Below are 57,671 nucleotides of genomic sequence, written 5' to 3' on the forward strand. Positions count from 1 at the left end.
CCCGCGCCCGGCGGGGGGGGCCGCCCCCCTTTTTTTGCGGTCTTTACGGTTTCCCGATCCTTGATCAGCCCTGGTCCGGCGTGCCGCCGGGAGTGCCGGCCGGGGTGCCGCCGGGCAGGCCGTCGGCGGGCAGGGCGGGCACGGCGGGCGTCTCGGGCTTGCTGTCGAGGGTGCCGGCGCCGGGCTTGCCGTGGCCCGGCTTGCCGGTGCCGGGCTTGTTGCCCTGCTTGCCGCCGCCCGCGCCCGTACCGTTGCCGGGCTTGCGGCCGCCGCGTCCGGTGCCGCGCTTGTCGCCGTTGCCCGGGTCGCCGCTCGCGTTGTCCCCGCCGACGGCGGCGCCGCCGAAGGAGGGGGCGTCCTTGCCGTCGAGGGCGCCGTTCATCGCGTCGCGCCAGATGGGGCCGGGGGTGTCGGCGCCGTAGACCTTGTCGTGGTAGACGCCGCCGATGGTGATGTTCTCCATCGAGACCGCGTCCTCGGGGCCGCCGACCCACACGGCGCCCGCCATGTTGGGCGTGTAGCCGACGAACCAGGCGGCCCTGCGCTCGTCCGTCGTACCCGTCTTGCCCGCGCTGTCACGGCCGCTGAGCCCGGCCTCCTTGCCGGTGCCGTCCTCGACGACGCCCTTCAGCAGGCTGTTGATCGTGTCGGCGGTCTGCTCGGACATCGCCCGGGAGCACTTGGTCTGCGGAACCTTCAGCGCCTTGCCGTCGGGACCGGTGGCCGAGGCGATCAGGACGGGGGAGCAGTACGTGCCGTGGTTGGCGAAGGTGGCGTAGGCGGAGGCCATGGTCAGCGGGGACATGCCGGCCTCGGCGCCGCCGAGGGTGAGCGAGGGGTTCTCGTCGAACTTGCCGCCGCTGGCGGGCTTGATGCCCATCTTGCCGGCCATCTTGATCACGGGGCACAGGCCCAGGTCGCCGACCATCTGCACGAAGTAGGTGTTGACCGACTTCGCCAGCGCCTCGCGCATGCCGTACGGGCCGACTTCGCTGCGGTTCTCGTTCTGGACGGTCTCGCCGATGCTGTTCTTCCACGGCTTGCCGCAGGTCTCGACCTCCTCGGGGTACGGCATGCGGTACGGCGAGGAGTACGTCTGGTACGGCGAGGTGCCCTGTTCGAGGGCGGCCGCGGCGACGATCGGCTTGAAGGTCGAGCCGACCTGGAAGCCGTAGGTCGAGCCGCCCATGGACTTGTCGGCGGAGAGGTTGATCTGGGTCTGGTGCTCGCCGAAGCCGTACGGGCGGGACTGCGCCATGCCGAGCACCTTGCCGGTGCCGGGCTCGACGATGGTCACGGCGGTGGCCACCGAGTCGCTCTGGTAGACGTGATCGCTGATCGACTTCTGGATGGACTTCTGGGTCTGCGGGTCGAGGGTGGTGCGGATGACCAGGCCGCCCTCGTTCCAGCGCTTGGCCCGGGCCTCCTTGGTCTTGCCGAAGACGGGGTCCTGCAGGAACGTCTCGCGCACGTAGTCGCAGAAGAAGCCGGCGTTGTCGACGGCGGTGATGCAGCCGCTCTTCGGGCGGGAGACGTTGAGCTTGAGGGGCTTGGCCTGCTCGGCCGCGACCTCCTCGGGCTTGATGTACTTCAGGTCCGCCATGCGCTGCAGCACGGTGTTGCGGCGCTTGGTCGCCTCCTTCGGGGCGCGCACGGGGTCGTAGCGGCTCGGCGACTGGACGATGCCGGCCAGCAGCGCGGACTCGCCGAGGGTCAGGTCCTTGGCGCGCTTGCTGAAGTAGCGCTGCGAGGCGGCTTCGACGCCGTAGGCCTGCTGCCCGAAGAAGGTGATGTTCAGATAGTTGTTGAGGATGCGGTCCTTGCCCAGCTCCTTCTCGACCTGGATCGCGTACTTCAGCTCCTTGACCTTGCGGCCGAGGGTCTGCTGGGTGGCGACGGCGACCTTCTCGGGATCGTCGCCGGCCTCCTCGACGAAGACGTTCTTGACGTACTGCTGGGTGAGCGTGGAGGCGCCCTCGGAGACGCCGCCGGACTGTGCGTTCTTGTTGACGGCGCGCAGGACGCCCTTGAGGTCGATCGCGCCGTGCTCGTAGTAGCGCGCGTCCTCGATCGCCACTATTGCCTCGCGCATGTAGGGCGAGATGTCGTTCAGCGGCACCACGGTGCGGTCGCGGGAGTAGACCTTGGCTATCTCGCCGCCCTGGGCGTCGAGGATGGTGGTGCGCTGGCTGAGCGGCGGCGTCTTGAGGTTGGCCGGGATCTCGTCGAAGCCCTCGACGGTGCCCTTGGCCACCAGGCCGAACGCACCGATGCCCGGTAGGGCCAGACCTGCCAGCACGACTCCCGAGAGCACGCTGACGCCGAGGAATTTCGCGGCCTGTCGGGTCCTGGAGGGACCCTCGCCCGAGCGCTTCATAGCCATGGTGCGAAGCCTACGTTCTCATTCCGAGGACAGGCGCAGGTGTGTTCGCCTACGCTGTTTCACGCCAGTCACTTCAGGCACTCTCCCGCATCACCTTCACGCTCACTCTTGTGAGTGATGAGAGGTGTCCGTATTGCCGCCTCTGATGGTGGTTGCCCGTCGCTCCCCGGGTGGTCTGCCCCTCTATGGAGGGAAAGGTCCTGCATGTCGCCAGCTCACTCCGTTGGGTGATCTGCCGCGTACGCATAGTCCGTTCGGGCCATTCAAGATTGGGCCCGCAGGGGGTGTTGCCCCCTGTCGGGCTTCCGTAACGTCCTCAACTGGCAACGGTGAATATGCCGCTGCCGCCGTGGGGGAGCCTCGATTCGGGAGAGGACGGCGCCAGCATGGGCTGGGTAACCGACTGGAGTGCGCAGGCCGCCTGCCGCACGACCGATCCGGATGAACTTTTCGTTCAGGGCGCAGCGCAGAACAGGGCGAAGGCGGTCTGCACCGGCTGCCCGGTGCGCACCGAGTGCCTCGCCGACGCGCTGGACAACCGCGTCGAGTTCGGCGTGTGGGGTGGGATGACCGAGCGCGAGCGCCGGGCCCTGCTGCGGCGCCGGCCCACGGTGACGTCGTGGCGCCGGCTCCTGGAGACCGCGCGCACGGAGTACGAGCGCGGCGCCGGGATGCTGCCGCTGGGCGAGCCGGGCTACGACGAGTACGCCGCGGTCGGATAGGCCCGCCGGCCAGTAGGCATCGCGGACGCACACAGGCGCGTCCACGCGCCGGTGCACGGCGCCCACGGCTGACGTACGGCCGGCTGACGTACGGCGCCCACGGTACGGCTCCGCGCCGCGCGTACGGCCGGCTCCGCGGCCGCCCTCCCACACCCCTGCGGCTCCCTCCGCGGTGACGGTTCGGGGCCCCGGCGCCACAGGTCTGCGTGTGTCAGCTCGGATCGGCCATGTGTCAGCTCGGATCGGCCGGTTCCGTCGCATCGGCGACCGCCCGGCCCCCGGTCGTCGTCTGGTCGGCGAGCCGGTCACCGATCGAGCGGAGCCCGGCCAGGTCGTGCACGTCCCCGGGCAGCGCAGCCACCTCCGCCACCGGTACGTCGGGGTGCAACGCGGTGAAGCGGTCGCGGGTGCGCTGCTCTCGGGCAATGACCTGCATGCGGTCGGCGTGCAGCCGCAGCAGCCCCGCCGCGAGCTCCGCGGCACTCGGTCCCGTGGACGTGGGCTGGGGGAAGCCCCTCTCGGGGGAGGGAGAGGACGTGTCCGTGGGAGTGAGGGTGCCAGGGTCGTCAGCGGTACGTGAGCCAGCTTGCCCGCTGCCACGATCCACAATGCCGTCGCCGTCAAGATTTTCTGTGTATTCCCCGTGGCCGTTCACCAGGCCGCCCTCCAGGGCCTCGGCGGCCGCCAGCGCCCGTTCCGCCGTCAGCCGGTCCGCCCCGCTGCCGTGGACCCGGTTGAGCACCACACCGGCCAGCGGCATGCGCTCCGCCGCCAGCCGCTCCACGAAGTACGCCGCCTCCCGCAGCGCGTCCCGCTCGGGCGCGGCGACGACAAGGAAGGCCGTACCGGGGGCCTGCAGCAGCCGGTAGGTGGCGTCGGCCCGGGTACGGAAGCCGCCGAACATGGTGTCCATCGCACCGACGAAGGTCTGTACGTCCTGCAGCAGTTGGGTGCCCATCAGTTTGTTCAGGGGCCCGCTCATCACCGACATGCCGACGCCCAGGAACTTCATCCCGGCCCGCCCGCCGACCCGCGCGGGCGCCATCAGCAGCTTGATGAGCTTGCCGTCCAGGAACGACCCCAGGCGGCTGGGCGCGTCCAGGAAGTCCAGCGCCGACCGGCTCGGCGGGGTGTCGACGACGATGAGGTCCCACTCGTCGCGGGCGCGCAGCTGGCCGAGCTTCTCCATGGCCATGTACTCCTGCGTGCCCGCGAAACCGGCCGACAAGGACTGGTAGAAGGGGTTGTCCAGGATGGCCCGTGCGCGTTCCTTGTCGGCGTGCGCTTCGACGATCTCGTCGAAGGTGCGCTTCATGTCGAGCATCATGGCGTGCAGCTCGCCGCCGGCGGAGTCGTCGATGCCGGGGACGCGGCGCGGTATGTTGTCCAGCTCGTCGATGCCCATGGACTGGGCGAGCCGACGGGCCGGGTCGATGGTCAGGACGACGACCTTGCGGCCGCGTTCGGCGGCGCGCAGGCCCAGGGCGGCCGCGGTGGTGGTCTTGCCCACGCCGCCGGAGCCGCAGCACACCACGATGCGGGTGCGCCTGTCGTCCAGGATCGGATCTATGCCGAGCGGCTCCGCCGCCGGGTCGAGGCTCACCCGCTCACTCCTTGGTGGTGCTGCCGTGGGTGTCGGTCGTGGGGTCGTGGGCGGCTGCCGCGCCCGTACGTGCGCCGTGTGCGCCGCCCGCGTCGGGGCCGGGCGTGCCGCTCCCGGGCGTACCGTCCACGTGCTGCCGGTCCTGCTGCACGGGAGGCGGCTGCTGTGCCTGCGCGGCTGCCTGCGCCTGCGAGGTTGCGGTCTGCGCCTGCGGGGTGGCCTGTGCCTGCGGGGTGGCCTGTGCCTGTGTCCACTGCCGGCGCAGGGTGCGGGCCATGCGGTACAGACCGGCCAGGTCCATTCCGTCGCCCTGCAGTGGCAGTTCGTACGTGGGCAGGCCCAGGCCGGCGACGTCGGCGCGGACCCGGCGCTCGAGCGCGAGGCGCTCCGTGTGCTCGCGCGCTTCCTGCAGCAAGGGTTCGACGAGCGGCTCGGCGCGGCCCGTGCGCCGTGCGCCGCCGGAGCCGGTGCGCTCCAGGGCGTACTCCAGGGCGCGGGCCACGTCCGGGCGCCGGGTGTGCGCGGCGGCGTCCACGGCGTCCTCGTCGAGGACCTGCGGCCGCACCATGTTGACGACGACACCGCCCACCGGAAGCCCGGCCGCCCGCAGCTCGGCGACGCCGTCCCGGGTCTCCTGGACGGGCATCTCCTCCAGCAGCGTCACGAAGTGCACCGCGGTCTCCGGCGACTTGAGGACGCGCATGACGGCCTGCGCCTGGTTGTGGATCGGCCCGATCCGGGCCAGCCCGGCCACCTCGTCGTTGACGTTGAGGAAGCGGGTGACGCGACCGGTGGGGGGCGCGTCCATGACCACGTAGTCGTAGGCGAAGCGTCCGGTGCGGTCCTTCCTGCGCACCGCCTCGCACGCCTTGCCGGTCAGCAGGACGTCCCGCAGTCCGGGCGCGATGGTCGTCGCGAAGTCGATTGCGCCGATCTTTCTCAGCGCCCGTCCGGCGGTGCCCAGCTTGTAGAACATGTGGAGGTAGTCCAGGAGGGCCCGTTCGGCGTCGATGGCGAGCGCGTACACCTCGCCACCGCCCGGCGCGACGGCGATCTTCCGTTCCTCGTAGGGCAGCGCCTCCGTCTCGAAGAGCTGCGCGATGCCCTGCCGGCCTTCGACCTCGACCAGCAGTGCGCGCTTTCCTTCGGCCGCGAGGGCCAGTGCGAGGGCCGCGGCGACCGTCGTCTTGCCGGTACCGCCCTTGCCGCTGACGACATGGAGCCTGCTCATGAAGCGGAGCCTAACCAGTCGCCGGGCGGGCTACGCACGAGGCCGTCGGTGCGAGGCATTACAGTCAGGCCATGACCAAGTGGGAATACGCGACGGTGCCGCTGCTCGTCCACGCGACCAAGCAGATTCTGGACACCTGGGGCGAGGACGGCTGGGAGCTCGTCCAGGTCGTGCCCGGGCCGAACAACCCCGAGCAGCTGGTGGCCTACCTCAAGCGGGAGAAGCAGTGACCGCGGCAGCGGGTGCCGTCGAGGCGCGGCTCGCCGAGCTCGGCCTGAACCTGCCGGCCGTGGTCCCGCCGCTCGCGGCGTACCAGCCGGCCGTGCGCTCCGGCGCGTACGTCTTCACCGCGGGCCAGCTGCCCATGGTCGAGGGCGCCATCCCGGTGACCGGCAAGGTCGGTGCCGAGGTGAGCCCCGAGCAGGCCAAGGAGCTGGCCGCCACCTGTGCGCTGAACGCCCTGGCCGCCGTGAAGTCGGTCATCGGCGACCTGGACAGGATCGTCCGCGTGGTCAAGGTCGTGGGCTTTGTGGCCTCCGCCCCGGACTTCACCGGTCAGCCCGGTGTCATCAACGGTGCGAGCGAGCTGCTCGGCGAGGTCCTGGGCGACAAGGGCGTGCACGCGCGCTCCGCCGTGGGCGTGGCCGTGCTGCCGCTGGACGCCCCGGTCGAGGTCGAGATCCAGGTGGAGGTCCGGGACTGATCCCGGCCTCCCGGGTCAGCGGTGTGCGCCTCGGGCCCGCTGCCGACCCGTGCTCTCGAACATCCGCACGTGAGCGCATAGCATCCGGTCATGTCGACTTCGAACGGCCAGTGGTACCCGCCGGAGTGGCCGGACCGGATCAGAGCGCTCGCCGCCGGCGAGCTGCGGCCCGTGGCACCGCGCCGTGCCGCGACCGTCCTGCTGCTGCGCGCGGCGACCGACGGGCTCGCCGTTCACATGCTGCGCAGACGCGCCTCCATGGCCTTCGCCGGAGGCGCGTACGCGTATCCGGGCGGCTCCGTCGACCCGCGCGACGAGCGGGACGTGCCCTGGGCCGGGCCGGCGCCCGAGGAGTGGGCACGCCGGCTCGGTACCGACAGTGCCGGCGCACAGGCCATCGTGTGCGCCGCCGTCCGGGAGACCTTCGAGGAGGCGGGCGTCCTGCTGGCCGGCCCCGCCCCGGACACGGTCGTCGCGGACACGACGGCCGAGGAGTGGGAGGCCGACCGCGCGGCCCTGGTCAGCCGGGAGCTGGCCTTCGCGGACTTCCTGGAGCGGCGCGGCCTGCTGCTGCGCAGCGACCTCCTGGGCGCCTGGGCGCGCTGGATCACGCCCGAGTTCGAGCCGCGCCGCTACGACACCTGGTTCTTCGTGGCCGCCCTCCCGGAGGGCCAGCGCACCCGCAACGCCTCCACGGAGGCCGACCACGTGGTGTGGACGGCCCCGGCGGCCGCGGCCGCCGGCTACGACCGGGGCGAGCTGCTGATGATGCCGCCCACCATCTCCACGCTGCGCTCCCTGCTGCCGTACGCGACCCCGGCCGAGGTTCTGGCGGCCTCGGGTGACCGGGATCTCACGCCCGTCCTGGCACAGGCGCGGCTGGAGGGGGAAGAGATCGTGCTGAGCTGGCCCGGGCACGACGAGTTCACCAAGCACATCGACGTCGTCCGGATCGCCGGGCCGACCGACCGAGGACCTGCGGGAGCCGACGCATGACGCACGCCACCGACCTGCCGGGACAGCCGCGCACGGGCGCCATCGGCGGCCCCGCGACCGACCGGGCGACCTGTGTCCTCGCGCCGAACCCGTCCGCGATGACGCTGGACGGCACCAACACCTGGATCCTCGCCGAACCGGACTCCGACCTCGCCGTCGTCGTCGACCCCGGGCCGGACGACGAAGCGCACCTGCGCACCGTCGTCGCCACCGCCGAGGCCGCGGGCAAGCGGGTGGCCCTGACCCTGCTCACGCACGGGCACGCCGACCACTCCGGCGGCGCGGCCCGCTTCGCCGAGCTGACGGGCACGCACGTCCGGGCGCTGGACCCGGGGCTGCGGCTGGGCGGCGAGGGCCTGGGCGTGGGCGACGTGATCACCACGGGCGGCCTCGAACTGCACGTGGTCTCCACGCCCGGCCACACGGCGGACTCCCTGTGCTTCCACCTGCCCGCCGACGGCGCCGTGCTGACGGGCGACACGATTCTGGGCCGGGGCACGACGATCGTCGCCCACCCCGACGGCCGGCTCGGCGACTACCTCGACACACTGCGCCGGCTGCGCCTGCTGGCGGTCGAGGAGGGCGTGACGACGGTGCTGCCGGGCCACGGTCCGGTACTGGACGACGCGCGCGGCGCCGTCGAGTACTACCTCGCGCACCGGGCCAAGCGCCTGGCCCAGGTGGAGACGGCCGTGGAGAACGGCCACCGCACGGCACCCGAGGTCGTCGCCGCGGTCTACGCGGACGTCGACCGCGCCCTGTGGCCGGCGGCCGAGCTCTCGGTGCGGGCGCAGCTGGACTACCTGGAGGAGCACGGGCTCATCTGAGGCCCCGCAGGCCCCGCAGGCCCCCGGGTACGCCGAAGGGCCCCGCGGCGCCGTTGATGCGCCGCGGAGCCCCGGGCCGGTGTCAGCGGGAGCGCTTGGCCAGCCGCTCGACGTCCAGGAGGATCACGGCGCGGGCCTCCAGGCGGAGCCAGCCGCGGCCGGCGAAGTCCGCGAGGGCCTTGTTGACCGTCTCCCGGGAGGCGCCGACGAGCTGGGCGAGCTCCTCCTGGGTGAGGTCGTGCACGACGTGGATGCCCTCCTCGGACTGCACGCCGAAGCGGCGGGAGAGGTCCAGCAGGGCCTTGGCGACACGGCCGGGAACGTCCGAGAAGACGAGGTCCGACATCGAGTCGTTGGTGCGGCGCAGGCGGCGGGCGACGGCGCGCAGCAGGGCGGTGGCCACCTCGGGGCGCGCATTGAGCCAGGGCTGCAGGTCGCCGTGGCCGAGGCCGAGCAGCTTGACCTCGGTGAGCGCGGTGGCGGTGGCGGTGCGCGGACCGGGGTCGAAGAGGGACAGCTCGCCGATCAGCTCGCCGGGGCCCAGGACCGCCAGCATGTTCTCGCGGCCGTCGGGGGAGGTCCGGTGGAGCTTCACCTTGCCCTCGGTCACCACGTAGAGGCGGTCGCCCGGGTCGCCTTCGTGGAACAGGGCGTCGCCCCTCGCGAGCGTGACCTCGCCCATCGAGGCGCGCAGCTCGGCGGCCTGCTCGTCATCGAGCGCCGCGAAGAGCGGGGCGCGCCGCAGAACGTCGTCCACGAGTTCTCTCCTTGTCGACATGCACAGAGGACCGTGGTCCCCATGATGCCCGTCGGTAAAACTGTGTGATCAAACACAAGTGTGGCGCATCGTCGCCGGAACCCCTACGGCAGGGGTCCGATTGGGCTGTGGTTTTTCTGCGGCCGGGGCGGATGTCGGTGGTGGGCTCTAGTCTGGCCGGGTGTCCAATACGCCGGTGAGAGCACAGGGCAAGGGGGCCTGAAGGGTGAGCGCGGCCCGTGATTCCGCTGTGGGCGAACGCCCCGGCGCGAAGAAGGCGAAAACCGCAAAACCGTACGAATCGCAGGACGCGGCCGTGGCGGGCCGGTCCGCCGCCGCGGAACCCAGAGGCGCGGCGAAGGCGGCCGCGGAGCCGCCGGCGGAGAAGCCGCCGACCAAGAAGGCGGCAGCCAAGAAGGCGACCGCAGCCAAGAAGGCAGCAGCAAAGAAGACGGTGACCAAAAAGGCGGCCGAGAAGACGGCAGCGCAGAAGACGGCAACCGAGAAGACGGCGACCAAGGAGACGGCGGCGAAGAAGCCGGCCGGCACGACCGGCGCCGCCTGGTCGGAGTCCCGGACGGCGCTCGTCCGGCGCGCCCGCCGGATCAACCGCGAGCTCGCCGAGCTGTACCCGTACGCCCATCCCGAGCTGGATTTCGAGAACCCCTTCCAGCTCCTGGTCGCCACGGTGCTGTCCGCCCAGACCACCGACCTGCGGGTCAACCAGACGACGCCCGCCCTGTTCGCCGCGTACCCGGCGCCCGAGGAGATGGCCGCGGCCGATCCCGAGAAGCTGGAGCAGCTGATCCGGCCGACCGGTTTCTTCCGGGCCAAGGCGAAGTCCCTCATCGGCCTGTCCGCCGCCCTGCGGGACCGCTTCGGAGGCGAGGTGCCCGGCCGGCTGGAGGACCTCGTCACGCTCCCCGGCGTCGGCCGCAAGACCGCCAACGTCGTCCTGGGCAACGCCTTCGGCGTGCCCGGCGTCACCGTCGACACGCACTTCGGCCGGCTCGTGCGGCGCTGGAAGTGGACGGCCGCCGAGGACCCCGAGAGGGTCGAGGCCGAGGTCTGCTCGCTCTTCCCGAAGAGCGACTGGACGATGCTCTCGCACCGGGTCATATTCCACGGCCGCCGCGTCTGCCACTCCCGCAAGCCGGCCTGCGGTGCCTGCCCCATCGCCCCGCTGTGCCCCGCCTTCGGCGAGGGCGAGACGGATCCGGAGAAGGCCCGCAAGCTGCTCAAGTACGAGCTGGGCGGCCAGCCCGGCCAGCGGCTGAAGCCGCCGCCGGACTATCCGGGGCGGCCCGCGCCTCCTCTGGGAGCCGCGTGACCGGACGCATGCCGCACGACCGCACCGCAGCCGAGGACGACGACCGGGGGAAGGCGATGACGAGGACGTACGGCCACGAGGTGGCCCGGGGCCGGGAGGGCCGGGTCGAGGTGACGGCCGAGGGCCTGCCGACGTGGCTGGAGCCGGTGGAGCGTGCCGCGCGGCACGTGGAGCCGCACCAGCTGAGCCGGTTCCTGCCACCGGAGACGGGGGGCCGGCAGTCCGCGGTGCTCATCCTGTTCGGCGAGGGCGAGCGCGGCCCGGAGCTGCTGCTGCTGGAGCGTGCCGGGACGCTGCGCTCGCACGCCGGCCAGCCGTCCTTCCCCGGTGGCGCCCTCGACCCGGAGGACGGCGACCCGGAGGGCGACGGCCCGCTGCGAGCGGCCCTGCGCGAGGCGCAGGAGGAGACCGGCCTCGACCCCTCGGGCGTGCAGCTCTTCGGCGTGCTGCCGCGGCTGTACATCCCCGTGAGCGGCTTCGTGGTCACGCCCGTCCTGGGCTGGTGGCACACGCCCAGCCCGGTGGCGCCGGTCTCGCCGCAGGAGACCGCCCGCGTCTTCACCGTCCCGGTGGTCGACCTCACCGACCCCGGGCGCCGTGCGATGGCGGTGCATCCCAGCGGTCACCGCGGCCCGGCGTTCCGGGTGGGCCCGGCGCTGGTGTGGGGCTTCACGGCCGGCCTGATCGACCGCATCCTGCACTTCGCCGGCTGGGAGCGGCCGTGGGACCGCGAGCGGGAGGTCCCCCTGGACGCGCGGGCCTGACCGGCATGAGACGGTGGCCCCCGGCGGCCGGCCGTGGACCCCGGCGCCGCCCCCGGACGACGACAATGCGAGGCATTCTTCGGTGAACGTGCTGGACATCGTGCTGCTGGTCGCCGCCGTGTGGTTCGCGGTCATCGGCTACCGCCAGGGCTTCGTCGTCGGCGTGCTCTCGGTGATCGGCTTCCTCGGCGGCGGTCTCGCCGCCGTCTACGCGTTGCCGGTGATCTGGGACAGTGCCACGGACGATGCGCAGCCCGGCACGATCGCCGCTGTCGCCGCCGTCGCCGTCGTCATCCTGTGCGCCTCCGTCGGCCAGGCCGCCACCACGCATCTGGGCAACAAGCTGCGCCGCCACATCACGTGGACACCGGCGCGCGCCCTGGACGCGACCGGTGGGGCGCTCGTCAACGTCACCGCGATGCTGCTGGTCGCCTGGCTCATCGGCTCGGCCCTCGCCGGTACGACGCTGCCGACGCTGGGCCGCGAGGTCCGCGGCTCCAAGGTGCTCCTCGGGGTGGCGCGAGTGGTGCCGCCGCAGGCCAACACATGGTTCGCGGACTTCAGCAGCGCCCTCGCGCAGAACGGCTTCCCGCAGGTCTTCGCGCCGTTCTCCGCCGAGCCCATCACCTCGGTGCCGCCGCCCGACCCCGCGCTGGCCGGCAGCCCGGTCGCCGTGGAGGCGCAGCGCAGCATCGTCAAGGTCGTCGGCAACGCCCCCAGCTGCGGCAAGGTGCTCGAAGGCACTGGCTTCGTCTTCGCCCCGCACCGGGTGATGACCAACGCGCACGTGGTCGGCGGCGTGGACGAGCCGACCGTGCAGATCGGCGGCCGGGGCCGGCTGCACGACGCGACGGTCGTGCTCTACGACTGGAAGCGCGACATCGCGGTGCTGGACGTGCCGTCGCTGGACGCGCCGGAGCTGCGGTTCGCAGGGTCCGACGCCGACACCGGCAGGAGCGCCATCGTCGCCGGCTTCCCGGAGAACGGCGCGTACGACGTGCGGGCCGCGCGGGTCCGCAGCCGGGTCCAGGCCAACGGCCCGGACATCTACCACCGCGGCAACGTCCGCCGTGACGTCTACTCGCTGTACGCCACCGTCCGGCAGGGCAACTCCGGTGGCCCGCTGCTCACGCCGGACGGCAAGGTCTACGGCGTGGTCTTCGCGAAGTCCCTCGACAACGCCGAGACCGGCTATGCGCTGACGGCCGACGAGGTCCATCAGGACGCCGTGTACGGCCGCACGGCCGACGGCAGGGTCAACACCCAGAGCTGCGCCCTGTGAGCCCTTGAGGGGAGCCCTCGGGGATGCGTACGGCTGAGGGGCGGGCGGTTCAGCGGCTGCGGGGGTGCCGCAGCCGCGCCGAGACCCAGCGGGCGCGGCGGCGGATGATGCGCGGAATGCCGATCCGGGGATCCGGCCCCGCCTGTGGCCGCAGGGCGGCCCGGTCGGGGGCGGTCGTGACGGCGAGCGCGGTGTCGCCCTCGGCGCCGCGCTGCTGCGTCACGTCGGTCACGTCCGTTGCGTCACGGTAGTCGTGCGTCCAGCCCATACCTGAAGCTCTGCCCGGGGCCGGAGGTCGGTAATCGCCCGCGGGACCGGCAATTGGCCTATGCGCGAGGCAAATGGCCGTTCGATGAACGGATGTTCACACCGGTACGGCTCCGCCGGACAGGCCCTAGCGGTCCGGCTCGGTGTCCTTCAGCCAGTTGACGAGCTCCGTCGAGAAGGCCGCCGGATCCTCCTCGTGGGGGAAGTGCCCCAGCCCCTCGAAGAGCCGCCAGCGGTAGGGCGCTTCCACGTACTCCCCGGAGCCCGCCGCGCTGCGCGTCCGCATCACCGGATCGAGCGATCCGTGCAGGTGCAGCGTCGGCACCCGCACTGGCCGCTTCATGCGGCGGTTGAACTGGACGCCGTCCGGCCGCGCCATCGAGCGCACCATCCAGCGGTACGGCTCGATCGAGCAGTGCGCGGTGGAGGGGATCGACATGGCCCGCCGGTACGTCTCCACCGTCTCGTCGTCGGGCAGCCGCGGCCCGGACCACTCGCGGATCAGCCGTGCCACCAGCGCGGCGTCGTCCGCCAGCAGCCGCCGCTCGGGCAGCCAGGGCCGCTGGAACCCCCAGATGTGCGAGCTCGCCGCGCTCTGCCGCGGGTCGGAGAGCATCGCCGAACGCCACCGGCGCGGATGCGGCATCGAGGACACCACGAGCCTGCGCACGAGCTTGGGCCGCATCACCGCGGCCGTCCACGCCAGGTAGCCGCCGAGGTCGTGCCCGACCAGCGCGGCGTCCGGCTCGCCGAGCGAGCGGACCACCCCGGTGATGTCGAGCGCCAGGTTCGCCGGGTCGTAACCCCGGGGCGTACGGTCGCTGCCGCCCACTCCGCGCAGGTCCATCGCCACGGCCCGGAAGCCCGCCTCCGCCAGCGCCGGCAACTGATGCCGCCACGTCCACCAGAACTGCGGAAAGCCGTGCAGGAACAGCACCAGCGGCCCCTCGCCCATCTCGGCGATGTGGAACCGCGCCCCGTTCGCGGCGACGTCCCGATGGGTCCAGGGGCCCTCCGGACGTACGACCGCGGCGGGCGAGGACGCCGCCGGGACGGGCGATGCGGGCGCCGGACGTCGCTGGGGGTCGGGGGATGCGGGCGCTGCGGAGGTATCGGGCACCGTCATACGGACGAGCGTGTCACAGATGCGTCCGTCCGGCTCGTGTCGGCCACGGGCCGGGGGTGCGGCTTGACGGTGCCCAGCACGGCCGCCGTCTCCTTCGCCGCGGCGATGCTCTTCTCGGGCTTCTTGACCTTCTTGAACTTGGCGATCGCCAGCAGGCCGAGGATCGCCGCGATCACCAGGTAGGCGCCGCCGGTGATCAGGAACGACCAGGCGAGCCCGAGGCCGGTGCTGTGGATTCCGTACGCCGCGGCGAAGCTCAGCACGGGCAGGGAGAACAGCGCCAGCACCCCCGCGGCGGCGATGGCGCCGCCGCCGATGCCCAGGCGCCGGGCGTCCTGGCGCAGTTCCGCCTTGGCCAGCGCGATCTCGTCGTGCACCAGTGCGGACAGCTCGGTGGTGGCCTGCGCCACCAGCTGGCCGAGGCTGCGGTTCGCGCCGTCGTCGGCTGCGCTCATCGCCTGCTCCCTCATCGTCATCGGCTTCGTCCTCGCGGCACGGCCGCCGCCGTCCGCCCCATTGGGGCGGGTTCGGCGGTGGCCTCCGCGAATGTAAAGACTCTCAGATCATGCCGGACCGTCGTCCCGGGTGGTGCGTCCTGCGGCGACTTCCGCCAATCTGCGGTGTTCGGCTGCCTTCGCCTCGTACCTGGCGGCCATGCGCAAGTGGAACTCGGGGTTGTCCTGTTCGTAGATGTCGGGGATGCCGTCCTCGTCCTCGTCGCGGTCCTCTTCTGCGCACAGCTTCTTGTACTTGTTGTCGCGCAGCTTGAGGAGGGTGCTCGACAGGACGGCCGCGATCAGCGACCCGATGAGGACGGCTGCCTTCACCTCGCCGCCCAGGCCCTCGTCGTAGCCGAAGGCGAGCTCGCCGATCAGCAGCGAGACCGTGAAGCCGATGCCGGCCAGGGAGGCGACGGCCAGGACGTCCGGCCACTTCAGGTCGGGGTTGAGCTCCGCCCGGGTGAAGCGGGCCGCCGCCCAGGTGCCACCGAAGACGCCGATCGCCTTGCCCACGACCAGGCCCAGCACCACGCCCAGCGTCTCGGGGCGCGTGAAGACGTCCGCGAGCGCCCCTCCCGAGACCCGCACTCCGGCGGAGAACAACGCGAACAGCGGGACGGCCAGCCCCGCCGACAGCGGCCGCACGAGGTGCTCGATGTGCTCGCCGGGGGACTGCTTCTCGCCGTCGCGGCGGGTGCAGCGCAGCATCAGGCCCATGGCGACGCCCGCGATGGTGGCGTGCACGCCGCTGTTGTACATCAGCGCCCAGTTGACGACCGCCAGCGGTACGTAGACGTACCAGCCGCGCACGCCCTTGCGCAGCAGCAGCCAGAAGACCGCCAGGCCCACGAAGGCGAAGCCGAGAGCGGCGAAGTTCAGCTTCGACGTGAAGAAGACCGCGATGATCAGGATCGCGAAGAGATCGTCGACGACGGCGAGGGTCAGCAGGAACGCCCGCAGCGCGGACGGCAGCGACGTGCCGATCACCGCGAGGACGGCGAGCGCGAAGGCGATGTCGGTGGCCGTCGGCACCGCCCAGCCGCCGAGCGAACCACCGCCGCTCGCCGCGACCGCCGTATAGATCAGCGCGGGCACGGCCATGCCGCAGACCGCGGCGACCACGGGAAGGATCGCGGCCTTCGGCTCGCGCAGCTCGCCCGCGACGAGCTCACGCTTGAGCTCGATGCCGGCGACGAAGAAGAAGACGGCCAGCAGGCCGTCGGCCGCCCAGTGCTGGACGGAGAGGTCCAGCCCGAGTGCGGCGGGCCCGACGTGGAACGAACGGACGCTCTCGTAGCCCTCGCGCAGCGGCGTGTTCGCCCAGATCAGGGCGGCCACGGCGGCGGCCAGCAGCAGGACCCCGCCGACGGTCTCGGCCCGCAGCGCGTCCGCGAGATAGTTCCGTTCGGGCAGGGGAAGCCTGCCGAGGAAGACGGAACGGCGGGTCTTGGGCGCGGCCACGGTGGAAAACCTCCTGGGTCTGGCTGTCGGCGACACGCGTGCGGATGCACGTGTGCTGCTGTTGCCGACCAGACTTCCCGGCGCGCCCTGAATTCTTGTCGCGAAATTGACGCGACGCCTCACCACTGTAGCCCGAACGGGCGAAGGGCGCCCGGTGGAAGCCGGGCGCCCTTCGTGGCGATGGGATGGCCGGTGGGCCTGTGACCAGGGAGGTTGTTGGTGGTGACAACCCTCGCCGGTGCCGGCCCTCGCCGGTTGTCAGTCCTCGCTGGGGGCTGCGGGGAGCTTGGCCTGGATGAGGTCCATGACCGAGGAGTCGGTCAGCGTGGTCACGTCGCCCAGGGCACGGTTCTCGGCGACGTCGCGCAGCAGACGGCGCATGATCTTGCCGGAACGGGTCTTCGGCAGCTCCGCCACCGGCAGGATCCGCTTCGGCTTGGCGATCGGACCCAGCTGCTTGCCCACGTGCGCCCGCAGCTCCTCCACCAGGCCCGCCTCGTCGGCCTCGTCGCCCGCCGCCGTGCTGCGCAGGATGACGAACGCGCAGATGGCCTGGGTCGTCTGCGGGTCGGTGGCGCCGACGACCGCCGCCTCGGCGACCCTCGGGTGGGAGACCAGGGCCGACTCGACCTCGGTGGTGGAGATGTTGTGGCCGGAGACGAGCATGACGTCGTCGACGCGGCCCAGGAGCCAGATGTCGCCGTCCTCGTCCTTCTTCGCGCCGTCGCCGGCGAAGTAGCGGTCCTGGAAGCGGGACCAGTAGGTGTCGATGTAGCGCTTGTCGTCGCCCCAGATGGTGCGCAGCATCGACGGCCAGGGCTCGGTGAGGACGAGGTAGCCGCCGGAGCCGTTGGGCACCTCGTGGCCCTCGTCGTCGACGACGGTGGCGGCGATGCCGGGCAGCGGCACCTGGGCCGAGCCGGGCTTGGTCTCGGTGACACCCGGCAGCGGGGTGATCATCATGCTGCCGGTCTCGGTCTGCCACCAGGTGTCGACGACGGGCGTGCGGCCGCCGCCGATGTGCTCGCGGTACCAGACCCAGGCCTCCGGGTTGATCGGCTCGCCCACCGAACCGAGGATGCGCAGGCTGGACAGGTCGAAGCCGGCCGGGATGTCGTCGCCCCACTTCATGGCGGCGCGGATGGCGGTCGGCGCGGTGTACAGGATCGTCACGCCGTACTTCTGGACGATCTCCCACCAGCGGCCCTGGTGCGGGGTGTCCGGGGTGCCCTCGTAAAGCACCTCGGTGGCGCCGTTGCTCAGCGGCCCGTACACGATGTACGAGTGGCCGGTGACCCAGCCGACGTCGGCGGTGCACCAGAAGACGTCCGTCTCCGGCTTCAGGTCGAAGACGGCGTGGTGGGTGTACGACGTCTGGGTGAGGTAGCCGCCGGAGGTGTGCAGGATGCCCTTCGGCTTCCCCGTGGTGCCCGAGGTGTAGAGGATGAACAGCGGGTGCTCGGCGTCGAAGGCCTGCGGGGTGTGCCGGTCCGACTGACGGCCCACCAGGTCGTGCCACCACACGTCGCGGCCCTCGGTCCAGGCGACGTCCTCCTGGCCGGTGCGGCGCACGACGAGGACGCTGCGCACGTTCTCGGTGCCGGGGCGGCCGAGGGCCTCGTCGACGGCCGGCTTCAGTGGGGAGGGCTTGCCGCGGCGGTAGCCGCCGTCGGCGGTGATGACGACGCGGGCGTCGGCGTCCTTGATGCGGGTGGCCAGCGCGTCCGCGGAGAAGCCGCCGAAGACGACCGAGTGGGGCGCACCGATGCGGGCACAGGCCAGCATGGCGATCACGGCCTCGGGGATCATCGGCAGGTAGATGGCGACGCGGTCGCCGGCCTGCACACCGAGCTCGGTCAGGGCGTTGGCCGCCCGGGAGACCTCGCGCTGCAGCTCGGCGTAGGTGATCGACCGGCTGTCGCCCGGCTCGCCCTCGAAGTGCAGGGCGACGCGGTCGCCGAGGCCGTTCTCGACGTGGCGGTCGACGCAGTTGTACGCCACGTTGAGCTTGCCGTCGGCGAACCACTTGGCGAACGGCGGATTCGACCAGTCGAGCGTCTGCGTCGGCTCGGTGTCCCAGGTCAGGCGGCGCGCCTGGGTTGCCCAGAAGCCCAGCCGGTCAGCCTTGGCCTGTTCGTAGGCCGCTGCCGTGACGTTGGCCTCGGCGGCCAGGCCGGCAGGCGGCGCGAAGCGGCGCTCCTCTTTGAGGAGGTTGGCCAGGCTTTCGTTGCTCACGACATCTCCCTTTCCCAGGGGCTTCGTTGCGTCCCGGGCCCTAGCTCATCAGGCCGGGGCGCACCCTGACAAGGGTTGTGGGTAAAAACTGGTTTAGACCTGTTGCCCGAGGGGATCGGCCGAGGTCAGACAGGGTGACGGGGAGGCCCGGGAAGCCGTGAACGTGTGCGAGCGGCGGTCCAGGACGTAGATCGTCTCCTCCCCGGCGTGGACGTAGCTGCCCCGCAGGAACAGCGACCCCTCGGCCACCCGGCGGGCCACGCAGGCGTGAGCCATCAGGTGGTCCAGTTGCTGCATGACGTTCACGAGGGCCAGCCGTTCCACGTCGTCCGCCACGGCGCGGCCGGCGAGGGCCACGTCTCCGCGCCCGCGCCTGCTGATGCGCTGCATCCGGGCCAGGCTCGGGCGGCCGTGGGAGAGCCAGGCGGTGAGCGGGGCCCGGGCGGCGGGGGAGCCGGTCGCCTGGCCGCCCGGACGCGGGGGCGGCAGGTCCAGAAGCGCCCGCATGGCGGCGCAGTCGGAGTGCCCGCGCACGGTGATGGCGGCGACCTTCAGGGTCTCGACGGCGTACTGCAGGGCGGCGGTGACCCAGTCGAGCCGGCCGTCGTCGCGGGGCGGCGGCACGAGATTGCCGAGGTTGCACAGGGAGTAGGCGCCGTCGGGGGTGGCGTCGGCGGGCGTCGGGCCGGAGTCGGCGCAGGCCAGCACGAGGTGGGTGCCTTGCGCTGCCGGTGCGGGGCCCGGCTCGTGGGCAGGGGCGGCGAGGTGCACGGGAGGGCCTGCCGGTTCGTCGGTCGGTGCGGGGTCGTGGGGACGAAGGCGCCGTGCGAGCCGGGGCAGGCAGACGAGCGCGACGCTCAAGGCCACCCCGGCGAGGGCAGGCACGACACCGAACAGGAGGACCGAGCCGGCCGTCGCGGCGAACAGGGCGCCGTGCAGGGAAAGGGCATTGGGCCACATGGACGCGGCGGCGTGGCGCGTTGGAAGGGCTGACGGCACCGCCGCCCCGGCCGAGCGGCGTGCTTCGACGGGTGCGGACGGCGCCGCGGCTTTCACGTCTTCGAGCTCCAGGTCTTCGAGCTTCAGAGCTTCGAGGGCGACGGCGAGCGTGGCCGCGAGCACCGAGGCGAAGAGCGTCAGCACGGGCATGTCCGGCAGTCCCGGCAGTGCCCATCCGCCATGACCTCCGGCCGTCGGCCCGGGTGCGGGCAGGACGGTGGCCAGGGCGGCCGTGAGGCCGGTGCCGGCCAGGATGCCCTGCACGATCGCCGGGTGCACCGCCCGGACCGCGGCTGCCGTGCCGGCCGTACCCAGCGCGAGCAGCGCCAAGCCGGTGAGCGCGACGACCGCGCTCGTGGTCCGCCAGCCGAAGTGGTGCACCAGTTCGGCCGAGGCCGTCACCGCGACGACCCCGAGGCCGGCTGCCTGGCATGCCCTCCGCGCGAGCAGCCCGCCGGTGACGGCGCCTGCTGCCAGGGCAGCAGGGCCACTCAGGACGGGAGCCGCGGTGGCAAGGACGGCACCCAGCGCGACGGTGAGCGCGGCGAGTGCGGTGGGGAGGGAGGCGGACAGATCCCGTAGCCGGCTGGTGTGCGTGCGCATGGGCGGTCCCGTCTGCAGGGAGGTCCGGGCGAGCGAGCATCAACTCCGAGTAAATGAATGGTAATGGAGAGTAAAGGGCTTGGGGTCTCGACCCCGTGAGCGTCCGTCGAACGAGTGAATAGGCATCTTTATGGCCGGCTTTATGGCTCCGGCTTGATGGCCGCGGTTCAACGGCTCAACGGCTCACGGTTCAACGGCCCCGGCTCAATGGCCCCGGGCGGGCCGTCGGGTGCGCGCGGTCAGGCCGGTTGGGGTGCGGCCAGGGCCCGCTCGTCCAGCACGAAGGAGGGGTCCACCTGGGCCGCGAGGTCCGCGCCCGTCCTGGCGTTGCCCCAGCTCTCGGCGTTCTTGAGGTGGAAGTGGACCATCTGGCGGGTGTAGCGCTGCCAGTCGCGCTGCTCGTACGACGCGTCGGCGGCGTCCTGGAGGGCGTGCAGTGCCTGCTGGTTGGCCTCCTCGAGGAGTTCGAAGCGTGGAGGGCGACCCTTCTCCATCGCCCGCACCCAGTCCGAGTGGCCGAACGTGGTGAGCAGGTCCTCGCCGACCTCGGCACGCAGGAAGTCGAGGTCGTCCTGGCCCTGCACCTTGTTGCCGACGACCTTCAGGGCGACACCGAAGTCCCGCGCGTACTCCTTGTACTGGCGGTAGACGGACACGCCCTTGCGGGTGGGCTCGGCGACCAGGAAGGTCATGTCGAAGCGGGTGAACATCCCGGAGGCGAAGGAGTCGCTGCCCGCCGTCATGTCGACCACCAGGTATTCGTCGCGGCCGTCCACGAGGTGGTTCAGGCACAGTTCGACCGCCCCCACCTTGGAGTGGTAGCACGCCACGCCCAGGTCGGACTCGGTGAACGGGCCGGTGACCATCAGGCGCACGGCCCCTTCGTCCAGCGGGACGGTGCGGGCGCAGGCGGCGTAGACGGGATTGTCCTCGTCGATGCGCAGCAGTCGCGAGCCCCGACCCGGCGGGGTCGTCTTGATCATGGTGTCGGCCGAGGTGATGCGCGGGTTGCCGCCCCGGAGGTAGTCCTTGATCAGGGGCAGCCGGGCCCCCATCGCGGGCAGCGCGGCGGCCTCGTCCTCGTCGAGTCCGAGCGCCGCGCCCAGGTGCTGGTTGATGTCCGCGTCCACGGCGATGACGGGCGCACGGCCGGCGGCGAGGCGACGGATGAAGAGGGAGGACAGCGTGGTCTTGCCGCTGCCGCCCTTCCCCACGAAAGCGATCTTCATGTTCACCTAGCGTAGATGCAGGGGAGCGCTGAGTGAGAATCGTGAGTGAAGAGGACCACTCTTTCGAGGGGTGTAGAGCCGAAGTGCGTAGTGTCGTACCCATGAGTACGACAGCCGATCCGCTCGCCGCCCTGGGCTCGCTCCCGGGCGTCGCCGACGCCGTGGAATCCGTACGCAAGGCGGTGGACCGGGTGTACGGCCACCGGGTGATGCGCCGCCGCAGTAACGAGATCACCTCCGAGGCGGCGCTGCGCGGCGCCCGGGGTTCGGCCGCGCTGTCCGGAGCGGACTGGGCCCTCGAAGAGGTCCGCCGCCGCACCGACTTCAGCGGCGACGGGGAACCCAGGACGGTGGGGGCGGCGCTGCGCCTGACCGCCGAGGCGGGGCAACTGCTCAGCATCTGGCGGCAGTCGCCGCTGCGCGTTCTCGCGCGGCTGCACCTGGTCGCGGCGGGCGGCGACCGGCCGGAGGAGTCGGTGGGGCGTCCGCGGCTGGCGGGCGAGTCCGTCGCCGAGCCCCTGATCGAGCTGGACCTGCCGAGTGCCGACGAGGTCTCGGGGCGGCTGGACGGGTTGGCGGCCCTGCTGATCGCGGGTACCTCGGCGCCGGCGCTGGTGACGGCGGCGGTGGTGCACGGTGAGCTGCTGGCGCTGCGGCCCTTCCGCTCGTGCAACGGGCTGGTGGCGCGGGCCGCCGAGCGGATCGTGCTGATCGGCAGCGGCCTGGACCCGAAGTCCATCTGCCCGGCCGAAGTGGGCCATGCAGAGCTGGGCCGGGAGGCGTACCTGACCGCGCTGGAGGGCTACGTCTCCGGGACGCCCGAGGGGCTCGCGGCCTGGATCGCGCACTGCGGTCGTGCGGTCGAGCTGGGGGTCAGGGAGAGCACGGCCGTCTGCGAGGCGTTGCAGCGCGGAGCGGCCTGAACGGGCCCGGACATGGGTTGCGGCGGCACCCGTTCGGGTACCGCCGCTGGCACATCGGCCGGGTTACCATGCGTGCACGATATTTGCCCATCAGACCGGGTTGCTTTGCCCTTGGCCTGGTGCGGCTGGCCCGTATTCGACGGGTCGGCGTCGCGTGGGTGCCCGGCTTCCGTGCGCGGTCCGTGGGGCCTTGGTGCGTGGAGGGCATCCTCCCGGATGTCCCTGGTCTCGCGGGCCGTTAAGTCCTTTTTACTCCTGTCGCGGCGGAAGCGGAAGTCGAGCCCGCAGTTCTTTTCCTTCTGCCCGCAAAGCCGGGCAATGCAGGCAGTGGCGCGCCGCGCCGGCCCGCCAGCCATACGAGGCCCACGGTGGCCGCGGCGGCGCCCAGTCCGGCCGCGGCGAGGAGTGCGGGGCGGGAGGGCATCGGCAGGGACGAAAGCCGCTGCTTCAGGCGCACCGGACGGTTGAAAGTGAGAACGGGCCAGTTGCGGGCGGTGGCTTCACGGCGCAGGGCGCGGTCGGGGTTGACGGCGTGCGGGTGCCCCACGGCCTCCAGCATCGGAATGTCGGTCGCCGAATCGCTGTAGGCGTAGCACCGCGAGAGGTCGTATCCCTCGGATTCGGCGAGCTCCCTGACCGCCTCCGCTTTGGTGGGGCCGTACGCGTAGTACTCGATCTCGCCGGTGAACGCACCGTCCTCGACGACCATGCGGGTGGCCACGACCCGGTCGGCGCCGAGCAGGGCGCCGATGGGCTCCACGACCTCCGCGCCCGAGGTGCTGACGATGACCACGTCGCGGCCCGCGGCGTGGTGTTCCTCGATGAGCGAGGCGGCCTCGTCGTAAATGATCGGGTCGATCAGCTCGTGCAGGGTCTCGGCGACGAGCTCCCGGACCTGCTGGACATTCCAGCCCTTGCAGAGGGTCGACAGATACCGGCGCATCCGTTCCATCTGGTCGTGGTCGGCGCCGCCGGCGAGGAAGACGAACTGGGTATAGGCGGTGCGCAGCGCGGCCCGCCGGTTGATCAGCCCGCCTTGGTAGAAGGACTTGCTGAAGGTGAGGGTGCTCGACTTCGCGATGACCGTCTTGTCCAGATCAAAGAAGGCGGCTGCCCGGGGCAAGGAGTGGTTTTCCACGTCGCCGAGCATAGGGGGCCTCCATTCGGCGTAAGCTGAGGCGTGTGGGTTTGCCTGAGAAGGCTCTCGGGTACACCATGGAAGTCACGGATCGTTCGCGACCGTGCCTAACCCGGCCCGACTCCTCCCCCCCCGAGTCGGCCGTGGGGACGACCCCCGCTCTCCCCCCCGGCGGGGGTCGTCGCATGTCCGGATGCGTTTCGGGCGTCGTCATCGGGCCCTCCCCCCTCCTGAGCGCGCGGGTGTGCGCGCGAGCCAAGACCTTGATACCCGTTACTGAGGGTAATCAACAGGCTGCTCTCTGGAAGTCACCGGTATAGGTGAGCGGGATATTCACATCCGTTGAGTTGTCCACAGTTTTTCACCAAGATCCACACGATTTCCCGGCCCGTTGCACGGTGATTCCTCGCGAGTTCCGCGACGTTCGCGGATGCGAGAGCGCGTAGTGAGAGGGGAGGGACCGTGACCGGATCCCGCACATCCGATTGGGCCCCGGCCGGGGACGCCAGGCAGCGGTGCCCGCTGATCGTCACGGAGGACGAGGGGCTGCTCGACGACCTGCTCAGACTCTGCGCGGCTGCCGGGGCCGTCCCCGAGGTCGTCCACGGCACCCCCGCACGTGGCAGCGGCTGGGACACCGCGCCGCTCGTCCTCGTGGGGGACGACTGCGCGGCCCGGCTGGGCGGGGCCGCCCGTCGCGACGGCGTGGTGCTCGTCGGCAACGACATGGACGACTCCGGGATCTGGCGGCGCGCCGTGGACCTGGGCGCCCGCAACGTGGCGCTGCTGCCCGACGGCGAGGCGTGGCTGGTCGACCGCATCGCCGACGCCGTCGAGGGGGTGGGCCGCCCCGCCCTGACCGTCGGCGTGATCGGCGGCCGGGGCGGGGCGGGCGCCAGCACGCTGGCCTGTGCTCTTGCCGTCGGCGCCGCCCGCACCGGGCAGCGCACCATGCTCATCGACGGCGACCCGCTCGGCGGGGGTCTGGACGTGCTGCTGGGCGGGGAGCGGGCCGAAGGTCTGCGCTGGCCCGCATTCGCCGACTCCCGGGGCCGGGTGGCGGGCCGGGCGCTCGAGGAGGCACTGCCCCGGCTCCACTCCCTGCGCGTCCTGAGCTGGGACCGCGGCGAGTGCACCGCCGTGCCGCCCGAGGCCGTGCGCGCGGTCCTGGCGGCCGCCCGCCGGCGCGGCGGAGTGGTGGTCGTCGACCTGCCGCGCAGGCTGGACGCCCCGGCCGCCGAGGCCATCGGGCAGCTCGACGTGGGGCTGCTGGTGGTGCCGGCGGAGCTGCGGGCCGTGGCGGCCGCCCACCGGACGGCTTCGATGCTGGGCATGCTGCTGCGCGACATCCGGCTGGTCGTCCGTGGGCCGTTCGGCTCCGGGCTCGTGCCCGAGGAGATCGCGCGGATCCTCCGGCTGCCGCTCGCCGGGGAGCTGCCCCCCGAGCCGGGTCTGGCCGGAGGGCTGGACGCCGGCAGGCCGCCGGGCGCAGGCGACCGGGGTCCGCTCGCCCGCTTCAGCGCCGGATTCTGGGCGCAGGCCCTGACGGAGCGCGCTGGAGCGCCCGCATGAGCCGCGACCTGCTGGACGCCGTACGCCTGCGGCTCGCCGAGAGCGGCGCCGAGCCCACACCCGCCCGCGTCGCCGAGGCACTGCGCCGGGAAGGACGTCTGCTGGGCGACGCCGAAGTGCTCGGCGTCGCCGCCCGGTTGCGCTCCGAGCTGGTGGGCAGCGGGCCGCTCGAACCACTCCTGGCGGCCCCCGACGTGACCGATGTGCTCGTCACCGCGCCCGACCGCGTCTGGGTCGACCGGGGCTCCGGCCTGGAGCTCACTGACGTGGCCTTCCGCGACGCGGCCGCCGTACGGGGTCTGGCCCAACGTCTGGCCGCCATCGCCGGCCGTCGGCTCGACGACGCCAGGCCCTGGGTCGATGCCCGCCTGCCCGACGGCACCCGCCTCCACGCGGTGCTGCCGCCCGTCGCCGTCGGCTCTCCCTGCCTCTCCCTGCGCGTGGTGCGTCCCCGCGCCTTCACCCTGGAGGAGCTGGTGGGGGCCGGCACCCTGCCGCCCGGTGGCGACCGGCTTCTGCAGGCCGTGCTGGACGCCCGGTTGTCCTTCCTCGTCTCCGGCGGGACGGGCTCGGGGAAGACGACACTGCTGTCGACCTTGCTCGGGCTGGTGGCGCCGGGGGAGCGGATCGTCCTCGCCGAGGACTCCTCGGAACTGCGCCCCGACCACCCGCATGTGGTGCGCCTGGAGACCCGCCCGGCCAACCAGGAGGGAACGGGCCTGGTGACCTTGCGGGATCTGGTCCGTCAGGCGCTGCGCATGCGCCCGGACCGGCTGGTCGTGGGCGAGGTCCGGGGCGCCGAGGTCACCGACCTGCTGGCCGCTCTCAACACGGGCCACGAAGGCGGCTGCGGCACCGTCCACGCGAATGCCGCCTCGGACGTTCCGGCGCGGCTGGAGGCCCTGGGCTCCACGGCCGGGCTGGACCGTGCGGCGCTGCACAGCCAGCTCGCCGCTGCGCTGTCGGTGGTCGTGCACCTGGCGCGCGACCGTGGTGGACGGCGCCGGGTCGCCGAGGTGCACGTCCTCGACCGCGACCCCGGCGGGCTGGTGACGACCGTTCCGGCCGCCGTCTGGGGTGAGCGCGGCTTCGAAAGAGCGGCCGGCTGGGAGCGGCTGGCCGTCTTGTGCGGGCGTGGCGGGGGTGCGCCGTGACGACGCGGTGGTCCGGCCCGGCGGGCGTCGGGTGCCTGGTTCTTCTGCTGCTGTGCGCTCTGGCGGTCGCCGGCCTTCGGTTCCGGCAGGGGCCGGCGGTGCGCAGAGCGCGGCTGCTGCTGGCCGGTGGGGGTGCGGTGGCCGGGCGCCCGGTTGCGCTGCTGCCGGGGTGGGCCCGGCAGGGCGCCGAGTGCCTGCTCCGGGCCGTGCGGGGCCGGCCCGAGCTGTGGTGCCTGCCGGCCGGGTGCGCCCTTGCGGCGCTGGGCCGTTCGGCGCTGCCCCTGCTGGTGTCGCTACCGGCCGTGCTCCTTGTGCGGCGCCGGCTGGCCGGCGTCCGGCGCGAGCGGGAGCGCGAGCGCAGCCAGGCGGCCGTGATCGACCTGTGCGGTGCCGTTGCGGGCGACCTGCGGGCGGGGCGGCATCCCGGTGCGGCGGTGGCGGGGTGGTCCGGTGCCGGGCTGGGCCCGGGCTGGTCGGCGGTGCCGGCGGCCGCGCGGTTCGGCGGGGACGTGCCCGAGGCGCTCCGCAAGGCCGGCCGCCGCCCCGGGGCGGAAGGGCTCAACGGCGTCGCCGCGTGCTGGCGGGTCGCGGTCGACGGGGGTGCGGGGCTCGCCGCCGGGCTGGAACGGGTGGCCGCCGCGCTCGGCGCCGAGCGCGACCAACGGGAGGACCTGCGGGCCCAGCTCGCCGGGACCCGGTCCACGGCGGTGATGCTCGCCCTGCTGCCGGTGCTGGCCCTGCTAATGGGTGCGGCCCTGGGCGCGGATCCGCTGCGAGTGCTGCTGCACACCCCTGCGGGGCTGGGATGCCTGGCTCTCGGCGGGCTGCTCGAGTGCGCGGGGATCGCCTGGACGCGGCGGATCGTCCGGGCGGCGGAGGGACCACGGAGCGGGAGGCGGAAGTGAGCGCGAACGTTGTCCACAGCCTGTGGGCGGTGGTGCTTGCCCTGGCAGCGGCAGGGTGCGTGAGCGCCCTCGGCAACAGAGCCGTGCGGGGAAGATCGAGGCGGCGCCGGCTGGCCTCCGTACTGGGGGTGCCGCCGCCGGGAGCGGAGAAGGCGCGACGGGGGCAGGGGCGGGGGCTGCGCGCTGTGGCGGCACCCGACGGGCGGGCCGTCGTGGCGATCGCGGTCGTCGGGACGGGGCTCCTCTGGCTGGTGGCCGGGCTCACCGGAGCGGGCGCAGGTCTTGTTGCGGCCTGGGGGTTGTGGAGCCGCGGCCGGCAAGCCGAGCGCACTGCCAAGGAGGCACCGGGCGAGGAGGCCGTACGACAACTGCCCTTGGCGGCCGATCTCCTGGCGGCCTGTCTGGCGGCGGGGGCCGGGCCCCGTGAGGCGGCGGAGGCGGTGGGCTCCTCGCTGGGCGGGCCCGTGGGCGCCGGGCTGGCCCGGGCGGCTGCCGAGGTGCGGCTCGGGGCGGAGCCGGCCGTCGCCTGGGGCCGCCTGGCCGCCCTGCCGGGCGCCGCCCCGCTGGCCGGCTGCCTTGAACGGGCCCAGGCCACGGGGGTCCCGGCGGTGGAGCCCATGGCGCGGCTCGCCGCGCGGTTGCGCGGCGAACAGGCCAGGACCGCCGGCATACGGGCCCGGCGCGCGGGCGTGCAGGCGACCGCACCGCTGGGGCTGTGCTTCTTGCCGGCGTTCCTGACGGTCGGTGTGGTCCCCGTGGTCATCGGCCTGGCCGAGGGGCTCATACGGGCCGGCTGAGGTCCGGAGGGCCTGCGGCAGCGGCCGAAGGACAACTGACGTCGCGTCGAGAAGCGACGCGCACGACCAAGAGATGCACGACCAAGAGATGCACGACCGAGAGATGTACGACCAAGAGATGGGGGAGTGGTTGTTATGGCGATGGTGGCGGCGATGGTCACGTCGTGGTGGTCGGTACGCCGGTCGCGGCTGCGGGCCGCCCGCGATGCGGGCATGACGACGGCGGAGTACGCGGTGGGCACGCTGGCCGCGTGCGCGTTGGCGGCCGTGCTCTACAAGGTGGTCACCAGCGGGGCGGTCAGCGGGGCGTTGCAGCAGCTGATCGTCAAGGCGCTCCATGCGACGTTCTGACGGCGGCTATGTGACCGCCGAGGCCGCGGTCGCGCTGCCCGCGCTGGCGTTCTTCGCCCTGGCGCTGATCTGGGGCCTGATGGCCGCGTCCGCGCAGATCCAGTGCGTGGACGCGGCCCGGGCGGGGGCGCGGGCCGCGGCCCGGCAGGACCCCCCGCCGGCCGTCGTCGCGGCGGCCAGGTCGGCTGCTCCGCGTGACGCGCGGGTCACTGTGATGCGGGAGGGGGACATGGTGCGGGTGCGCGTCGAGGCCCGGGCGGCCGGTCCGGGGCCCCTGGCGGTGCGGTTGACCGGGGAGGCGGTGGCTCTTGCAGAGGAGACGGTGGGATGACCGGGGACTGGCTTCCGTATGGGTGGCCGTGGCCGCGACGGCGTTCTGTGCGGTGTTCGCCGCACTGCTGGCCATGGGGCAGGTGGTGCTGGCGCGGCACCGTGCGGGAGGAGCGGCGGACCTGGCGGTGCTGGCTGCCGCCGACCACGCCCTTGAGGGGCAGGCCGCGGCCTGCGGGCTGGCCCGCAGGGTCGCCGCCGCCCAAGGGGCGGCGGTGGTGCGCTGCGGGGTGAGGGGCGAGGTCGCCGAGGTGGCGGCCGAGGCAGGGGCCGGCCCCTGGACCCTGCGGGTCCGGGCCCGGGCGGGCCCGCCGGAAGCGGCCTACGCGCCCGGAGCCCTCACGGAGGTGATGCCGTAGACCCGGCAGCGCCTCACCCGTCTTCCCGGTCTCACCCGACTTCCCGGTCTTCCCCGTCTTCCTGGGCCGCCTGGGCGGCCTGTGCCGGCGGGGCGTCCTTCAGGAGGCGGGTGAGCAGGCGCAGGGCCGCGCGTTTGTCCAGGGGGTCGTTGCCGTTGCCGCACTTGGGGGACTGGATGCAGGACGGGCAGCCCGCCTCGCACTCACAGGAGGCGATCGCCTCCCGGGTGGCACCGAGCCATCGGGCGGCGGTGTGGAAGGCGCGCTCGGCGAAGCCGGCGCCGCCGGGGTGGCCGTCGTAGACGAAGACGGTGGGCAGGAGCGTGTCGGGGTGGAGGGGCACGGAGACGCCTCCGATGTCCCAGCGGTCGCACGTGGCGAAGAGGGGGAGTATGCCGATGGAGGCGTGTTCGGCGGCGTGCAGGGCGCCGCCCAGGGATTCGGGGTCGATCCGGGCGGCGTCGAGCTGGTCCTCGGTGACGGTCCACCACACGGCCCGGGTGCGCAGGGTGCGGGGCGGCAGGTCGAGCTTGGTCTCGCCCAGGACCTCGCCGGTGATCAGACGGCGGCGCAGGAAGGAGACGACCTGGTTGGTGACCTCGACGGAGCCGAAGCACAGCCGTGCGTCGCCCCAGGGCACCTCGGTGGTGGTTTCCAGGATGCTGATGGCCGTGGTGTCGCGGGCCGTGGTCGAGTACGGCGGGTCGGCCTGCTCGACCAGGGCGACGGACGCCTCCAGGTCCAAGTGGCGCACCAGGTAGCTGCGGCCCTGATGGAGATGGACGGCGCCCTCGTGGACGGTGGAGTGGGAGGCCGACCGGTCGACGGTGCCCAGCAGCCGGCCGGTGCCCTCCTCCACCACCTGCACGGGGCGGCCGCCCTCGCCGCGGATGTCGGTGAGGTCGGCGGCGCGCTCGCGGCGGGTCCAGTGCCACACCGCGCCCCGGCGGCGGAGCAGTTTGCGGGCCTCCAGCTGGGAGACGACGCCCCGGGCCTCGGGTCCGAAGAGGGAGAGGTCGGTTTCGGAGAGGGGGAGTTCCTCGGCGGCAGCGCACAGGTGGGGAGCCAGGACGTAGGGGTTGTCCGGGTCGAGGACGGTGGACTCCACGGGCTGCCGGAACAGCGCCTCCGGGTGGTGGACGAGGTAGGTGTCCAGGGGGTCGTCGCGGGCGACGAGGACGGCCAGGGCGCCGCGGCCGGTGCGGCCGGCGCGGCCGGCCTGCTGCCACAGGGAGGCGCGGGTGCCGGGGTAGCCGGAGAGCAGCACGGCGTCCAGGCCGGCGACGTCGACGCCGAGTTCCAGGGCGGAGGTGGCGGACAGGCCCAGGAGTTCGCCGGTGTGCAGGGCCTGTTCGATGGCGCGGCGTTCTTCGGGGAGGTAGCCGCCGCGGTAGGCGGCGACGCGGGAGGGGAGGGAGCGGTCGACGGCGGCCAGGCGTTCCTGGGCGATCAGGGACACCAGCTCGGCGCCGCGTCGGGAGCGGACGAAGGCGACGGTGCGCACGCCCTGGACGGCGAGGTCGGTGAGCAGGTCGGCGGTCTCGGCGGTGGCGGTGCGGCGGACGGGGGCGCCGCGCTCGCCGTGGAGCTCGGTGAGCGGGGGTTCCCACAGGGCGAAGACGACCTCGCCGCGCGGGGAGGCGTCGTCGGTGATCTGGGCGACCGGCAGCCCGGTGAGCCGACCGGCGGCGGTGGCGGGGTCGGAGGCGGTGGCGGAGGCGAGGAGGAAGACGGGTTCGGAGCCGTAGCGGGCGCACAGGCGCCGCAGCCGGCGCAGCACCTGGGCGACGTGGGAGCCGAAGACGCCGCGGTAGGTGTGGCACTCGTCGATGACGACGTAGCGCAGGGCGCGCAGGAAGGAGGCCCATCGGGGGTGGGCGGGCAGGATGGAGCGGTGGAGCATGTCCGGGTTGGTGAGCACGTAATTGGCGTACTGGCGCACCCATTCGCGTTCTTCCACCGGCGTGTCGCCGTCGTACACGGCCGGGCGCACGCTCTTGCCCAAGGGGGCGGCCAGGCCGCGCACGGCGCGGCGCTGGTCGGCGGCGAGCGCCTTGGTGGGGGCGAGGTACAGCGCGGTGGTGCCCCGTCCGTTGGGGGCCTCCGCGCCGTCCAGCAGGGTGCTGAGCACGGGCGCCAGATAGGCGAGGGACTTGCCCGAGGCGGTGCCGGTGGCGACCACGGCGGACTCGCCGCGCAGGGCGTGCTCGGCGGTGAGCGCCTGGTGTGCCCAGGGGCGCTCGATGCCGGTGGTGCGGATGGCCTCGATCACTTCCGGCCGGATCTTCTCGGGCCAGGGAGCATGACGTCCGGGACGAGGGGGCAAGTGCTCCGTATGAGTGATGCGTGCAGCCCTGCCCGGCCCCGTGGCGAGCCGGTCCAGGATCGTTCGGGGAGAGGGGTGCACGCCCGCCTCCGGCGGGAGTTGATCGTTGGCCATCGACATCGAGTGTGTCACTGGCTTGACGGACAATGGCGTCAAGGCGTCGTGCGCGCCTGCCGGTAAGTGATTGAATGCCATCGCGGCTGCCGATCCATGGGGGGCGACCGCTCGATGCAAGGTGCTGGAGGATCCGTGGACCTGTCCCTGTCGACCGAGACCGTAGACAACCGCACGGTTGTCCGGGTCGGTGGCGAGATTGATGTGTACACCGCGCCCAAGCTGCGTGAGCAGCTGGTCGAGCTTGTCAACGACGGCAACTACCACCTCGTCGTGGACATGGAGGGCGTCGACTTCCTCGACTCCACCGGGCTCGGCGTCCTGGTCGGCGGGCTCAAGCGCGTACGGGCCCACGAGGGCTCGCTGCGGCTGGTCTGCAACCAGGAGCGCATCCTGAAGATTTTCCGGATCACCGGTCTGACCAAGGTGTTCCCGATCCACACGTCGGTCGAGGAAGCGGTTCAGGCGACCGACTGACGTCCGGGCGGCGGTACGGCCCCGGCCGGCCGGGAGGGCCGTCCGCCCGCCCCGGGCACCGCCGTATAGTCGCGCCGGGGGGCGTGGCCACGAGGCTCCGGCCCCTCCGCGAGCCCGCCCTGTTCCGGCAGAGGGAACGAGGGCACGTACCACCGAGGGGGATGGCATGGCCACCGTCGAACTGCTCTTCAGCGCCCTTCCCGAGCACGTCCGCACGGCTCGGCTCGTGGCGGCCGCGGTGGCGCGCCGGGCGGGGGTCGACGAGGCCGTGCTGGACGAGGTTCGGCTGGCCGTGGGCGAGGCATGCTCGCGCGCGGTGAGTCTGCACGCCGGTCACGGGCTCTCCAGCCCCGTGAAGGTCGTCCTCACCGAGGACGAGAAGAAGTTCTCCATCGAGGTGGCCGACGAGGCACCTCACCCCACCGCGGTCGTATCGACCGCGGGCGTCGGCCGGCAGCCCGCCGCGGCATCCCCGGCGGCCTCCGCTTCGTCTTCCGTTTCCGCCCCGTCCGGCGGGCCCTCCGGCGCCACGGCTGCCGACGAGGCCGCCGAGAGCGAGGACGACATGGGTCTGGCCGTGATCAGTGGGCTGGTCGACGACGTCGAGGTGACGGCGGGCGAGTCCGGCGGGCTGATCCGGATGAGCTGGCCGACCGCGACGCCGCCGGTTCCGGCGTAGCCGGCAGCGCGGGCGGCGCCGATACCGGTGTCGGGTGCCGGTGCGGAGTGCCGGCGGGGGAGTCCCTCAGGCCGCGCGGCCGTCCCGGGCGCACCCCGTATTGCCGTACCGCCTCGCCGTGGCGTGCGGCAGTCCGCCGTAGCGTTCCGGCCGCTTCCTGCTGTAGCGCGGGGCCCGGTCGGGGCCGTATTCGCCCTGCCCGGCCGGGGCGCCACCCGCGGCAGCCGATATCTTTGATCTTCACTCGGCAGTCGCGGCGAGGGCCTGGATTGCGGATGCCGGCACGCGGCCCCATTTCCGATCTTCACGGTTGTGCATTTCCCTCCGCTTCCTCCTCCGCCTCCTTTTCCTGATCTTCACCGCGGCAGACTCATTCCGTTTCCCGCGCTCTGTTTTGATCTCGCCATGCTCCCTACAATCCGTCCATCTTGAGCTCAGGACGCCTGAGCGCAGCGGCTGTCCTGCGGCCCTGCTCCACGGCCGCGGGCCGGTTACGTGCGCCCATGTGCCAAACGTCAGGGAGGACGAATGGCGGGGCCTCTTACCCCTCAACAGGTGGACCACACCCGGAATCTGGCGGTCGAGCTGACCGACGGCAACCGCACCCTGGTCATGGTGATCGCCGCGGTGGCGATTGCGGCGCTCGTCGTGGCCGTGGTGCTGCTGCGGCAGGTGCTTTCGGCCGGTGAGGGCACCGACAGCATGAAGAGAATCGCCGCGGCGGTGCAGGAAGGCGCGAACGCCTATCTCGCCCGGCAGTTGCGCACCCTCGGCGTCTTCGCCGTGTTCGTGTTCTTTCTGCTCATGCTGTTGCCGGCCGACAACTGGTCGCAGCGCATGGGTCGTTCGCTGTTCTTCCTCATCGGCGCATTGTTCTCCGCCGCCACCGGCTATATCGGCATGTGGCTCGCGGTGCGCAGCAATGTGCGGGTGGCGGCAGCGGCGCGTGAGGCGAGCGCCGGCACCAAGGCCGCGAGCGCCGGCACCAAGGCCGCAAGCACGACTACAAGCCAGGCCGCAAGCCAGGTCGAGGCCGAGGGCGAGCCCGGGCGGGATCCGACGGCCGTGTCCCACCACGCCATGCGGATCGCGTTCCGTACGGGTGGCGTCGTCGGCATGTTCACCGTCGGCCTGGGGCTGCTGGGCGCCTGCTGTGTTGTCCTCGTCTACACGGCCGACGCGCCCAAGGTCCTGGAGGGCTTCGGTTTCGGGGCGGCGCTGCTGGCGATGTTCATGCGGGTCGGCGGCGGCATCTTCACCAAGGCCGCGGACGTGGGCGCCGACCTGGTCGGCAAGGTGGAGCAGGGCATCCCGGAGGACGACCCGCGCAACGCCGCCACCATTGCCGACAACGTGGGCGACAACGTCGGCGACTGCGCGGGCATGGCGGCCGACCTCTTCGAGTCCTACGCCGTGACCCTGGTGGCCGCGCTCATCCTCGGCAAGGCGACCTTCGGCGACGCGGGCCTGGCCTTCCCCCTGCTCGTCCCCGCCATCGGCGTGGTCACGGCGATGATCGGGATCTTCGCCGTCGCCCCGCGCCGCAAGGACCGCAGTGGCATGACCGCGATCAACCGCGGGTTCTTCGTCTCGGCGGTCATCTCGCTCGTCCTCGTGGCGATCGCGGTCTTCGCCTACCTGCCGTCCAGCTACGCCGACTTGGCCGGTGTCACCGATGCCGTCGTCCGCGACCACGACGGGGACCCGCGTGTGCTCGCGCTGGTGGCGGTCGCGATCGGCATCGTCCTCGCGGCGCTCATCCAGCAGCTCACCGGCTACTTCACCGAGCCCGGCCGGCGGCCCGTGCGGGATGTCGGCAAGTCGTCCCTGACCGGTCCGGCGACCGTGGTGCTGTCGGGTATTTCGGTGGGGCTGGAGTCGGCCGTGTACTCGGCGGTGCTGATCGCCCTGAGCGTGTACGGGGCGTTCCTGCTCGGCGGTGCGTCGATCATGCTGGCGCTGTTCGCCGTGGCCCTGGCCGGCACGGGCCTGCTGACGACGGTCGGGGTCATCGTCGCGATGGACACCTTCGGCCCGGTCTCCGACAACGCCCAGGGCATTGCCGAGATGTCCGGCGACGTCGAGGGCGCCGGCGCCCGGGTGCTCACCGATCTCGACGCGGTGGGCAACACGACCAAGGCCATCACCAAGGGCATCGCCATCGCCACGGCCGTGCTCGCGGCCGCCGCGCTGTTCGGCTCGTACACCGACGCGATCAAGACGGCGGTGTCGGACGTCGGCGCGAAGGCGGATGCGATGGGTCTGCGCCTGGACATCTCCCAGCCCAACAACCTCGTGGGTCTCGTCCTCGGTGCGGCCGTCGTCTTCCTCTTCTCCGGCCTGGCGATCAATGCGGTGTCGCGGTCGGCCGGTGCGGTGGTCTACGAGGTGCGCCGGCAGTTCCGCGAGCACCCCGGGATCATGGACTTCAGCGAGAAGCCGGAGTACGGGCGCGTGGTGGACATCTGCACCAAGGACGCCCTGCGCGAGCTGGCCACTCCGGGGTTGCTGGCGGTCATGGCGCCGATCGCGGTCGGCTTCTCGCTGGGCGTCGGCGCGCTCGGCGCGTACCTCGCCGGGGCCATCGGCACGGGCACGCTGATGGCGGTCTTCCTCGCCAACTCCGGTGGCGCGTGGGACAACGCCAAGAAGCTGGTCGAGGACGGTCACCACGGCGGCAAGGGCAGCGAGGCGCACGCGGCGACGGTGATCGGCGACACGGTGGGCGACCCGTTCAAGGACACCGCGGGCCCCGCCATCAACCCGCTGCTGAAGGTGATGAACCTGGTGGCGCTGCTCATCGCGCCCGCCGTCGTGAAGTTCTCCTACGGGGCCGATGCCAACAAGGGGCTGCGAATCACCGTGGCGCTGCTGGCCGTTGCCGTCATCGTGGTGGCGGTCTACCTCTCCAAGCGGCGCGGCGTCGCCGTGGACGACGGCGAGGCCGCGCGGTCGGCCGAGCCGGTCGATCCGGCGGTGGTGTCCTGAGGGACCCGGACCGCCGCGGGGAAGGACGGATCCGACGCCGGTTCCGGTGAGTGCGCCGTGTGCCCGTGCCGCATCGTGGTGCGGGTGCGGTGAATGCCACGCTCAGCAGGGTTCAAAAGGCATGAAATGCGGGCATACGGTGCGCTCGGCTCCCGGCCCCCACCGCCTGGACGTGTAAGTTCCGGGGCCGAGAGCCATTGAAGGGACCAATCCGGTGAACAAGAAGCTTGTGGCTGCACTGTCCGGCGGGGCGGCACTTGTCCTGGCGCTGACGGGCTGCGGCGGTGACGACAACGGCAAGAAGCTGGACGACTGGGCGAAGAAGGCCTGCGACCAGATGCAGCCGCAGGTGAAGAAGATCACCGAAGCCAACGCCTCCATCGCCACGATGCAGAGCGAGGTGGACTCCAAGAAGGTCCAGCAGACGGACTCCGCCGCCTTCCAGACCAACGTCGACGCCTACAAGGCGCTCGCCGCCTCCGTCGACCGCGCCGGCGCGCCGCCGGTCAAGGACGGCGAGACCAACCAGAAGAACGCCGTCAAGGCGCTCAACGACCTCTCGGTCGCCTACGCGAACCTCAAGAAGCGCGTCGATTCGATGGACACCGGCGACAAGAACAAGTTTGGCGACGGCCTCAAGGGCATCGCGTCCGACATGCTCAAGCTCAGCAGCCAGAGCAACGAGGCCCTCAAGAAGCTGCAGTCCGGTGACGTCGGCAAGGCCATGACCAAGCAGCCGGGCTGCAAGGTGCCGGCGGCGAGCACGACGCCGGGGCAGAAGGCGTAACAGGAACTGCCCGGTACGGAGCATCGGCAGCTGCCCGGTAAGGAGCATCGGCGGGGGCAGCGCGCCGGTGCTCCGCTCACCGTGACAATGGTCCGGTGAGTACGACGCACCTGCCCACTGCCGATCCTGCGCGCACCGCTCGGCTGCGCGACGCCCTGCTCCGGGCGGCCTTCACCGCCGACGGCCTCCTGGAGCTGCTGGGCGCCCCCGCCTACGCCGCGCTCGCCCGCAGCGAGACCGTGCCCGCCCTGCGCGCCACGCGCGGCGACGGACCGCTCGAGACGCTCGTGCGGCTGTTCCTGCTGCAGCAGTCCGTCGGCCGGTCCCGGGCGGCCGCCGCGCTGCCGCTGGAGGACTGCCTGGCGGACGGCTGGCTGCTGCCCGACCCCGCGGACGCGGAGCGGGTGCGCGCCGGCGTCGACGTGCGCCCCTACAGCGGCCCCGAGGGCCAGGACTGGTGGATCGTCTCCGACCTCGGCTGCGCGGTCGGCGGGGCCGGCGGCATCGGCGGCGACAGCGGGGGTCCGGCGGGGGTGCCGCGGTCCGAGCTCGTCCTCGGCGTGGGCGGCGCGTCCACGACGCTGGCCGGCATCACCGTCCGTACGCCCGTCGGGCGCGCCCTGGACCTGGGCACCGGCTCCGGCATCCAGGCGCTGCACGCGGCCGGGCACGCCGATCGGGTCACGGCCACCGACCTCAACCCGCGCGCGCTGCACTTCGCGCGGCTCACGCTCGCACTCTCCGGCGCGCCGGAGCCCGATCTGCGGCAGGGCTCGCTCTTCGAGCCGGTCGCGGGCGAGACCTTCGACCTGATCGTCTCCAACCCGCCGTTCGTGATCTCCCCGGGTGCCCGGCTGACGTACCGCGACGGCGGCATGGGCGGCGACGACCTGTGCCGGACGCTGGTGGAGCAGGCGGCCGACCGGCTGAACGAGGGCGGCTACTGCCAGCTGCTGGCGAACTGGCAGCACGTGGAGGGCGAGGACTGGCGCGAGCGCCTGTCCTCCTGGGTGCCGCGCGGCTGCGACGCGTGGATCGTGCAGCGCGAGGTCCAGGACGTCGCCCAGTACGCCGAGCTGTGGCTGCGGGATGCGGGCGACCACCGTACGTCCCCGCAGGAGTACGCCGCCCGCTACGACGCGTGGCTGGCGGAGTTCGAGGCGCGGCGCACCAAGGGCGTCGGATTTGGCTGGATCACGTTGCGCCGTACCGGCTCGCAGCGCCCGTCGGTGATCGCGGAGGAGTGGCCGCACCCGGTCGAGCAGCCGCTGGGGCCGACGGTGCGCGCGCACTTCGAGCGCCAGGACTTCCTGCGCTCGCACGACGACGCGGCGCTGCTGTCCACCCGCTTCCGGCTGGCCGACGAGGTCGTCCAGGAGCAGGTGGGGCTGCCGGGCGCGGAGGACCCCGAGCACGTCGTCCTGCGGCAGAACCGCGGGATGCGGCGCGCCACCAAGGTCGACACGGTGGGTGCCGGTTTCGCCGGCGTGTGCGACGGCACACTGCCCGCCGGCCGGATCCTGGACGCCATCGCGCAGCTGGTGGACGAGGACCCGGTGCTGCTGCGCGACCGTACGCCGGAGGCGATCCGGATGCTCGTCGAACAGGGCTTCCTGGCGCCGGCCGATTCCTGATCGCCGCAGGTGAGGCGGGGGAACGGGACCGGACGACGCGCGAGAGGGGAAGAAAGAGGGGGCGGGTTCGCGTCATGTTTGACGAGGGGCGTCCCCCGCCGCCCGTCTTGACGGGCCCGGCACCCCGGCCCGAATGTGACCGCGGGGCCTCCGGGCCGGTGGTGTGACGGTCCGGGCGGCAGACAGGACGCTTGTCGGGTTACCGTTCGAGTGGCGTTGCGGGCTTTTTCCGTTTGACACGGGGGCGGGATGTACCGTCACACTCCGCAGCGTCACGCAACGCCCACACCGAAACGCCCACACCGAGTGTCGACCGGAAGAAGAGCGAAGTTGTCCCCGACCAGCGAGACCGCACAGGGCGGCCGCCGACTCGTCATCGTCGAGTCGCCTGCCAAGGCGAAGACGATCAAGGGCTACCTCGGCCCCGGATACGTCGTCGAGGCGAGCGTCGGGCACATCCGTGACCTGCCGAACGGGGCCGCCGAGGTCCCGGCGAAGTACAAGGGCGAGCCCTGGGCGCGCCTCGGCGTGAACGTCGAGAAGGACTTCCAGCCCATCTACGTCGTCAACGCCGACAAGAAGGACCAGGTCAAGAAGCTCAAGGGGCTGCTGGCCGAGTCCGACGAGCTCTTCCTCGCCACCGATGAGGACCGCGAGGGCGAGGCCATCGCCTGGCACCTGCAGGAGGTGCTCAAGCCCAAGGTCCCGGTCCGCCGGATGGTCTTCCACGAGATCACCAAGGACGCGATCCAGGCCGCCGTGGCCAACCCGCGCGAGCTGAACAAGAAGCTCGTCGACGCCCAGGAGACCCGCCGCATCCTCGACCGCCTCTACGGCTACGAGGTCTCGCCGGTGCTGTGGAAGAAGGTCATGCCGCGGCTGTCGGCGGGCCGCGTGCAGTCGGTGGCGACCCGCCTCGTCGTCGAGCGGGAGCGCGAGCGCATCGCGTTCCGCTCCGCCGAGTACTGGGACCTGACCGGCACCTTCGGCACCGGCCGCACCGGCGACGCCGCCGAGCCGGCGAGCATCACCGCGCGCCTGGCCGCCGTCGACGGCAAGCGGGTCGCCCAGGGCCGTGACTTCGGTGCGAACGGGCAGCTCAAGGACAGCGCCCAGGTGCTGCACCTGGACGAGGCGAACGCCCGTGCGCTGGCCACGGCCCTGGCCGACGCCACCTTCGCGGTGCGCTCGGTGGAGTCCAAGCCGTACCGCCGCTCCCCGTACGCCCCCTTCCGCACGACGACGCTGCAGCAGGAGGCCTCGCGCAAGCTGGGCTTCGGTGCGAAGGCGACCATGCAGGTGGCGCAGAAGCTGTACGAGAACGGCTTCATCACCTATATGCGTACGGACTCCACCACGCTGTCGGACACGGCGATCACCGCCGCCCGGGCGCAGGTGACGCAGCTGTACGGCGCCGACTACCTGCCGGAGAAGCCGCGCACGTACGCCGGGAAGGTCAAGAACGCCCAGGAGGCGCACGAGGCGATCCGCCCTTCGGGTGATCGTTTCCGCACGCCCGCCGAGACCGGTCTGACCGGCGACCAGTTCCGGCTCTACGAGCTGATCTGGAAGCGGACCGTCGCCTCCCAGATGAAGGACGCGACCGGCAACTCCGTCACCGTGAAGATCGGCGGCCGGGCGGCCGACGGCCGGGACGCCGAGTTCAGCGCGTCCGGCAAGACGATCACCTTCCACGGCTTCATGAAGGCCTACGTCGAGGGCGCCGACGACCCGAACGCCGAGCTCGACGACCGCGAGCGCCGGCTGCCGGCGGTCACCGAGGGCGACGCCCTGACGGCCGAGGAGATCACCGCCGACGGCCACGCCACCAAGCCCCCGGCCCGCTACACCGAGGCCTCGCTGGTCAAGGAGCTGGAGGAGCGGGAGATCGGCCGCCCGTCGACGTACGCGTCGATCATCGGCACGATCCTCGACCGCGGCTACGTCTTCAAGAAGGGCACGGCCCTGGTGCCGTCCTTCCTGAGCTTCGCCGTCGTCAACCTGCTGGAGAAGCACTTCGGCCGGCTGGTGGACTACGACTTCACCGCCTCCATGGAGGAGGACCTCGACCGCATCGCCCGCGGCGAGGCCCAGGCCGTGCCGTGGCTGCGCCGCTTCTACTTCGGCGAGGGGCCGGAGGGCGGCGCCGCCGACGCCGGCAACGGCGACGGCGACCACCTGGGCGGCCTGAAGGAGCTCGTCACCGACCTGGGCGCCATCGACGCCCGCGAGGTGTCCTCCTTCCCCGTCGGCAACGACATCGTGCTGCGCGTCGGCCGCTACGGGCCGTACGTCGAGCGCGGCGAGAAGGACGCCGAGGGCCACCAGCGCGCCGACGTCCCGGGCGACCTGGCGCCGGACGAGCTGACGGTGGAGTACGCCGAGGAGCTGCTGGCCCGCCCGACCGGCGACTACGAGCTGGGCACCGACCCCGCCACCGGCCACGAGATCGTCGCCAAGGACGGCCGCTACGGTCCGTACGTCACGGAGATCCTCCCCGAGGGCACCCCGAAGACGGGCAAGAACGCGGTCAAGCCGCGCACGGCCTCGCTCTTCAAGTCGATGACCGTCGACACGGTGACCCTCGAGGACGCGCTCAAGCTGATGTCGCTGCCGCGCGTCGTGGGCAAGGACGCCGAAGGCGTCGAGATCACCGCGCAGAACGGCCGCTACGGTCCGTACCTGAAGAAGGGCACGGACTCGCGCTCCCTGGAGACCGAGGACCAGATCTTCTCCATCACCCTGGAGGAGGCCCTCGCCATCTACGCGCAGCCCAAGCAGCGCGGGCGGGCCGCGGCCAAGCCGCCGCTGAAGGAGCTCGGCACCGACCCCGTCAGCGAGCGCCCGGTCGTGGTCAAGGACGGCCGCTTCGGCCCGTACGTCACCGACGGCGAGACGAACGCGACGCTGCGCCGTGACGACGACGTCGAGACGATCACGCCGGAGCGCGGCTACGAGCTGCTGGCGGAGAAGCGGGCGAAGGGTCCGGCCAAGAAGACGGCCAAGAAGGCGCCGGCGAAGAAGACCGCCGCCAAGAAGACCACGACTGCGAAGACCGCGACCGCGAAGAAGACGGCGGCGAAGAAGACGACCGCCGCGAAGAAGACGACGGCCAAGAAGGCGACCGCGAAGAAGACGGCCGCCGCGAACGCCGCCGAGTGACGCTGCCGCGAACGGCGTCGGCCGACGGCGTCGGCTGACGGCCTCGGCTGACGGAAGGGGTGGTGGACCGGAACCCGGTCCACCACCCCTTCCGGTCGTACGGCGGCGCTTTGTCGCATTCGCTCCGGAAGATCCACCCGTCCGTGTGTTCGCTTGTGCGTTCGTATTGACAGTCACTATCCGGGCGTTCCGGATAGGCTGGCAGGATGACGCGAGCCGAGCAGCCACCAGTGGAGAGCCCCACCTCCGGAGCACTGGCCGCGGACTCCCGCGAGCGTGCCGTCCGCGCCCTGCTGCGCTTCCGTCCCTTGCGACGGCTGTGGAACGCCCAGTTCACCGGCGGTGTCGGGGACAGCCTCGCCGTCCTCGTCCTGCTGCTGCTGGCCCTGCAGGCGGCGGTCGTGGCGGGGTCCTTCGGCGGGGGATACCGCGGCGCGGCCCTCGCGGTCGCCGCGGTCATCGGCGTACGCCTGCTCGCCACCCTGCTCGCCGGCGCGGTCCTGCTGGGCTCGCTGTCCTCGCTCCTCGCCCCCGCCGGCCGGCTCGACCGCCGCTGGACGATGATCGGCGCGGACGGCGTACGGCTGGCGCTGCTCGCCGTGGCCCCCACCTGGATCGACTGGACGGGCAGCCGGGCCCTGCTCTGGCTGCTGGTCACCGCCTTCGTCACCGGCGCCGCCGAGCGCGTGTGGACGGTCGCCAAGGACGGCGTCGTCCCCGCCCTGCTGCCGGCCCCGCCGCCGGAGGGCGCCGCGGTCCGGCCGCTGCCCGACCACGAGGACGCACTGCGGCGCCTGTCGCTGCGCACGGCGTACGTCGCCCTGCCCGTCGCGGCCGCGGCGTTCGTGGCCGTCACGCTGGTCGGCAACCTGCTGGGCGCCGGCATCGGCTGGTTCCACATGCACCAGGCGGCCCTGGGCTCCTACCTCGCCGCCGCGCTGTTCGCCGTCTCCGCCGCGATCCTGCACCGCTTCGAGCTGCCGCAGCCGCCCCAGGGCGCCGAGCCGCCGCACGCGCGCTCCCCGCTGGAGGGCCTGCGCCGCCCCAAGGACACCCACGGCGCCGCCGACCGCGGCCGCACCGGGGCCGTCCCCGTCCTCGTCCTGGCCTGCGCCGCCATCGCCGGCGCGGTCGCCGCCGCCGTCGCCGTCTCCGTCCTGCAGGCCGTCGACCTGGGCGGCGGACCCGTCGCCTTCGGGCTGCTCGTCCTCGCCCTCGCCGGCGGACCCGTCATCGGCATCCGCGGCGCCCGCAAGGTGCTCCCCGGCTTCTCCCGCCGCCGCCTGCTCGCCCTGGCCCTCGCCCTGACCGGCGCCGCCCTGCTCGCCGCCGGCCTGGTGCCCGACACCACCACCGTGCTGCTGCTCGTCGCGCTGGCCGGCGTGGCCGCCGGCGTCGCCGCCAACACCGGGCACACCCTGCTCGACCAGGAGACCGAGGAGGAGCGCCGGGCCGGCACCACCGACCACCTGCACGCGGTCGTCCGCGTCACCGTGGCGCTGGGCGCCGTCGCCGCCCCCGTCCTCGCCGCGGCCATCGGCCCGCACCGCGTGCAGTCCGGCAGCTTCGTCTTCGCACACGGCGGCGCCGCCTTCACGCTCATGCTCGTCGGCGCGCTGCTGCTGCCCGTCGGCGCGATCGTCCTCGGCCGCACCGACGACCGCCACGGCGTGCCCTTCCACCGCGACCTGATGGACGTCGTGCGCGGCGGCGACGCCCGCGAGGGCACCTCCCCCACCGGCTTCTTCATCGCCTTCGAAGGCGGCGACGGCGCCGGGAAGTCCACGCAGGTCCAGGCCGTCGCCGAATGGCTGCGGGCCAAGGGCCACGAGGTCGTCGTCACCCGCGAGCCGGGCGCCACGCCCATCGGCAAGCGGCTGCGCGCCATCCTCCTCGACGTCTCCTCCGCCGGCCTGTCCGACCGGGCCGAGGCCCTGCTGTACGCGGCCGACCGCGCCGAACACGTCGACTCCGTCGTCCGGCCCGCGCTCGCCCGCGGCGCCGTCGTCATCACCGACCGCTACATCGACTCCTCCGTCGCCTACCAGGGCGCCGGGCGCGACCTGTCGCCCACCGAGATCGCCCGCATCTCCCGCTGGGCCACCGACGGGCTCGTCCCGCACCTGACCGTCCTGCTCGACGTCTCGCCCGAGACCGCGCGCGAACGGTTCACCGAGGCCCCGGACCGGCTGGAGTCGGAGCCCGCCGAGTTCCACCAGCGCGTACGCACCGGCTTCCTCACCCTGGCCGCCGCCGACCCGGCGCGCTACCTCGTCGTGGACGCCGCCCAGGAACCGGACGCCATCACGGCCGTCGTCCGCCACCGGCTCGGCCAGGTGCTGCCGCTGTCCGAAGCCGAGATCGCCGAACGCGAGGCCGCCCGCAAGGCCGCCGAGGAAGCCGCCCGCAAGGCGGCCGAGGAGGAAGCCCGCCGCAAGGCGGAGGAAGAGGCCCGGCGCCGGGCCGAGGAGGCCGCTCGCAAGGCCGAACAGGAACGCCTCGAACGCGAGCGGCAGGAACAGCTCGCCAAGCTGCGCGCCGAGGAGGAGGAGCGCAAGCGGCGCGAGGCCGAGGAGGCCCGCAAGGCCGCCGAAGCCGCCGCGGCAGCCGCCGCCGAAGCCGCCGCCAAGGCCGCGGAGGAGGAGCGCCGCCGCCGCGAGGCGGAGGAGCGCGCCCGCGCCGAGGAGCAGGAGCGCCTGCGCCGCCGGGCCGAGGAGGAGGCGCGCGAGCGCGCCGAGGCCGAGGAACGGCGCCGCGAGAAGCAGCGGGAGGCCGAGGAGGCACTCCTGCGCGCCGAGCGGGCGCGCATCGCGGCGGAGGCCGCGGCGGCCGCGGAAGCCGCGGAAGCGGCTCGGGTGGCGGAAGCGAACGCTGCCGAGCGCGCCCCGGTCGTCGGGACCCCCTCCCTGCGCAAGCGGCGGGAGAGCGCCGCCGCGGACGCGCCGACGGTCGAGACGCCGGCCCCGCCGCCGGCGCCGCGCTCGAACCCCGACGACGAGACGGCGCTGCTGCCGCCGGTGCCGCGCTCGAACCCGGACGACGAGACGGCGCTGCTGCCGCCGGTGCCGGTGCTCCCGCCGAACCAGCGGGTGACCTGGGGCGTCGAGCAGCCGCCGGCTCCGCCCTCCTCCTCCGATGCGGAGGAGACGGCGGTGCTGCCGAAGCCGGTGGGGCCGGAGGGCCGGCCCGAGAACCCGGCGGACCGGGTGCCGCAGTGGTTGTTCGAGCGCGAGCCGGAGCCCGCTGCCGACGGGGTCGACGCGACGCGGGAGCTGCCGCGGGTCGAGGACGGGACGCCGCAGCAGCGTCGCCGTCGTCCGGAGTGGGCGGAGGACGCGCCGACGCTGGCGGACGAACTGCTCGGCCGCCGGGACGGCGAGGACGGCGAGAACGACGGCAAGCGGCGCGGCTAGGGCCTGTCCGGCGGGTCGTGCAGCGCCCCGTCAGGGGCGCGGGACGTTGTCGATCTGCGGCTGCCGCCGCGTGGGCGCGATCGGCAGGCGACGGCCCGCAGCCGACAGGCCACCCCGGGGCCCGGGCATCTGCGGGCACGGCGCGGCTTGTCGCGCAGTTCCCCGCGCCCCTACGGGGCACTGCCCGTCCGCCGGACAGGCCCTGGCGGAATGCCTGCCCGCCCACGGGTCCGTCCGGGGTGTCGGTCCTGTGGCCCACAATGGGACGGCGGCGTGGAGTGAACCATGAGGGAGGCGGCGGCGCATGAGCGTGTGGGAGGACCTGGTCGGCCAGGACCGGGTGATCGAGCAGCTCGCCGCTGCCGCGCACGACGCCGGTGCCCTCGTCTCGGCCGGCGGTGCGCCCGAGGGCGCCTCCCGGATGACGCATGCCTGGTTGTTCACCGGTCCGCCGGGTTCCGGCCGGGCCACGGCCGCCCGTGCCTTCGCCGCCGCGCTGCAGTGCGTCACTCCCACGGGTGATGTGGGGTGCGGCTTCTGCGAGGGCTGTCACACCACGCTCGTCGGTACGCACGCCGACGTGGAGATCGTTCGCACCGACCTGCTGTCGATCGGCGTCAAGGAGACCCGTGACCTGGTGCGGCGTGCGCAGCTGTCGCCGGCGGGCGGTCGCTGGCAGGTGATCGTCCTGGAGGACGCGGACCGGTTGACGGAGGGCGCCGGCAACGTGCTGCTCAAGGCGGTGGAGGAGCCGGCTCCGCGGACGGTGTGGCTGCTGTGCGCGCCGTCGCTGGAGGACGTGCTGCCGACGATCCGTTCGCGGTGCCGGTTGTTGACCCTGCGGACGCCGCCGACGGCCGCCGTGGCGGACGTACTGGTGCGTCGGGACGGGGTGGAGCCGGAGCTGGCCGCGCGGGTGTCGCGGGCGACGCAGGGCCACATCGGCCGGGCGCGCCGGCTGGCGACGGACGAGCGGGCGCGGGCCCGCCGGGAGGCCGTGCTGCGGGTGCCGCTGCGGGTGGCGGACGTGGGGGGCTGCCTGAAGGCCGCCCAGGAGCTGATCGACGCGGCTGCCGAGGACGCCAAGCAGGTGGCGGAGGAGGTCGACGCCAAGGAGACCGAGGAGCTGCGGGCGGCGCTCGGTGCCGCGGCCGGCACCGGTGGCCGGCTGCCCCGCGGTACGGCGGGGGCGATGAAGGAGCTGCAGGACCGCCAGAAGCGGCGGGCGACGCGTACGCAGCGCGACAGCCTCGATCTGGCGCTGACGGATCTGGCCGGCTTCTACCGCGACGTGCTGGCGATACAGCTGCGTTCGGGCGTGGAGCTGGCCAACGGCGATGTGCGCGAGAGCCTGGAGCGCGTGGCCGGCGCGTCGCGCCCGGAGCAGACGCTGCGCCGCATCGAGGCGATCTCGGCGTGCCGGGAGGCGCTCGACCGCAACGTCGCGCCCCTGCTGGCGGTGGAGGCGATGACGGTCGCGCTGCGCGCGGGCTGACGCGCCGGGGGCGAAGGGGGGAGTAACACCGGGGCGGGCGGGGCACACCGCAGGTTGGGTGATTCCTCACTCGTATGAGGACTAGTGGGCCGTGGGGCTGGCCAAGTCGGGTAAGTGTGCCGATACGCTCCGTATGCATACGTAGGTCTTACGTATGCCTTTTGCCCGCCTGCCTCCCACAGCGAGGGGACCAGCCCATGGACTCCAGCCGCCTGTTCCGCAGCTACGGCACGCTCGCCGCGACCGCGGCCCTGCTGATCACCACCGCCGTGCCGGGCACTGCGCAGGCGGACGGGCTGCCGGCCAGACCGCTGCGGGCGGCCGAGGCCGGGGCGCCGGAGCTGGCCCCGCTGCCCGTCGGCGTGCCGCGCGCCCTGCGCCCGTACTACCGGCAGCGCCTGAGCTGGCACACCTGCTCCGGCAAGCGCTCCGGCTTCGAGTGCGCCACCCTGCGCGCCCCCCTCGACTACGCCTCGCCCGGCGCGGGCGACATCAGGCTCGCCGTCTCCCGCAAGAAGGCGACCGGGAGCGGCAAGCACCTGGGGTCGCTGCTGCTCAACCCCGGCGGCCCGGGCGGCTCGGCGATCGACTTCCTGCAGGCGTACGCGGCCGCCGCCTACCCGGCACCGGTCCGGGCCCGCTACGACCTGGTCGCCATGGACCCGCGCGGCGTGGCCGGCAGCCAGCCCGTCACCTGCCTGTCCGACCCGGAGATGGACGACTTCGCGCAGGTCGACGCGACACCGGACGACGAGGGGGAGGTCCGCGGGCTGGTCGCGGCGTACAAGAAGTTCTCCAAGGCGTGCGCCGCCCATTCCGGCAAACTGCTGCGCCACGTCTCCACCGTGGAGGCGGCCCGCGACATGGACGTCTTCCGGGCGGCGCTGGGCGACGACAAGCTGCACTACGTCGGCGCCTCCTACGGCACCTTCCTCGGCGCCACCTACGCCGGGCTCTTCCCGTCCCGGGTGGGCCGCCTCGTCCTCGACGGCGCCCTGGACCCCAGCCTGTCCGCCCGGCAGGTCAACCGTGACCAGACGGCCGGCTTCCAGACGGCCCTGTCGTCCTTCGCCCAGGACTGCGCCCGGCACGACGACTGCCCGCTCGACAGCGGCCGCGCCGACGTCGCCAGCGCCCGCCTGCGCGGCTTCTTCAAACACCTCGACCAGCACCCGCTGGCCACCGGCCGGTCGCGGCCGCTGACCGAGAGCCTGGCCACCACGGGTGTGATCTCCGCCATGTACGACGAGGCGTCCTGGCCCCTGCTGCGCCGGGCCCTGAACGACGCCGAGTCCGGCGACGGCGGCCTGCTGCTGCGGCTCTCCGACGCCTACTACGAGCGCAACGAGCAGGGGCACTACACCAACCTGATGCCCGCGAACGCCGCCGTGAACTGCCTCGACCTGCCGTCCGCCTTCAGCGGCCCCGCGGACGTCCGCCGGGCCCTGCCGGCCTTCGAGAAGGCCTCCCCGGTGCTCGGCGAGAGCTTCGCCTGGTCGGCCCTGAGCTGCGCCTACTGGCCCGTGCGCGCCACCGGCGGCCCCCACCGCATCCCCGCCCAGGGAGCCGCACCCATCCTCGTCGTGGGCACCACCCGCGACCCGGCGACCCCCTACCCCTGGGCCCGCTCCCTGGCCCGCCAGCTCTCCTCCGGCCGCCTGCTGACGTACGAGGGCGACGGCCACACGGCGTACACCCGCGGCAGCTCCTGCGTGGACGGCGCGATCAACGACTACCTCCTCGGCACCACCCCGCCCCCCGCCTCCCGCCGCTGCTCCTGAGCACTGTGTTCGGAGCACTCCCCGGGACCCTGTAGACTTAGGCGCGCTGCTGGTGCCGATCTCGGCTCCGCAGATTGCCGCCTTAGCTCAGTTGGCCAGAGCAACGCACTCGTAATGCGTAGGTCTCGGGTTCGAATCCCGAAGGCGGCTCGTTTTGAAAGCCCAGGTCAGATCTTCTGACCTGGGCTTTCTTCGTCAGCGGATGCGCCGTCGACGCCGGGCGCGAGCGGTCCGGCTCTCTGTGGTCTCAGTTCTGGTCTCAGTTCCGCCGGGGGGCGGTGGGAGGAAGGCATTCCCCATCCGTTGCATCGCGTCCTTGGCCAGAGAGTTCCGTCCCTTCACGTACCTCCGGGTCTGACTGATCTGGGTGTGCCGGAGGATCTCCATGATTGTGGGCATGTCCACGCCGAGCTCGTTCAGGAACGTGCCGGTCGAGTGCCGACTCCCGTCGTACAGGCGCCGGTCGGTGATCCCGGCCTCTTTGATGATCTCCTTGAACTCCTGCCAGTCCTCCCTGGGGTCGATGGGCCGACCGTCGGGGCGGGCGAACACCACCTGGAAGTCGTGCCAGGCATCCCCCGCGGCGGCTCGCTGCTCGTCCTGCCACGCCTTGTGCTCGCGCAAGGGTGGGATGAACGGCGGTGGGATGGGGATGGGTTGCTGGCTCTTCTTGGTCTTGGGGCGGGTGAAGACGAGCCCACCGTCCTTCCGTTTCGGGCATGTGCTCGCGTGCCGGGTGCAGTCCTTCGTGCAGGGCTTCGGGCACCCGCGCTTGTACCCCTGGTGGACAGTGCAGCCGGGTGGACATGGGGCGAAGCGGTGGAGGCGGGCCCCGCAGGCGTGCGGGTCCTTGCACCCGTGGCGCCAAGTGAGGCGCTGAAGCTGCCAGGCCGGGTGGAACAGGGCGTTGTCGAGGTCGAGATACGGCCAGCGGGCACCGAGCGTCTCGCCAGGCCGCGGACCCATCGCAATGCCGAATGCCCAACGCATGAAGTTGGGGCGCCGGGCGGCAGCTTCGAGGAACCGTATGGCCTCTTCCCGCTCGAACGGGTTCGTCTCGGTCTCTTCCACCGACGGAGGGTCGACCAACGTGGCGACGTTCTCAACGATCAACCGCCGCCGATGCGCGATCTTCAAGGCTCGCGACAGGATGCGATGAACCTTGAGCACATGGGACGCGGCGTGGCCCTCACGCAGCATGGCCACGTACATGGCTTCCAGATGCTCCGGAGCGAGTTTGTCGAGACGGTGCTGCCCGACACTCGGGATGATGTCGTTGCGGGTCTTGGACCAGTAGTCATCCAGGGACCGGGGCCTGAGCTTCAGGGACGCGATGTTGGTCAGATACGTCTCCATCCACTGGGCAACGGTGGGCGGACGGCCGGCCACGGGAGCACGGTGCTCGTCGCGGAGCTTCTCCAGCGCTCTGACCTTCCGGAGAACTTCCGTCTCGCTCCTGGCTCGCCGATGGCGTCGATCAGGACTCCCGTCGTTCTTGACTCCCATCGTGACGCGGCCGTGCCACCATCCGTCACTGCCGAAGTAGACGGAGGACTCCAAGTTCGGCTTGCGGGACTGCACTTCTCTCCCCTCGACGGCGGCCGGAGCTGCGCTCCGGCCGCCGTTCGTGTGCTAACTGGCCTGCGCTTCGAGGTTGTTCACGTAGCTCTCAAGGTCGGCGACGCGGATACGTCGCGACCTGCCCCGCTTGACGTAGGGCAGGGTGCCGTCGGCCATCAGCTCGTAGACCGTGGAGCGGCCGTACCGCAGGGCTTCGGCAGCTTCCTCGGGCGTGTAGAGGAGCGGGACGACAGGACCGGTCGGGGTGGTCATCGGTGATGCCTCCCTACAGATCGGATGGGAAGGTCGGTCTTCCGTGCTCTGGGGAATCCGCAACATCCGCCACGCCGCAACACCGCAGGTCAGCGGCTTGCGTTTGTGGCGGATGCCGTTTGTGTTGCGGATAGGTGCCGCCGCGCGGGTGCGCGGCGGCACATTGGGGCCGGGGTCGGGTCAGCCGACGATGTGCAGTTGGTGTGTGCCGGTTTCCGTGTGCGTGTGGCGGGTCTCCACGGGGCCTTCCGCCACGGTTTCACCCCCGTTGAGCTGCGATGTTGCGGACGTTGCGGATGTTGCGGACTTCTCGGGGGGAGGGGGGCAGTACCGGGTCCAGGCGTCGGCCAGGTCTTCCGCGTAGTAGCCCTTCGGGGTGCCGTTGCCGACTCGGATCCCCCGGGGTCGGATCGGGGTGTTGTCGGGGCGGACGTACTGCTTGAGAAGGGTGGACAGACCGCGGGCGGTCAGCGGTTTGCCGTCGTCGTTCAGGTCGGCCCAGGGGGCGTCATCGAGCCCGACGAGGACTTCGAGGATCGCGGCGGTGGGCATGCGGTCGGCGCCGCAGAACACCTTGTCGCGCAGGTCAGTCAGCAGGCGGACCCCAAGGGACGCTTCGTCGCCGTCCTGGGCAGCCTTGATGAGCTCGACGCAGGCGACGCGGGCGCGCTCGGGCCAGTGTCCGCCGGCTGCATCGGCGACCGCGAGGAGCGGTTCCCACACGTCGGCGGGCCGGTCGGAGACGCCCTCGGGCATCTCGGGCCAGGCTTCGGCAACCTGGTCACGCACGGTCGAGGCCCATTCCGCGAGCCGGTCCCGCAGGGCATGGCCCTGCTTCTCGTGGACCCGCCGGCGGTACGGTTCGGCCCGCTCGTTCGGGGCCTTCTTGCGCATTCTGATGATGACGGAGCGGGTCAGGATGGTGTCCGGGAGGGAGCCGAGTCCGGCCATGGCGACGGCGCAGAACGAGGAGAACCACTCCGTGCTCTGGTTCGAGCCGTCCCCGACGCAGCGCAGGGACTTGGCACCGCGCCGGTAGCCGGAGTTCAGGAACCCGCGGACTTCTTCGTTGCCTCCTGCCTTCGGCCCGAAGACGGTGTCGATCTCGTCGAACAGGAGCGTCGGCGTCCCGCTGTCGGCCTCGACGAGCCGGAAGAGGGCGTTGGCGGAGGCGTTGACGGTGGTGGCCGCGCGGGGCGTGAGCGTCTCCACGATCTCCAGCGCCCTGGACTTGCCCGATCCAGGCTCGGGCGAGAGGAACGCGAGGCGGGCGGTCCCGTCGAACGCGTCGATCAGGTGGGCGTGGGCGTCCCACAGCGTGACGGCGACGTAGGCGGCCTCGCTCGGGAAGACGTTGAAGCGACGGTGGAACGCCTCGACCTCGTCAAGCAGAGCGGCGCCGTCGATAGAGGGCGTGGGCGGGTTGGTGCTGGTCATGCGGCGTTCCTCCTTTCCTGCGCAGGCGTGGCGCGGTGGGGACAGTGGCTCACCCAGACGCGGGTGGTCAGTTCGATGACGGCGGCGCGGCCACGGACGTGTTCGTGGTGTCCACAGGAGCACAGCCAGTCGGCAACCGGCGGGCTCGTGCGGATCTGCAAGCCGGGAATCACGCCCGTCACGACACTCACGGGCTGCTGCGGGGGAAGGGCTGAAAGGACGGCCTGACGGCCGTCGTCCTTCGTGCCGCGGCTCTCGTCGGGGTCGGCGAGTGTAAGGCGCTGGCGGTACTGCTGGGATGCAGGGAGGGGCTTTTCAGGGTTGGGGTGGGGGTGGGTCATGCCGTTTCCCGGGGGCGGGCGGTGCGGATGGACCAGTTCAGGGCGCTGCGCAGGGTGGAGCGGCACTCGTAGGGCTTGAGTCCTGCGGCCTCCCCGCTGCCCTGAAAAGCCTCCTCGACCTGGTTGCGGGTGATGTCGCCCCAGGCGATGAAGCGGCCCATGGCTCGTGCGGCTTCGAACAGGGTTCGCTCGCGCAGCCCGACCGGGGCGGCGGCGATGGCGGCGGCCTCGCGCTCCAGGGCGACCTGGGCGACGCGAGCCGAGTTCCTGGCGGGCGTGATGACCGGTAGCGCCGGGGTCGGGGGCTGCAGCAGCGCCAGCAGCCACACGGGCAGCGGCACGACCAGGGCGGGGTCGGCGACCTCGTAGGTGGCGTTGTCGATGGTGCTGCCGGGGGCGACGACGTATCCGCCCCAGGCGCGGGTGTCGACCAGTGGGGCGAGGCTGCGGGCGGTGTTGTGTAGGCGGGTGGCGGACGGGGCGGTGAAGTACAGGTGGCGGCCGCCGCTGGGGGTGCGCACCGTGTAGGTGACCGGCACCGGCTGGCCGGCGCGCTCGCAGAGCGCCTGGAAGGACTCCGCGCCGCAAGGCGCGTCCTTCTTGTCCTTGTCCTTGGGGACGTCCAGGTCGACGACGACCAGGTTGCTGGGGCCGGTGGCGATACCGATGTTGAACGGGCGGCCTCCCCAGGCCGCGTGGATGAGCGCGGGGTCGGTGGTGGCCTGCTGCTCCCACTTGCGGTGCCCGGTGGTGCAGGGGCCGGTGCGGGGGCAGGAGCGTTCGCCGTGCAGGGCGGGGGCCTTGGCGCCGGGGCGGAGCGGGAAGACGCGCCAGCCGCGGGCGGCCGCGTTCAGCGCGGCGCGCAGCAGCGCGGGGCGTGCGTCATGCGTCATGCTGGGACCTCCAACAGGTCTCGTTGGGGCTGGTTGGGCCGGGGCGACCGCGGGTTCTTTGGCGAGATGCGGCGGTCGCCCCGGGCGGAGCTAGAACGGGGGCTTGTCGCCGGCCGCGGGGGCGGGCGTGGTCCAGGGGTCGCCGGCCGGGGCCGGGGCGGGGCCGGTGCGCTTGTCGTTGATGGCGACGGTGGTGAAGCGCAGGCTGGCGCCGATGTCGTCGACCTCGACGGCGAGCATGGAGCGGTTCTCGCCCTCGGGGGTCTGCCAGTTGTGCTGGCGGATGCGGCCGGTCAGGACGACGCGGGAGCCCTTGGCCAGGCTCTCGGCGATGTGCTCGGCCAGGGAGCGCCAGGCGGCGCAGCGGAAGAACGTGGCGGTGCCATCGCGCCACTGGTTGGTCTCGCGATCGAAGACGCGCGGGGTGGCGGCGACGGTGAACTTCGCCAGGGCCTGGCCGCCGTCGGTGAACTTCAGCTCGGGGTCACCGGTCAGGTTGCCGGTGATGGTGACGGGGGTCTCTCCCAGGGACACGAGGGTCTCCTTCTAGGGGGTGGGGTCGAGGTCGTGGCCGGTGATGGCTTCGGTGACCATGGCGACCAAATCGCGGGCGACGGGCGGGGTGACGGCGTTGCCGAGCATCAGCACGCGGGTGCGCTTGTCGCTGGCGAGGAGCTTGTAGCCGTCGGGGAAGGCCATGGCGGCGGCGTACTCGTGGGGTTCGAGCATCCGGAAGCCGCACTCCTCGACCGAGGTGACGGCGCCCCCATAGAGGGCGCCGTGCCGGTCGACGGTGGTGATGGTGGGCAGCGGACGGGCGGCGGGTCGGGCGGTGCCGTTGCCGTAGTAGGGCACGACCAGGTCGGGGGCGGTGACGATGCCGTGGTGGTTGCCGCCGGCCGTGACGGTGGCCAGGGGCCGGGTGACGGCGCGGTGGGAGGATCCGCCGCCGCGCAGCTCCACCATGTACGGCGGCAGGGCCAGGCCGGTCTCGTTGCGGGTGGTGACCGTGCGCAGGGGCTGCGAGGCGGGGGCGGCGCGTTTGCCGTCGCGGCCCTCGACCGGCACGGCCAGGGGCTCGGCGAAGGCGGTGAATCCGGCCCGTATGCGGCGCATCGTGTCCGTGGCGAGGGGCCGTTTGCGGGCGCCGATGGGCTGGGCGGGCAGCGACCAGTCGATGGCTTCGGCCGCGGGGCGGACCTCGGGCTCGATCACGGTGTTGCGGCACTCGGTGCGCGGGCAGCGCCACAGGTACTGGGCGCGCCGGCCGTAGCGGCCCCAGCGGCGGTCCGCCCGCTTGAACGCCTGCATCGCCCGGACCCGGCCGTGCGCCGGGCATACGGCGTAGGGCCGGGTCCACTTGTCGAAGTCGGGGCGGCGCTCGCCCTTGCGCCACAGCACCACGTACATGCGGTCCCGCGATTGCGGGGCGGCGGGGCCGAAGCGGGCGGCGCGCATGGAGTTCATCCACACGATGTGGTGCTCGTAGCCCCAGGCGTGCAGCGTGGACAGCCATGCCTGGAACGCTGCTCCGGGGGCCTGCTCGGGGCCCCACCAGTAGGCGTCGACGACGTTCTCCACGATGATCGCCCGGTAGCGGTGGGCCTCGGCGAACCGCGGCACGTCGTGCATCGTGGCCCGCGACCGGATCGCCGCCTCGTCCGCGCCGCTCTCGGCGAACAGCCCGTCGGTGTGGGCGCCGTGGCCGCGCCGGCGGCCCTTGGCGATGGAGTGGTTCGTGCACTCCGGCGACGCCCACAGGATGTCCGTTGCCGGGTAACGGCGCGGGTCGACCTGCGAGAGGTCCGCGCAATCGTGATCGGCGTCGGGGTGGTTGGCCTGGTGGGTCTCTACCGCGTGCCGGGCATGATTCGCGGCCATGCGAATGCGTACGCCCGGGACAGCGACGGCGCCGGTGGACGAGCCACCAGCGCCGCAGAACAGATCGGTCAAGGTCAGCACAACGCAACTCCTCGGGCTAGGCGTCGGGGCCTTCGGTGGTCTCACGGATCCAGGCGGCGTACTCCTGGCGGACATAGCCGCGGTAGCCGCTCGCGGCCCACACCGGGGCGTTGGGGCCGGTGGGACCGTCGCCGCGGACACCCTTGCCGTCGTAGAGGGCGAGGCTGATAGCGGCTTCCTCGGCGATGTCGGCCGCATGCCCGGGGGCGACGCCGGGCCGTGTGTCGGTTTCGATGAGAGCAATGCGGTCGAGGACGACAGCCCTGCGCAGGCGGTACTCGCGGGCGACGTGTTCGGGGCGGGGCTCCCACGCGTCGTAGAGGCAGTGGGCCAGGTCGAGCACGGCGTTCACCTCGTCGGCGACGGACGGCGCGCCGGCGTACGCGTCGGCTACGAGGTCGGGGGGCGCGACGGCCACGAGGCCGGTGCGGTGCTCGGCGGTGATGTACATCCGCAGCCGCTCCCCGCCGGAGCCCGACAGCTGACGCATCGGGCCCGTGGCGAAGGCGGACAGGCCCTTGACGATGGCGTCGGCGTCGGCGGGGTCACAGATGACGTGGATCTCGAACACGGGTGCCTCCGTTCCTGATCAGAAGGGGGGTTTGTCGCTGTATCCGGTGCCGGGGCGGTAGAGGCAGCGCGGCAGCCGGAGCAGGGTCCAGCGGTGGTCTTGGTTCCAGCAGGTGCAGGGCTCCCAGTCGGTGCCGGCGTACTCGCCGGTGTCGTAGTCCCCGTAGGGGTGCTCGATGCCGCCGTTGCCGTCGCAGACCGGGCAGTTCGGGCGGGGGTGTCGGTCAGGATGAGGGCGGGGCGGGGCCAGGTGGCGCGCTGGAGGCGCAGCCGGGGCAGGGTGCGGCGAGGCATGCGATCTCCTCAGCGGTGGTTGATGGTGCCGTTGGCGCGGCCGAACATGCCGGTCGCGGTGATGTTGGTGATGTGCGGCGGCGTGGTCGGCTCGTTGTCGGTGCGGCTGCGGGCGGCGCGCAGGAGGGCCGCGGCGGCGATCGGGCAGATGCCGATGAGGGCGACGACGGGCCACAGGAGGTGGCTCATGGCGGTGAGTCCCGGGGCGACGTAGGAGAGGCCGATGCCGGCGGCGGTGATGCCGCCTCCGACGGTCGGCGCGAGGAGGGCGGTGGTCTTGGCCCATGTCGGGATGGGCTGCTGCACCACTGGGGGTGCCGGGGTGGTGGGGGGTTGGGCGTAGGCGAGGGTGCGGGTGCCGTCGGGCAGGGTGACCACCTGGACGCCCGGGGGCAGCTGCTGCACGGTCATCGGCGGGTGCGGTGCCTGGTACGCCGTGGGGTGGGCGGTCCAGGGCGGTAGGGGCTGGTGGGTGGTGAGCAGGTTCGGGTGGTTGCTCATGGCGGGGTCCTACGCGGCGATGTTGGTGGTGGCGTGGACGAGGGCGGTGCAGAAGGCGCGCAGGGGGCGGGCGGCGCCGGTGTCGGCGAGGAAGAGGCCGAAGAGGATCAGGACGAGTGCGACGCCGGGGGTGACGTAGCGGGCGCGAAGCAGGAAGAGGGTCAGCAGGCCGAGGAGGACCACGGCGGAGACGGTGATGGCCATGGTGAAGCCCTTCCGGGGCTGGTGGCGACGGTTACGTTGAGTGGTCGTACTGCCTAGTGCCTACTGCCTACTGCCAGTGCCAAACAGGCAGGTGGCAGTGCCGTTGGGCGGTAGAGGGGCAGGGTTAGTGCCTACTGCCAGGGTTGGCGGTAGGCAGTAGGCGGTAGCAGTAAGTGACGGCTCTCAGGCGTGGTCGGGGTGGATGTAGACCGAGCGGGGCCCGTTGTCGCGGTAGATCAACTGGCCTCGTTGGGCGGCCTGCTTGAGGGCTTCGCGCACGGTTTCGCGGGAGCGGCCGACGTGGTCGGCGACGGCGGAGGGCTTCATGCCGTTCGGTCCGGCCGCCTTGATGGCCTCGATCCCCTCTGGCAGCCAGCCGGGTCCGGCGTCGGCTGCCTGGCGGTCGCGGAAGGCGGAGAGGTTCAGGCCGTGCGCTTGCTCGTCCGCCGCCTGCCCGCTGCCCGTGCCGGTGGTGTCGTGGGGTTCGGTGGTGGTGCCGTACTGCTGGTCGATCTGGCGCATGAACTCCGCGGCCAGCGCGTCCGCGTCCTGTCCGCCGGGCGGGGCCGGGCGGTGGGCGGAGAGATTGAGTGCCGGCTTGTCCGGCCCCGCGGTGGGTACGGCCGGGGCCGGGCCGGTGGTGGTGCTGGCCGGGGTCTGGCGCATCCAGGCGGTGCGCTCGGGGTGCCAGCGCTGGGCGTAGGTGTCGCCGGCGGCGCGGCGGGAGACCGCGTCGAGGGTGGGGTGGCGGGTGGAGGTGGCGGTGACGATCTCGCGGATCTGGCTGGGCAGGATCCGCCATGCCTTGAACAGGGCTGCGGGGGATTCGGGGGTGCCGAGGAAGCCGGCGCCCTTGTAGGGGGCTTGGTCGACGCGCAGGCCGGGGCGTCCGGGGAAGAGCTTGGAGAGGTCCATGCCTTCGACTTCGCCGCCGGTCAGGGCGACGCGGGTCTTGGCCTCGCGGCGGATCATCAGGTTGCCGAGGACGGATCCGGTGGCGCCGAGGGCGGTGAGGACGGTGCGGATGCCCATGGCGCGCAGCAGCCGGATGACTTTGAGGATGAGGGCCGCGAGCTGGCGCATCTGTTTGTCGGTGCTGACCAGGATCTCCGCGCCCTCGTCGATGACCAGCATGATCTGGGGGATCTGCGGGGTGATGGGCAGCAGGTCGGTGTCGTGGGCGGCCATCAGGTCCTGGTAGGCCACCTTGCGCTCCAGGCCGACGGCCAGGGCTGTTTCCAGCATCAGCTTGGCTTCCTCGAAGGTGGAGGCGAGCCAGTCGATGCCGGGCTTCACGTCGGAGCTGAGGTGGCCGTCGGGGCCGATGGCGGGGCGGGCCCAGGGCAGGCCGGCGGATCCGGCGTTGAGGTCGATGACCCAGGTGAGCACGTCGGTGGCGCGGGCGAAGCCGGCCAAGATGACGTGGACCATGTTGGTCTTGCCGGAGCCAGTCGGGCCGACCACGAGTGCGCACTGCTCCCGCAGGAAGACGCGCGCCTCCTCGGCGTTGGTGCGCAGGCCCCAGGGGATGCCGGTGTGGAGGGAGACGGGGGCGTAGTCGGCGGGGTAGGGCATTTCCTTGATCAGGACGTTGACGGTGGTGACGTCGATCAGGACGCGGCCTTGGTCGATGCCGGGACCGGCGGCCACGGTGCAGCCGTGGGGCAGGCGGGCATCCGCGGCCAGCTGGGGGCCTGCCTTGGCGATGCGGTCGTAGGTGGTGCCGCCGGCGGGGAGTTCGGCGTCGATGGTGAAGCCGGTGCCGGTTGTCCACTGCTCGACCGCCACCACGCGCTGCAGGGCGACGCCGCACACGCGCTGGATGCGCTCGGCCCACTCCACCGCGATCGCCCGCCGCTCCGCGGACAGCTCGGCGGCGAGCTGGCGGGCGGCGGCCGCTTGTGTCTCCTCCTCGACGGCTTCCTCCCACAGCCCGGCAGTGCGGGTGGCGGTGCCGAACGCCACGCCGAACGTGGCCAGGGAGCCAAGGGCGGCCCAGGACAGGGGGTTGGTGGCCATGGCCCAGGCGGTCCACCCGGAGCCGAGCAGCCAGCCGGCGGCGCGGGTGGCCAGGGTGCGGCCCAGGGCGCGGGCGCGCAGCCCGGCGGCGGTGTGACCGATGGCTCCGGCGGCACCGGCGGCCAGGGCCCAGGCGGGCGGCATGCCGGTGGCCGCGCCGGTGGTGGCCACGGCCAGGGCGCCGGTGGTGGCGGACAGGGCGCCGGTCACGGGT

General features: G+C 72.5%; 48 protein-coding genes, 1 tRNA gene and 1 pseudogene (1 of these 50 running past the window's edge). 26 read left to right on the top strand and 24 right to left on the bottom strand.

Annotated elements, in window-relative coordinates; translation table 11 throughout:
• Positions 1-64: 64 nt before the first annotated feature.
• Complete coding sequence (locus AC27L3_RS23100; RefSeq protein ID WP_487235966.1) at positions 65-2,383, bottom strand: transglycosylase domain-containing protein; 2,319 nt, start codon at positions 2,381-2,383, stop codon at positions 65-67.
• 386 nt (positions 2,384-2,769) lie between these two features.
• Here AC27L3_RS23100 and AC27L3_RS23105 point away from each other — a divergent pair, with 386 nt between their 5' ends.
• Entirely contained in the window at positions 2,770-3,105 is a 336-nt protein-coding gene (locus tag AC27L3_RS23105) for a WhiB family transcriptional regulator (RefSeq protein WP_344433209.1), read from the top strand.
• Positions 3,106-3,337: 232 nt separating this feature from the next.
• Here AC27L3_RS23105 and bagB read toward each other — a convergent pair whose 3' ends face one another.
• Together bagB and bagA are read right to left on the bottom strand one after the other, a co-directional pair.
• Complete coding sequence (gene bagB / locus AC27L3_RS23110) at positions 3,338-4,708, bottom strand: ATPase BagB (protein ID WP_487235967.1); 1,371 nt, start codon at positions 4,706-4,708, stop codon at positions 3,338-3,340.
• 253 nt (positions 4,709-4,961) lie between these two features.
• Positions 4,962-5,939: pseudogene (gene bagA / locus AC27L3_RS23115) on the bottom strand (ATPase BagA); the annotation flags it as partial.
• A gap of 71 nt (positions 5,940-6,010) precedes the next feature.
• Here bagA and sp36 point away from each other — a divergent pair.
• From sp36 to AC27L3_RS23135, 4 genes are all read left to right on the top strand, one after another.
• On the top strand, positions 6,011-6,169 hold the full coding sequence (sp36, locus tag AC27L3_RS23120; RefSeq protein WP_003991873.1) for a Sp36 family protein: 159 nt from the start codon (positions 6,011-6,013) through the stop codon (positions 6,167-6,169).
• Positions 6,166-6,642, top strand: coding sequence for a RidA family protein (locus AC27L3_RS23125; protein WP_487235968.1), 477 nt, complete (start codon positions 6,166-6,168; stop codon positions 6,640-6,642). The genes sp36 and AC27L3_RS23125 overlap by 4 nt, the downstream gene beginning before the upstream one ends.
• A gap of 90 nt (positions 6,643-6,732) precedes the next feature.
• On the top strand, positions 6,733-7,638 hold the full coding sequence (locus tag AC27L3_RS23130; RefSeq protein WP_487235969.1) for an NUDIX hydrolase: 906 nt from the start codon (positions 6,733-6,735) through the stop codon (positions 7,636-7,638).
• Entirely contained in the window at positions 7,635-8,465 is an 831-nt protein-coding gene (locus tag AC27L3_RS23135; RefSeq protein ID WP_487235970.1) for an MBL fold metallo-hydrolase, read from the top strand. The genes AC27L3_RS23130 and AC27L3_RS23135 overlap by 4 nt, the downstream gene beginning before the upstream one ends.
• A gap of 82 nt (positions 8,466-8,547) precedes the next feature.
• Here the strand turns inward: AC27L3_RS23135 and AC27L3_RS23140 are convergent, their stop codons facing one another.
• Entirely contained in the window at positions 8,548-9,222 is a 675-nt protein-coding gene (locus AC27L3_RS23140; RefSeq protein WP_004939715.1) for a Crp/Fnr family transcriptional regulator, read from the bottom strand.
• Between the two features lie 316 nt (positions 9,223-9,538).
• On the opposite strand from AC27L3_RS23140, the gene nth reads away from it, so the two are divergent.
• The 3 genes from nth to AC27L3_RS23155 all read left to right on the top strand — a co-directional run bounded on the left by nth (position 9,539) and on the right by AC27L3_RS23155 (position 12,598).
• Positions 9,539-10,552, top strand: coding sequence for an endonuclease III (gene nth / locus AC27L3_RS23145; protein WP_487235971.1), 1,014 nt, complete (start codon positions 9,539-9,541; stop codon positions 10,550-10,552).
• Positions 10,553-10,608: 56 nt separating this feature from the next.
• Positions 10,609-11,316 carry an NUDIX hydrolase gene (locus tag AC27L3_RS23150; RefSeq protein ID WP_487236034.1) on the top strand — a complete coding sequence of 236 codons (708 nt, stop codon included), beginning with the start codon at positions 10,609-10,611 and terminating at the stop codon, positions 11,314-11,316.
• A gap of 82 nt (positions 11,317-11,398) precedes the next feature.
• Positions 11,399-12,598, top strand: coding sequence for a MarP family serine protease (locus tag AC27L3_RS23155; RefSeq protein ID WP_487235972.1), 1,200 nt, complete (start codon positions 11,399-11,401; stop codon positions 12,596-12,598).
• A gap of 49 nt (positions 12,599-12,647) precedes the next feature.
• Here AC27L3_RS23155 and AC27L3_RS23160 read toward each other — a convergent pair whose 3' ends face one another.
• The 7 genes from AC27L3_RS23160 to AC27L3_RS23190 all read right to left on the bottom strand — a co-directional run bounded on the left by AC27L3_RS23160 (position 12,648) and on the right by AC27L3_RS23190 (position 21,018).
• Positions 12,648-12,830, bottom strand: a complete 183-nt coding sequence (locus AC27L3_RS23160) for a hypothetical protein (RefSeq protein ID WP_361747756.1) — start codon at positions 12,828-12,830, stop codon at positions 12,648-12,650.
• A 162-nt stretch (positions 12,831-12,992) separates the two neighbouring features.
• Positions 12,993-13,991, bottom strand: a complete 999-nt coding sequence (locus AC27L3_RS23165; protein WP_365968921.1) for an alpha/beta fold hydrolase — start codon at positions 13,989-13,991, stop codon at positions 12,993-12,995.
• Positions 13,988-14,446 carry a phage holin family protein gene (locus AC27L3_RS23170; protein WP_487235973.1) on the bottom strand — a complete coding sequence of 153 codons (459 nt, stop codon included), beginning with the start codon at positions 14,444-14,446 and terminating at the stop codon, positions 13,988-13,990. Before AC27L3_RS23170 ends, AC27L3_RS23165 begins: the two co-directional genes overlap by 4 nt.
• A gap of 108 nt (positions 14,447-14,554) precedes the next feature.
• Positions 14,555-15,952, bottom strand: a complete 1,398-nt coding sequence (nhaA, locus tag AC27L3_RS23175) for a Na+/H+ antiporter NhaA (RefSeq protein WP_487235974.1) — start codon at positions 15,950-15,952, stop codon at positions 14,555-14,557.
• 258 nt (positions 15,953-16,210) lie between these two features.
• Positions 16,211-18,187 carry an acetate--CoA ligase gene (gene acs, locus AC27L3_RS23180; RefSeq protein ID WP_487235975.1) on the bottom strand — a complete coding sequence of 659 codons (1,977 nt, stop codon included), beginning with the start codon at positions 18,185-18,187 and terminating at the stop codon, positions 16,211-16,213.
• Positions 18,188-18,280: 93 nt separating this feature from the next.
• Entirely contained in the window at positions 18,281-19,789 is a 1,509-nt protein-coding gene (locus AC27L3_RS23185) for a carbonic anhydrase (RefSeq protein WP_487235976.1), read from the bottom strand.
• Positions 19,790-20,028: 239 nt separating this feature from the next.
• Positions 20,029-21,018: an ATP-binding protein gene (locus AC27L3_RS23190; protein ID WP_487235977.1), complete on the bottom strand. Its 990-nt coding sequence runs from the start codon at positions 21,016-21,018 to the stop codon at positions 20,029-20,031.
• Positions 21,019-21,119: 101 nt separating this feature from the next.
• On the opposite strand from AC27L3_RS23190, the gene AC27L3_RS23195 reads away from it, so the two are divergent.
• Positions 21,120-21,941: a Fic family protein gene (locus tag AC27L3_RS23195; RefSeq protein ID WP_487235978.1), complete on the top strand. Its 822-nt coding sequence runs from the start codon at positions 21,120-21,122 to the stop codon at positions 21,939-21,941.
• Between the two features lie 238 nt (positions 21,942-22,179).
• Here the strand turns inward: AC27L3_RS23195 and AC27L3_RS23200 are convergent, their stop codons facing one another.
• On the bottom strand, positions 22,180-23,091 hold the full coding sequence (locus tag AC27L3_RS23200; RefSeq protein ID WP_487235979.1) for an HAD family hydrolase: 912 nt from the start codon (positions 23,089-23,091) through the stop codon (positions 22,180-22,182).
• 450 nt (positions 23,092-23,541) lie between these two features.
• Between AC27L3_RS23200 and ssd the strand changes: the two genes are divergently transcribed.
• From ssd to AC27L3_RS23235, 7 genes are all read left to right on the top strand, one after another.
• Positions 23,542-24,651 carry a septum site-determining protein Ssd gene (gene ssd / locus AC27L3_RS23205; protein WP_487235980.1) on the top strand — a complete coding sequence of 370 codons (1,110 nt, stop codon included), beginning with the start codon at positions 23,542-23,544 and terminating at the stop codon, positions 24,649-24,651.
• Positions 24,648-25,805: a TadA family conjugal transfer-associated ATPase gene (locus tag AC27L3_RS23210; protein WP_487235981.1), complete on the top strand. Its 1,158-nt coding sequence runs from the start codon at positions 24,648-24,650 to the stop codon at positions 25,803-25,805. The genes ssd and AC27L3_RS23210 overlap by 4 nt, the downstream gene beginning before the upstream one ends.
• 98 nt (positions 25,806-25,903) lie before the next feature.
• Positions 25,904-26,710, top strand: a complete 807-nt coding sequence (locus tag AC27L3_RS23215; RefSeq protein WP_487235982.1) for a type II secretion system F family protein — start codon at positions 25,904-25,906, stop codon at positions 26,708-26,710.
• Positions 26,711-26,895: 185 nt separating this feature from the next.
• Positions 26,896-27,507: a type II secretion system F family protein gene (locus AC27L3_RS23220; RefSeq protein ID WP_487235983.1), complete on the top strand. Its 612-nt coding sequence runs from the start codon at positions 26,896-26,898 to the stop codon at positions 27,505-27,507.
• Positions 27,508-27,660: 153 nt separating this feature from the next.
• Positions 27,661-27,858 (top strand): DUF4244 domain-containing protein, encoded by a 198-nt coding sequence (locus tag AC27L3_RS23225; RefSeq protein WP_487235984.1) that lies wholly within the window; start codon positions 27,661-27,663, stop codon positions 27,856-27,858.
• Entirely contained in the window at positions 27,845-28,189 is a 345-nt protein-coding gene (locus AC27L3_RS23230) for a TadE family type IV pilus minor pilin (RefSeq protein WP_487235985.1), read from the top strand. The genes AC27L3_RS23225 and AC27L3_RS23230 overlap by 14 nt, the downstream gene beginning before the upstream one ends.
• The gene (locus AC27L3_RS23235) at positions 28,167-28,547 is read left to right on the top strand and encodes an Rv3654c family TadE-like protein (protein ID WP_487235986.1); all 381 of its coding nucleotides are present in this window, start codon (positions 28,167-28,169) and stop codon (positions 28,545-28,547) included. The genes AC27L3_RS23230 and AC27L3_RS23235 overlap by 23 nt, the downstream gene beginning before the upstream one ends.
• A 31-nt stretch (positions 28,548-28,578) precedes the next feature.
• On the opposite strand, the gene AC27L3_RS23240 is transcribed toward AC27L3_RS23235, so the two are convergent.
• Positions 28,579-31,068 carry a DEAD/DEAH box helicase gene (locus tag AC27L3_RS23240; protein ID WP_487235987.1) on the bottom strand — a complete coding sequence of 830 codons (2,490 nt, stop codon included), beginning with the start codon at positions 31,066-31,068 and terminating at the stop codon, positions 28,579-28,581.
• A gap of 54 nt (positions 31,069-31,122) precedes the next feature.
• Between AC27L3_RS23240 and AC27L3_RS23245 the strand changes: the two genes are divergently transcribed.
• The 10 genes from AC27L3_RS23245 (at position 31,123) to AC27L3_RS23290 (ending at position 47,553) form a co-directional block, all read left to right on the top strand.
• On the top strand, positions 31,123-31,464 hold the full coding sequence (locus AC27L3_RS23245) for an STAS domain-containing protein (protein ID WP_344433233.1): 342 nt from the start codon (positions 31,123-31,125) through the stop codon (positions 31,462-31,464).
• Positions 31,465-31,630: 166 nt separating this feature from the next.
• Positions 31,631-32,143 (top strand): ATP-binding protein, encoded by a 513-nt coding sequence (locus tag AC27L3_RS23250; RefSeq protein ID WP_487235988.1) that lies wholly within the window; start codon positions 31,631-31,633, stop codon positions 32,141-32,143.
• Positions 32,144-32,671: 528 nt separating this feature from the next.
• Positions 32,672-35,131 carry a sodium-translocating pyrophosphatase gene (locus AC27L3_RS23255; protein ID WP_487235989.1) on the top strand — a complete coding sequence of 820 codons (2,460 nt, stop codon included), beginning with the start codon at positions 32,672-32,674 and terminating at the stop codon, positions 35,129-35,131.
• 214 nt (positions 35,132-35,345) lie between these two features.
• The gene (locus tag AC27L3_RS23260; protein WP_365968938.1) at positions 35,346-35,918 is read left to right on the top strand and encodes a small secreted protein; all 573 of its coding nucleotides are present in this window, start codon (positions 35,346-35,348) and stop codon (positions 35,916-35,918) included.
• Positions 35,919-36,013: 95 nt separating this feature from the next.
• Positions 36,014-37,552, top strand: coding sequence for a DUF7059 domain-containing protein (locus AC27L3_RS23265; protein WP_487235990.1), 1,539 nt, complete (start codon positions 36,014-36,016; stop codon positions 37,550-37,552).
• Positions 37,553-37,882: 330 nt separating this feature from the next.
• The gene (gene topA / locus AC27L3_RS23270) at positions 37,883-40,714 is read left to right on the top strand and encodes a type I DNA topoisomerase (RefSeq protein ID WP_487235991.1); all 2,832 of its coding nucleotides are present in this window, start codon (positions 37,883-37,885) and stop codon (positions 40,712-40,714) included.
• 206 nt (positions 40,715-40,920) lie between these two features.
• Positions 40,921-44,127, top strand: coding sequence for a dTMP kinase (gene tmk, locus AC27L3_RS23275; RefSeq protein WP_487235992.1), 3,207 nt, complete (start codon positions 40,921-40,923; stop codon positions 44,125-44,127).
• A 304-nt stretch (positions 44,128-44,431) separates the two neighbouring features.
• Positions 44,432-45,622, top strand: coding sequence for a DNA polymerase III subunit delta' (locus AC27L3_RS23280; RefSeq protein WP_487235993.1), 1,191 nt, complete (start codon positions 44,432-44,434; stop codon positions 45,620-45,622).
• Between the two features lie 197 nt (positions 45,623-45,819).
• Positions 45,820-47,403: an alpha/beta hydrolase gene (locus AC27L3_RS23285; RefSeq protein ID WP_487235994.1), complete on the top strand. Its 1,584-nt coding sequence runs from the start codon at positions 45,820-45,822 to the stop codon at positions 47,401-47,403.
• 76 nt (positions 47,404-47,479) lie between these two features.
• A tRNA-Thr gene (locus AC27L3_RS23290) sits at positions 47,480-47,553 on the top strand.
• Positions 47,554-47,598: 45 nt separating this feature from the next.
• On the opposite strand, the gene AC27L3_RS23295 is transcribed toward AC27L3_RS23290, so the two are convergent.
• From AC27L3_RS23295 to AC27L3_RS23345, 11 genes are all read right to left on the bottom strand, one after another.
• Positions 47,599-48,984, bottom strand: coding sequence for a tyrosine-type recombinase/integrase (locus tag AC27L3_RS23295; RefSeq protein ID WP_487235995.1), 1,386 nt, complete (start codon positions 48,982-48,984; stop codon positions 47,599-47,601).
• A gap of 51 nt (positions 48,985-49,035) precedes the next feature.
• On the bottom strand, positions 49,036-49,236 hold the full coding sequence (locus AC27L3_RS23300) for a helix-turn-helix domain-containing protein (protein ID WP_487235996.1): 201 nt from the start codon (positions 49,234-49,236) through the stop codon (positions 49,036-49,038).
• A 180-nt stretch (positions 49,237-49,416) separates the two neighbouring features.
• Positions 49,417-50,673 (bottom strand): DUF3631 domain-containing protein, encoded by a 1,257-nt coding sequence (locus AC27L3_RS23305; protein WP_487235997.1) that lies wholly within the window; start codon positions 50,671-50,673, stop codon positions 49,417-49,419.
• Entirely contained in the window at positions 50,670-51,014 is a 345-nt protein-coding gene (locus AC27L3_RS23310; protein ID WP_487235998.1) for a hypothetical protein, read from the bottom strand. The genes AC27L3_RS23305 and AC27L3_RS23310 overlap by 4 nt, the downstream gene beginning before the upstream one ends.
• On the bottom strand, positions 51,011-51,907 hold the full coding sequence (locus AC27L3_RS23315) for a bifunctional DNA primase/polymerase (protein ID WP_487235999.1): 897 nt from the start codon (positions 51,905-51,907) through the stop codon (positions 51,011-51,013). The genes AC27L3_RS23310 and AC27L3_RS23315 overlap by 4 nt, the downstream gene beginning before the upstream one ends.
• Before the next feature lie 90 nt (positions 51,908-51,997).
• Positions 51,998-52,441, bottom strand: coding sequence for a single-stranded DNA-binding protein (gene ssb / locus AC27L3_RS23320; RefSeq protein ID WP_487236000.1), 444 nt, complete (start codon positions 52,439-52,441; stop codon positions 51,998-52,000).
• Between the two features lie 12 nt (positions 52,442-52,453).
• On the bottom strand, positions 52,454-53,944 hold the full coding sequence (locus tag AC27L3_RS23325) for a DNA cytosine methyltransferase (protein WP_487236001.1): 1,491 nt from the start codon (positions 53,942-53,944) through the stop codon (positions 52,454-52,456).
• On the bottom strand, positions 53,886-54,440 hold the full coding sequence (locus tag AC27L3_RS23330; protein ID WP_487236002.1) for a hypothetical protein: 555 nt from the start codon (positions 54,438-54,440) through the stop codon (positions 53,886-53,888). Before AC27L3_RS23330 ends, AC27L3_RS23325 begins: the two co-directional genes overlap by 59 nt.
• Before the next feature lie 302 nt (positions 54,441-54,742).
• Positions 54,743-55,234, bottom strand: a complete 492-nt coding sequence (locus tag AC27L3_RS23335; RefSeq protein ID WP_487236003.1) for a hypothetical protein — start codon at positions 55,232-55,234, stop codon at positions 54,743-54,745.
• Between the two features lie 9 nt (positions 55,235-55,243).
• Complete coding sequence (locus tag AC27L3_RS23340) at positions 55,244-55,438, bottom strand: hypothetical protein (RefSeq protein ID WP_487236004.1); 195 nt, start codon at positions 55,436-55,438, stop codon at positions 55,244-55,246.
• A gap of 183 nt (positions 55,439-55,621) precedes the next feature.
• Positions 55,622-57,671, bottom strand: partial view of a hypothetical protein gene (locus AC27L3_RS23345; protein WP_487236005.1) — the 3' portion only. Its footprint extends 80 nt past the window's final position; the window shows 2,050 of its 2,130 coding nt (coding positions 81-2,130); its start codon lies beyond the right edge, outside the window — the gene reads right to left on this strand; it ends in the stop codon at positions 55,622-55,624.

The sequence above is a fragment of the Streptomyces sp. PKA51 genome, from assembly GCF_057552455.1.

Bases quoted from the DNA above. Each gene is read 5' to 3' on its own strand.
- AC27L3_RS23100 (WP_487235966.1), bottom strand. From the start codon at position 2,383: ATGGCTATGAAGCGCTCGGGCGAGGGTCCCTCCAGGACCCGACAGGCC.
- AC27L3_RS23105 (WP_344433209.1), top strand. From the start codon at position 2,770: ATGGGCTGGGTAACCGACTGGAGTGCGCAGGCCGCCTGCCGCACGACC.
- sp36 (WP_003991873.1), top strand. From the start codon at position 6,011: ATGACCAAGTGGGAATACGCGACGGTGCCGCTGCTCGTCCACGCGACC.
- AC27L3_RS23130 (WP_487235969.1), top strand. From the start codon at position 6,733: ATGTCGACTTCGAACGGCCAGTGGTACCCGCCGGAGTGGCCGGACCGG.
- AC27L3_RS23135 (WP_487235970.1), top strand. From the start codon at position 7,635: ATGACGCACGCCACCGACCTGCCGGGACAGCCGCGCACGGGCGCCATC.
- AC27L3_RS23150 (WP_487236034.1), top strand. From the start codon at position 10,609: ATGACGAGGACGTACGGCCACGAGGTGGCCCGGGGCCGGGAGGGCCGG.
- AC27L3_RS23165 (WP_365968921.1), bottom strand. From the start codon at position 13,991: ATGACGGTGCCCGATACCTCCGCAGCGCCCGCATCCCCCGACCCCCAG.
- AC27L3_RS23170 (WP_487235973.1), bottom strand. From the start codon at position 14,446: ATGAGCGCAGCCGACGACGGCGCGAACCGCAGCCTCGGCCAGCTGGTG.
- AC27L3_RS23185 (WP_487235976.1), bottom strand. From the start codon at position 19,789: ATGCGCACGCACACCAGCCGGCTACGGGATCTGTCCGCCTCCCTCCCC.
- AC27L3_RS23190 (WP_487235977.1), bottom strand. From the start codon at position 21,018: ATGAAGATCGCTTTCGTGGGGAAGGGCGGCAGCGGCAAGACCACGCTG.
- AC27L3_RS23195 (WP_487235978.1), top strand. From the start codon at position 21,120: ATGAGTACGACAGCCGATCCGCTCGCCGCCCTGGGCTCGCTCCCGGGC.
- AC27L3_RS23200 (WP_487235979.1), bottom strand. From the start codon at position 23,091: ATGCTCGGCGACGTGGAAAACCACTCCTTGCCCCGGGCAGCCGCCTTC.
- AC27L3_RS23210 (WP_487235981.1), top strand. From the start codon at position 24,648: ATGAGCCGCGACCTGCTGGACGCCGTACGCCTGCGGCTCGCCGAGAGC.
- AC27L3_RS23225 (WP_487235984.1), top strand. From the start codon at position 27,661: ATGGTCACGTCGTGGTGGTCGGTACGCCGGTCGCGGCTGCGGGCCGCC.
- AC27L3_RS23230 (WP_487235985.1), top strand. From the start codon at position 27,845: ATGCGACGTTCTGACGGCGGCTATGTGACCGCCGAGGCCGCGGTCGCG.
- AC27L3_RS23240 (WP_487235987.1), bottom strand. From the start codon at position 31,068: ATGGCATTCAATCACTTACCGGCAGGCGCGCACGACGCCTTGACGCCA.
- AC27L3_RS23250 (WP_487235988.1), top strand. From the start codon at position 31,631: ATGGCCACCGTCGAACTGCTCTTCAGCGCCCTTCCCGAGCACGTCCGC.
- AC27L3_RS23255 (WP_487235989.1), top strand. From the start codon at position 32,672: ATGGCGGGGCCTCTTACCCCTCAACAGGTGGACCACACCCGGAATCTG.
- tmk (WP_487235992.1), top strand. From the start codon at position 40,921: ATGACGCGAGCCGAGCAGCCACCAGTGGAGAGCCCCACCTCCGGAGCA.
- AC27L3_RS23280 (WP_487235993.1), top strand. From the start codon at position 44,432: ATGAGCGTGTGGGAGGACCTGGTCGGCCAGGACCGGGTGATCGAGCAG.
- AC27L3_RS23285 (WP_487235994.1), top strand. From the start codon at position 45,820: ATGGACTCCAGCCGCCTGTTCCGCAGCTACGGCACGCTCGCCGCGACC.
- AC27L3_RS23300 (WP_487235996.1), bottom strand. From the start codon at position 49,236: ATGACCACCCCGACCGGTCCTGTCGTCCCGCTCCTCTACACGCCCGAG.
- AC27L3_RS23305 (WP_487235997.1), bottom strand. From the start codon at position 50,673: ATGACCAGCACCAACCCGCCCACGCCCTCTATCGACGGCGCCGCTCTG.
- AC27L3_RS23310 (WP_487235998.1), bottom strand. From the start codon at position 51,014: ATGACCCACCCCCACCCCAACCCTGAAAAGCCCCTCCCTGCATCCCAG.
- AC27L3_RS23315 (WP_487235999.1), bottom strand. From the start codon at position 51,907: ATGACGCATGACGCACGCCCCGCGCTGCTGCGCGCCGCGCTGAACGCG.
- AC27L3_RS23325 (WP_487236001.1), bottom strand. From the start codon at position 53,944: ATGTCCGCCAGGAGTACGCCGCCTGGATCCGTGAGACCACCGAAGGCC.
- AC27L3_RS23335 (WP_487236003.1), bottom strand. From the start codon at position 55,234: ATGAGCAACCACCCGAACCTGCTCACCACCCACCAGCCCCTACCGCCC.
- AC27L3_RS23340 (WP_487236004.1), bottom strand. From the start codon at position 55,438: ATGGCCATCACCGTCTCCGCCGTGGTCCTCCTCGGCCTGCTGACCCTC.